General features: G+C 72.2%; 37 protein-coding genes. 20 read left to right on the top strand and 17 right to left on the bottom strand.

The features are described from left to right. Positions 1–128: 128 nt before the first annotated feature. The gene (locus MPTA5024_RS30175) at positions 129–1106 is read left to right on the top strand and encodes a phosphotriesterase family protein (RefSeq protein ID WP_036330620.1); all 978 of its coding nucleotides are present in this window, start codon (positions 129–131) and stop codon (positions 1104–1106) included. Between the two features lie 6 nt (positions 1107–1112). Here MPTA5024_RS30175 and MPTA5024_RS30170 read toward each other — a convergent pair whose 3' ends face one another. Then, positions 1113–2966: a hypothetical protein gene (locus MPTA5024_RS30170; protein ID WP_036330618.1), complete on the bottom strand. Its 1854-nt coding sequence runs from the start codon at positions 2964–2966 to the stop codon at positions 1113–1115. A gap of 430 nt (positions 2967–3396) precedes the next feature. On the opposite strand from MPTA5024_RS30170, the gene leuS reads away from it, so the two are divergent. Continuing rightward, a complete protein-coding gene (gene leuS, locus MPTA5024_RS30165; RefSeq protein ID WP_036330616.1) occupies positions 3397–5859 on the top strand; it encodes a leucine--tRNA ligase in 2463 nt (820 codons plus the stop codon). 181 nt (positions 5860–6040) lie between these two features. Further along, a complete protein-coding gene (locus MPTA5024_RS43945; protein ID WP_036330614.1) occupies positions 6041–7684 on the top strand; it encodes a cellulase family glycosylhydrolase in 1644 nt (547 codons plus the stop codon). 9 nt (positions 7685–7693) lie between these two features. On the opposite strand, the gene MPTA5024_RS30155 is transcribed toward MPTA5024_RS43945, so the two are convergent. Both MPTA5024_RS30155 and lexA read right to left on the bottom strand, forming a co-directional pair. After that, positions 7694–8791 (bottom strand): MalY/PatB family protein, encoded by a 1098-nt coding sequence (locus MPTA5024_RS30155; protein ID WP_036330612.1) that lies wholly within the window; start codon positions 8789–8791, stop codon positions 7694–7696. Between the two features lie 133 nt (positions 8792–8924). After that, a complete protein-coding gene (gene lexA / locus MPTA5024_RS30150; RefSeq protein WP_232326716.1) occupies positions 8925–9638 on the bottom strand; it encodes a transcriptional repressor LexA in 714 nt (237 codons plus the stop codon). A gap of 452 nt (positions 9639–10090) precedes the next feature. On the opposite strand from lexA, the gene nrdR reads away from it, so the two are divergent. From nrdR to MPTA5024_RS30130, 4 genes are all read left to right on the top strand, one after another. Then, positions 10091–10555: a transcriptional regulator NrdR gene (gene nrdR, locus MPTA5024_RS30145; protein WP_036330608.1), complete on the top strand. Its 465-nt coding sequence runs from the start codon at positions 10091–10093 to the stop codon at positions 10553–10555. Positions 10556–10646: 91 nt separating this feature from the next. Further along, positions 10647–13487, top strand: coding sequence for a vitamin B12-dependent ribonucleotide reductase (locus MPTA5024_RS30140; RefSeq protein ID WP_036330607.1), 2841 nt, complete (start codon positions 10647–10649; stop codon positions 13485–13487). 186 nt (positions 13488–13673) lie between these two features. Continuing rightward, entirely contained in the window at positions 13674–14711 is a 1038-nt protein-coding gene (locus MPTA5024_RS30135; RefSeq protein WP_036330606.1) for a hypothetical protein, read from the top strand. Positions 14712–14764: 53 nt separating this feature from the next. After that, on the top strand, positions 14765–15391 hold the full coding sequence (locus MPTA5024_RS30130; protein ID WP_036330604.1) for an NADPH-dependent F420 reductase: 627 nt from the start codon (positions 14765–14767) through the stop codon (positions 15389–15391). Between the two features lie 23 nt (positions 15392–15414). Here MPTA5024_RS30130 and MPTA5024_RS30125 read toward each other — a convergent pair whose 3' ends face one another. Next, positions 15415–16536: a Gfo/Idh/MocA family protein gene (locus tag MPTA5024_RS30125; protein WP_036330603.1), complete on the bottom strand. Its 1122-nt coding sequence runs from the start codon at positions 16534–16536 to the stop codon at positions 15415–15417. 100 nt (positions 16537–16636) lie between these two features. Between MPTA5024_RS30125 and MPTA5024_RS30120 the strand changes: the two genes are divergently transcribed. After that, on the top strand, positions 16637–17278 hold the full coding sequence (locus tag MPTA5024_RS30120; protein WP_051458843.1) for a TetR/AcrR family transcriptional regulator: 642 nt from the start codon (positions 16637–16639) through the stop codon (positions 17276–17278). Here MPTA5024_RS30120 and MPTA5024_RS30115 read toward each other — a convergent pair. Both MPTA5024_RS30115 and MPTA5024_RS30110 read right to left on the bottom strand, forming a co-directional pair. Continuing rightward, the gene (locus MPTA5024_RS30115) at positions 17275–17709 is read right to left on the bottom strand and encodes a YbjN domain-containing protein (protein ID WP_198167472.1); all 435 of its coding nucleotides are present in this window, start codon (positions 17707–17709) and stop codon (positions 17275–17277) included. The two genes, MPTA5024_RS30120 and MPTA5024_RS30115, sit on opposite strands and share 4 nt — an antisense overlap. A gap of 82 nt (positions 17710–17791) precedes the next feature. Continuing rightward, on the bottom strand, positions 17792–18325 hold the full coding sequence (locus tag MPTA5024_RS30110; protein WP_036330601.1) for a TetR/AcrR family transcriptional regulator: 534 nt from the start codon (positions 18323–18325) through the stop codon (positions 17792–17794). A 76-nt stretch (positions 18326–18401) separates the two neighbouring features. Between MPTA5024_RS30110 and MPTA5024_RS30105 the strand changes: the two genes are divergently transcribed. Beyond that, on the top strand, positions 18402–19115 hold the full coding sequence (locus tag MPTA5024_RS30105; RefSeq protein WP_036330599.1) for an SDR family oxidoreductase: 714 nt from the start codon (positions 18402–18404) through the stop codon (positions 19113–19115). 72 nt (positions 19116–19187) lie between these two features. Here MPTA5024_RS30105 and MPTA5024_RS30100 read toward each other — a convergent pair whose 3' ends face one another. Beyond that, complete coding sequence (locus MPTA5024_RS30100; RefSeq protein ID WP_036330597.1) at positions 19188–20135, bottom strand: SDR family oxidoreductase; 948 nt, start codon at positions 20133–20135, stop codon at positions 19188–19190. A 121-nt stretch (positions 20136–20256) separates the two neighbouring features. Here MPTA5024_RS30100 and MPTA5024_RS30095 point away from each other — a divergent pair, with 121 nt between their 5' ends. Continuing rightward, the gene (locus MPTA5024_RS30095) at positions 20257–20820 is read left to right on the top strand and encodes a TetR family transcriptional regulator (RefSeq protein WP_036330595.1); all 564 of its coding nucleotides are present in this window, start codon (positions 20257–20259) and stop codon (positions 20818–20820) included. Positions 20821–20938: 118 nt separating this feature from the next. Further along, positions 20939–21727, top strand: coding sequence for a MerR family transcriptional regulator (locus MPTA5024_RS30090; RefSeq protein WP_036330593.1), 789 nt, complete (start codon positions 20939–20941; stop codon positions 21725–21727). Positions 21728–21761: 34 nt separating this feature from the next. On the opposite strand, the gene MPTA5024_RS30085 is transcribed toward MPTA5024_RS30090, so the two are convergent. From MPTA5024_RS30085 to MPTA5024_RS30070, 5 genes are all read right to left on the bottom strand, one after another. After that, the gene (locus tag MPTA5024_RS30085; RefSeq protein WP_232326700.1) at positions 21762–22442 is read right to left on the bottom strand and encodes a pyridoxamine 5'-phosphate oxidase family protein; all 681 of its coding nucleotides are present in this window, start codon (positions 22440–22442) and stop codon (positions 21762–21764) included. A 26-nt stretch (positions 22443–22468) separates the two neighbouring features. After that, positions 22469–22630, bottom strand: a complete 162-nt coding sequence (locus tag MPTA5024_RS42795) for a hypothetical protein (protein WP_198167471.1) — start codon at positions 22628–22630, stop codon at positions 22469–22471. 319 nt (positions 22631–22949) lie between these two features. Beyond that, positions 22950–23402 carry a carboxymuconolactone decarboxylase family protein gene (locus tag MPTA5024_RS30080; RefSeq protein WP_036330591.1) on the bottom strand — a complete coding sequence of 151 codons (453 nt, stop codon included), beginning with the start codon at positions 23400–23402 and terminating at the stop codon, positions 22950–22952. After that, on the bottom strand, positions 23399–24379 hold the full coding sequence (gene sigJ, locus MPTA5024_RS30075; RefSeq protein WP_036330590.1) for an RNA polymerase sigma factor SigJ: 981 nt from the start codon (positions 24377–24379) through the stop codon (positions 23399–23401). Before sigJ ends, MPTA5024_RS30080 begins: the two co-directional genes overlap by 4 nt. Positions 24380–24440: 61 nt before the next feature. Continuing rightward, positions 24441–24830 carry a substrate-binding domain-containing protein gene (locus MPTA5024_RS30070; protein ID WP_232326699.1) on the bottom strand — a complete coding sequence of 130 codons (390 nt, stop codon included), beginning with the start codon at positions 24828–24830 and terminating at the stop codon, positions 24441–24443. 18 nt (positions 24831–24848) lie between these two features. Between MPTA5024_RS30070 and MPTA5024_RS30065 the strand changes: the two genes are divergently transcribed. Together MPTA5024_RS30065 and MPTA5024_RS30060 are read left to right on the top strand one after the other, a co-directional pair. Beyond that, the gene (locus MPTA5024_RS30065) at positions 24849–25325 is read left to right on the top strand and encodes a beta-galactosidase trimerization domain-containing protein (RefSeq protein WP_036330587.1); all 477 of its coding nucleotides are present in this window, start codon (positions 24849–24851) and stop codon (positions 25323–25325) included. A gap of 114 nt (positions 25326–25439) precedes the next feature. Beyond that, positions 25440–26531 (top strand): glycoside hydrolase family 53 protein, encoded by a 1092-nt coding sequence (locus MPTA5024_RS30060; RefSeq protein WP_198167470.1) that lies wholly within the window; start codon positions 25440–25442, stop codon positions 26529–26531. Positions 26532–26767: 236 nt separating this feature from the next. Here MPTA5024_RS30060 and MPTA5024_RS30055 read toward each other — a convergent pair whose 3' ends face one another. From MPTA5024_RS30055 to MPTA5024_RS30045, 3 genes are all read right to left on the bottom strand, one after another. Beyond that, positions 26768–27055, bottom strand: coding sequence for a hypothetical protein (locus MPTA5024_RS30055; protein WP_036330585.1), 288 nt, complete (start codon positions 27053–27055; stop codon positions 26768–26770). Beyond that, on the bottom strand, positions 27049–27459 hold the full coding sequence (locus MPTA5024_RS30050; protein ID WP_051458841.1) for a hypothetical protein: 411 nt from the start codon (positions 27457–27459) through the stop codon (positions 27049–27051). Before MPTA5024_RS30050 ends, MPTA5024_RS30055 begins: the two co-directional genes overlap by 7 nt. A 98-nt stretch (positions 27460–27557) precedes the next feature. After that, positions 27558–27788, bottom strand: a complete 231-nt coding sequence (locus MPTA5024_RS30045; RefSeq protein ID WP_036330583.1) for a hypothetical protein — start codon at positions 27786–27788, stop codon at positions 27558–27560. 172 nt (positions 27789–27960) lie between these two features. Between MPTA5024_RS30045 and yicI the strand changes: the two genes are divergently transcribed. The 5 genes from yicI (at position 27961) to MPTA5024_RS30020 (ending at position 36391) form a co-directional block, all read left to right on the top strand. Next, positions 27961–30243: an alpha-xylosidase gene (gene yicI, locus MPTA5024_RS30040; RefSeq protein ID WP_036330581.1), complete on the top strand. Its 2283-nt coding sequence runs from the start codon at positions 27961–27963 to the stop codon at positions 30241–30243. 24 nt (positions 30244–30267) lie between these two features. Next, a complete protein-coding gene (locus MPTA5024_RS30035) occupies positions 30268–31581 on the top strand; it encodes an ABC transporter substrate-binding protein (RefSeq protein ID WP_036330579.1) in 1314 nt (437 codons plus the stop codon). Between the two features lie 66 nt (positions 31582–31647). Beyond that, a complete protein-coding gene (locus MPTA5024_RS30030; RefSeq protein WP_036330577.1) occupies positions 31648–32538 on the top strand; it encodes a carbohydrate ABC transporter permease in 891 nt (296 codons plus the stop codon). Next, positions 32535–33419 carry a carbohydrate ABC transporter permease gene (locus MPTA5024_RS30025; protein ID WP_232326698.1) on the top strand — a complete coding sequence of 295 codons (885 nt, stop codon included), beginning with the start codon at positions 32535–32537 and terminating at the stop codon, positions 33417–33419. Before MPTA5024_RS30030 ends, MPTA5024_RS30025 begins: the two co-directional genes overlap by 4 nt. 35 nt (positions 33420–33454) lie before the next feature. After that, positions 33455–36391, top strand: a complete 2937-nt coding sequence (locus tag MPTA5024_RS30020) for a glycoside hydrolase family 3 protein (protein ID WP_036330576.1) — start codon at positions 33455–33457, stop codon at positions 36389–36391. Between the two features lie 120 nt (positions 36392–36511). Here MPTA5024_RS30020 and MPTA5024_RS30015 read toward each other — a convergent pair whose 3' ends face one another. After that, positions 36512–38575, bottom strand: a complete 2064-nt coding sequence (locus MPTA5024_RS30015; protein WP_036330575.1) for a hypothetical protein — start codon at positions 38573–38575, stop codon at positions 36512–36514. A 6-nt stretch (positions 38576–38581) separates the two neighbouring features. Further along, positions 38582–40717 carry a protein kinase domain-containing protein gene (locus MPTA5024_RS30010; protein WP_084370105.1) on the bottom strand — a complete coding sequence of 712 codons (2136 nt, stop codon included), beginning with the start codon at positions 40715–40717 and terminating at the stop codon, positions 38582–38584. Between the two features lie 71 nt (positions 40718–40788). On the opposite strand from MPTA5024_RS30010, the gene MPTA5024_RS42790 reads away from it, so the two are divergent. After that, on the top strand, positions 40789–42294 hold the full coding sequence (locus MPTA5024_RS42790; RefSeq protein ID WP_051458840.1) for a serine/threonine-protein kinase: 1506 nt from the start codon (positions 40789–40791) through the stop codon (positions 42292–42294). 2 nt (positions 42295–42296) lie between these two features. Further along, positions 42297–43321 (top strand): serine/threonine-protein kinase (locus MPTA5024_RS42785; RefSeq protein WP_198167469.1); only part of this gene is annotated, 1025 nt, incomplete at its 3' end.

Genomic DNA, 43321 nt, shown 5'->3' with positions numbered 1-43321 from the left:
GATCAGCAGACCGGCCGCAGGTAAGAGGGGTCCACCCCGCCCTCGCGGCCGCCGAAGGTGCGGTGACGTTGACGGGAGCGGGAAGGCGGCCTACGGTACGGGGACCGACCAGTCGGTATGGAGGTCTCATGGCCACCGTCGCCACCGTCCGCGGCCCCGTCGACACCGGAGACCTGGGCCAGACGCTCATGCACGAGCACGTCTTCGTCCTGGCCACCGAGCACCTGGACAACTACGGCCGGGGAGCCTGGTGGGACGAGGAGACCCGGGTCGCCGACGCGATCGGGAAGCTCAGGGCGCTGGTGGCCAAGGGTGTCACCACGATCGTGGACCCCACGGTCTGGGGGCTCGGCCGGTACATCCCCCGGGTCCAGCGGGTCGTCGCCGAGGTGCCCGGCCTCAACGTCGTCGTCGCCACCGGCCTGTACACGTACGACGACGTGCCCTTCCAGTACGAGCACCGCGGCCCGGGACTGGTCATGGACATCCCCGAGCCGATGGTGGAGGACTTCACCCGGGACATCACCGAGGGGATCGCGGACACGGGCGTGCGGGCGGGTCTCCTCAAGTGCGTGGTGGAGCACAAGGGGCTCACGCCCGGCGTCGAGCGGGTCTGCCGGGCGGTCGCCCGCACCCACGCCGCCACCGGGACGCCCATCACGGTCCACACCAACGCCGCCGCCCGTACGGGCCTGCTCGCCCTTGACCTGTTCGCCAAGGAGGGCGTCGACCTGACGAAGGTCGTGGTCGGCCACGCCGGCGACTCCAACGACCTCGACTACCTGATGCGGCTGGCCGACACGGGCGCCACGCTCGGCATGGACCGCTTCGGCCTGGACCTCTACAACTCGACGGCCGCCCGGATCGACACGATCGCGGCCCTGTGCGAGCGCGGCTACGCCGACCGGATGGTCCTCAGCCACGACACCGCCTGCTTCATGGACTACTTCGGCGGCGCCTGGGACCAGGTCCAGGAGCTGGCCGCCCCCAACTGGCGGTACGACCACATCCACGACGACGTGCTGCCGGCCCTGCGGGAGCGCGGCGTCACCGACGGGCAGATCACGGCGATGCTGGTCGGCAACCCCAGGCGGTACTTCTCCTGACCGCGCCTACTTCACCGGGCGGATCGACCGTACGACCGTCGTGATGTCGGGGAGCAGGTCGTCCTTGAGGGCCGGGACGGCCATGTAGACGACGGCCGGCAGGTCGGCGCCGGTGTTGACCGCCGCGACCAGGACCGTGCTCTCCTCGTGGTCGGCCTCGACCTTGTAGAGCGCGAGGAGCCCCGTCAGGCCGTTCCTCGACAGGCGCTGCTGGGCCACCTTGGTGACCTTGTTGCCCTTGGGGAACAGCGACTGCCTGGCCTTGAACATCACCGCGCTGAGGACCGGCCCGAGCTTGTCGGGCGTCGTGTACTTCACGGCCAGCGCCTGCGGCAGCGGGCCCGTCATCACCTGGGCGAACTCCGGCTTGCCCCGGGTGGTCATCCCGGCCGAGACGAACTGCCGGGTCGCGAAGCCGTACGTCGCCTGCACGGTCTGGTGGTTGGGGTCGACCTGCCAGGGCGAGCCCAGCCGGGGAACCGAGATGCCGGCGGTCCTGTCGGCCAGGGTCCCCGCGACGGGGGAGGGGGTGCCCTTGAAGGCGGGCAGCCCGGGGAACTGCGACTGCGGCTTGGCGGCCGGGGCCGAGGACGAGGCGGTGGGCTCGGGGGCGGCCGACGTGGAGGGGCCGTCACCCGAGCTGAGCGGCCCGGCGACGAAGGCCCACACGAGGGCGCCGACGAGCGCGATGACGACCGAGACGATGAGCGCGTAGAGCCAGAAGGGGCGGCCGCCCTCCTCCTCGTCGTACTCGTCCATGGCGCGGTAGTTCTCGCCGAAGACCGTGTTCCACAGCTCCTGCTGGCGATGCGCGGGCGGCGTCTTGGGCCCGCTGATCTGCCCCGCCGTCACGAAAGGCTTGTACGGGTCGTCACCGCCCGGCCCGCCCTGGGGCGGCTGCGTTCCCGGCGCCTGGTGACCGCCGGGCGGCAGCGGCGCGCCGTGGGGCGCGGTGGCCTGCGGGCCCGGCTGGGGGCCCGGCTGGGATGCGAAGTGCGGAGCCGTCTGCGGACCGGACTGGTGGCCCTGGGGGCCGGGCTGCGGGCCGGACGGCGCGGAGGGCGGCGCGGTGGGCACGGCCGCGGCCATCTGCGCCGTGGGCGGGTCCGACGGGTCGTGCCCGCCGAAGCCGACGCCGTCGAACCGGGGCATCGGGCCGGGCCGGTCGAACGGCGACGCCGACGGCGCGGACGGGTCAGGAGCGGACCCCTGCGACGGCCGGTCGAACGGCGAGGCCGAGGGCGCGGGCCGGTCGAAGGGGGACCCCTGCGCGGGGTCGAACCGCTGGGGCTCGAAGGGGGACCGCTGCGCGGGGTCGAACCGCGGCGGTTCGAACGGGGACCGCTGCGCGGCGTCGAACCCCTGCGGGTCGAACGGAGACCCCTGCGCCGGCCGCTCGAACGGCGACCCCTGTGCGGGGTCGAAGCGCGGCGGGCCGGCCGGGTCGAAAGGGGACCCCTGCGCCGTCTGGTCGAAGGGGGATCCCGGCGCGGGCCGGTCGAAGGGGGACCCCTGCGCGGGCCGGTCGAAGGGGGACCCCTGTGCGGGCCGGTCGAACCGGGGTCCGGCCACGCCCTCGTCCGGCCGTGGCCCGGCGGCCGGAGGGTCGAAGCCGGGCATCGGGCCGGGCCGGTCGAACCGGGGCATCGGGCCGGGTTCCTCGAACCGCGACGCGGTCGCGGGCTGCGGCGGGGACACCGGGGGCACCGGGGGCGCCGAGGGCGCGGCCTCCACGAACGAACGCACCGTCGGCGTGAACGACCCCGTGGAGGCGTCCGGCCACGCCGGCGGGACCTCCGGCCATGCCGGCGCTCGCTGGGGTTCGCTCTGGTCCGAGGGCACGGAACCTCCCGAGATCATGCCCGGATTCTGGGTGCCTGGCATGATCTCATGGGACGTGGGGGGCGCCGCAGCGAAACCGGAGAATGCCCCGCGAAACTGCTCGCCCGTCGGATCGGTGGGCGGGTCCTGCATCGGGAGGTCCGCCGGCGGGAATGTGTTGGCCACGATGCGACAGTAATCTAAAGGGACATTCGCCTCACAACGGAACTATCACCATCGCGTATCGCCATCTGACTGCCCGGGTCAGCCCGGCATGATCGATCGGCGGCGTGGTTCCCGTCTGCGCTACCCTTGACACGCGTGCCGCCACCCTGCTTGTCGGGCAGCCGTCTCACAACTCGGCGCGTGAGATCGCGGAGACGCGGGCTGTCCTTGCAGACGAAGCGGGGGCTCTGCCGTGGGCGGGCGCCTTCATCTGTGTGACCCAGACGCCGGGCGAGGAGTGGAAGTGGACGAGCCGGTGTACGACCCGCAGGCGCTGCAGGCCAAGTGGCAGCCGAAGTGGGAGGAGCTGAACCCGTTCGCGGCCGTCGAGGACGCGTCGGACAGCAGGCCGCGCAAGTACATGCTCGACATGTTCCCCTACCCCTCCGGCGACCTCCACATGGGCCACGGAGAGGTCTTCGCGATCGGCGACGTCGTCGCGCGCTACTGGTTCCAGAAGGGCTACAACGTCCTCCACCCCATCGGGTGGGACTCCTTCGGCCTGCCCGCGGAGAACGCGGCCATCCGGCGCGACGCCCACCCGGCCGAGTGGACCTACGCCAACATCGACACGCAGGCGACCTCGTTCAGGCGGTACGCCGTGTCCTTCGACTGGTCGCGCCGGCTGCACACCAGCGACCCGGAGTACTACCGCTGGAACCAGTGGCTGTTCAACCGCTTCTACGAGCGCGGCCTGGCCTACCGCAAGGGCGGCCTGGTCAACTGGTGCCCCAATGACCAGACCGTGCTGGCCAACGAGCAGGTCGTGGCCGGCAAGTGCGAGCGGTGCGGCGCCGACGTGGTCCGCCGCGAGCTCACGCAGTGGTACTTCAAGATCACCGACTACGCCGACCGGCTGCTGGACGACATGGCGCAGCTGGAGGGCGGCTGGCCGGAGCGCGTGCTGACCATGCAGCGCAACTGGATCGGCCGCTCCACCGGCGCCGACGTCCGGTTCCGCATCGAGGGCCGCGACGAGCCGGTCACCGTCTACACGACGCGTCCCGACACGCTGTACGGCGCCACGTTCTTCGTGGTCGCCGCGGACGCCCCGCTGGCCGAGGAGATCGTCGCCCCCGAGCAGCGGGAGGCGCTGGCGGTCTACCGGGCCGCGGTGGCCAAGCTCTCCGACATCGAGCGGCTGTCCACCGACAAGGAGAAGACCGGCGTCTTCCTGGGCACGTACGCGATCAACCCGGTCAACGGGGAGCGCATCCCGGTCTGGGCGGCCGACTACGTGCTGTCCGACTACGGCCACGGCGCGATCATGGCGGTCCCCGCGCACGACCAGCGCGACCTCGACTTCGCCCGGAAGTTCGGCCTGCCCGTGAAGGTCGTCGTGCACACCGGCCTGGCCGACCCGGGGGAGACCGGCACCGCCACCCCGGGTGAGGGCACGCTGGTGAACTCCGGCCCGCTGGACGGCCTGACGAAGACCGAGGCGATCAGGAAGATCGTCGACATCCTGGAGGAGCGCGGCGCCGGCCGGGCGGCCGTGAACTTCCGGCTGCGCGACTGGCTGCTGTCGCGGCAGCGGTTCTGGGGCACGCCGATCCCGATCATCCACTGCCCCGACTGCGGCGAGGTGCCGGTCCCGGACGACCAGCTCCCCGTCACGCTGCCCGACCTGCGCGGCGCCGACCTCAAGCCCAAGGGCGTCTCGCCGCTGGCCGGCGCGACCGAGTGGGTCAACGTGGCCTGCCCGAAGTGCGGCGGCCCCGCCCAGCGGGACACCGACACGATGGACACGTTCGTCGACTCGTCGTGGTACTTCCTGCGTTACTGCGACCCCCACTACACCGGCGGGCCGTTCGACGTCGAGAAGGTCCGCACGTGGGGCCCGATCGACCAGTACGTCGGAGGCGTCGAGCACGCCGTCCTCCACCTGCTGTACAGCCGGTTCTTCATCAAGGTCCTGCACGACATGGGCATGGTGGACTTCACCGAGCCGTTCGTGCGCCTGCTCAACCAGGGCCAGGTCATCAACCAGGGCAAGGCGATGTCCAAGTCCCTGGGCAACGGCGTGGACCTGGGCCAGCAGATCGACGCGTTCGGCGTCGACGCGGTCCGGCTGACGATGGTGTTCGCCGGCCCGCCGGAGGACGACATCGACTGGGCGCACCTCTCGCCGGCCGGATCGCTGAAGTTCCTGGCCCGGGCCTTCCGTGTGATGGCCGAGGCGGGCGCCGCCTCCGCCCCCGGAGCGGACGCCGCCACGGGCGACCCGGAGCTGCGCAAGGTCACCCACCGGACGATCGACGAGGTGACCAAGCTCGTCGAGGGGTACCACTTCAACGTCGCGGTCGCCCGGATGATGGAGCTCACCTCGGCCGCCCGGCGGACGATCGACTCCGGGCCCGGCGCGGCCGACCCGGCCGTCCGCGAGGCCGCCGAGACCTTGGCGATCATGCTGTCGCTCGTCGCGCCGTACACGGCCGAGGAGGGCTGGGAGCGGCTCGGGCACGCGCCGTCGGTCGCGAAGGCCGGGTGGCCGCAGGCGGACCCCGCGCTGCTGGTCCAGGAGTCGGTCACCGCGGTCGTCCAGGTGGCGGGCAAGGTCCGCGACCGCCTGGAGGTCGCCCCGGACATCTCCGAGGCGGACCTGGAGGCGCTGGCCCTGGCCTCGGACAAGGTCAGGCCGTACCTGGACGGCGCGCCGCGCAAGGTGATCGTCCGCGCGCCGAAGCTGGTCAACATCGTCCCGTGACCGGTTGTTGACGCCTGCCGGGCTGGGTGGACAAAATTACGCCCGAGCCACATATCTCTCATATTGATTAGGCGTGCGGTCAGGGCATGCCGCGACCACCACCGCAGCGCGCGGTGGTTCTGGGGTGCGCGCCTGACCGTACGGCTCACGATCGGCGTGCCCTCAGCGTGGGAGGCACGTCTTGTCCAGACGTATTCTCGGCGGGCTGGCGGCCGTGGCCGCGATGGCGGCGACGGTGCTCGTCGTCGCGGGCTCGCCGGCGAACGCCGCCGGCACCGGCACCGGCTACCTGCACACCAGCGGGAACAAGATCGTCGACAGCACGGGCGCCACCGTCCGGCTGACCGGCATCAACTGGTTCGGCATGGAGACCGACAACAAGACCTTTCACGGGCTGTGGGCGAACAACCCGTGGAAGAGCCAACTCGATCTCATGGCCAGCCTGGGATACAACACCATCCGGGTGCCGTTCTCCGACGACGCGCTGAAGCCGGGCGCGCAGGCCACGAGCGTCAACACCTACTCCAACCCCGATCTGATCGGCCTGTCCCCGATGCAGATCCTCGACAAGGTCGTGGACTACGCGGGCCAGAAGGGCATGCGGATCATCCTCGACCGGCACCGCCCGACCAGCGCCGGCCAGACGGCCCTGTGGTACACCTCCGGCGTCCCCGAGTCGACCTGGCTCGCCGACTGGAAGTCGCTCGCCCAGCACTACGCCGGCAACTCCACGGTCATCGGCGCCGACCTGCACAACGAGCCGCACGCGGACGGCACGAACCCGAACGCGATCGGCTCCTGCTGGGGCTGCGGCGACCAGGCCCGCGACTGGCGCCTGGCGGCCGAGCGGGCGGGCAACGCGATCCTGTCCGTCCAGCCCAACTGGCTGATCTTCGTGGAGGGCGTGAGCTGCCCGAGCGGGGGCCTGTCCAACGTCTGGGACAACGACACCAGCAACGACGAGGACTGCGGCTGGTGGGGCGGCAACCTCACCAAGGCCGGGCAGTACCCGGTCCGGCTGAACGTGGCCAACCGGCTCGTCTACTCGCCGCACGAGTACGCCACGTCGGTCTACCACCAGACCTGGTTCGACGACCCGACCTACCCGGCGAACATGCCGGCCATCTGGGACAAGTACTGGGGCTACCTGTACAAGCAGAACATCGCGCCCATCATGGTGGGCGAGTTCGGCACGACGCTGGCCAGCAACACCGACAAGATCTGGCTGCAGGAGCTCATGAAGTACATGGGCTCCGGGGTCAACGGGATGTCGTTCACGTACTGGTCGTGGAACCCCAACTCGGGGGACACCGGCGGCATCCTCAAGGACGACTGGGCCACGGTCGACCAGGCCAAGCAGAGCATCCTGCAGCCCTACCTGATCCCGCCGGTGGGCGGCGGCGGGCCGTCCCCGTCCCCCTCGGGCTCGCCGTCCCCGTCGCCGTCCCCGTCGCGGTCGCCCTCCCCGTCTCCGTCGCCTTCGCCGTCTCCCTCTCCCTCGCCCAGCCCGTCCGGGAACAAGGGCTGCACAGCCACGTACAAGGTCGTCAACGAGTACCCGGGAGGCTTCCAGGGTGAGGTGACCGTCAAGAACACCGGCTCGTCGGCCACCACCGGGTGGACCGTGAAGTGGACCTTCCCGAACGGCCAGAGCATCAGCCAGCTCTGGAACGGCACGCTCAGTGCGAGCGGCGCCAACGTGACCGTGACGAGCCTCGCCTACAACGGCGCGCTCGGCGCGGGCGCCTCCACGACGTTCGGCTTCAACGGGAGCTGGTCGGGCTCCAACGGCGTCCCGTCGCCGGTGACCTGCACGGCGAGCTGACCGGGCGGGTCAGCCCGTCACGGAGGAGATCCTGGCGAGGATCTCCTCCAGGATGGGCGCCGACGTCGCGAAGTTGAGGCGGGCGTAGGTGTCCCCGCCTCCGTAGAGGGGGCCCGGGTTGAGCTTGACCCGGGCCTCCCGCTCGAGGAGGCCGGCGGCGTCCGGGATGCCGAAGTCGAGCCACGCCAGGTAGGTGGCCTCGGGCATGCGGTACAGGACCCGGGACGGGAGCCGCTCGGCGATCAGGCGGCGGTTGCGGTCGAGGATCGCCAGCACCTCCTTCAGCCACGGATCGCCGTGCCGCCAGGCGGCGACCGTGGCCTCCACGCCGAGGACGCCGGGGGCGCCGTAGATGTGGGCGGGCTGACGGCCGATCGCGTCCCGCGCGTCCTTCGCGCCGAGGTGGGCCACCGAGCAGTGGAGCCCGCCCATGTTGAACGCCTTGCTCGCCGAGGTCAGCGTGACCGTGCGGCCGGGGAGGATCGTGGCGAACGGGATGTGCCGGGCCGGGGCGTAGGTGAGCTCCGCGTGGATCTCGTCGGCGATCACCAGGGTGCCGTGGCGCTCGGCGTACGCGGCCACCGACTCGAGCTCCTCCCGGGTGAACGAGCGCCCGGACGGGTTGTGCGGGTTGACCAGCAGGAGCACCGGGACGGGCTCGTCCGGCACCTCGAACCGCCCCTCGGCGCTGAGCCTCATCGGCACCAGGCGGCGGCCCATGGCGGTGATCGTGACGATGAAGGGGTCGTACGCGGGCAGGTGCATCGCGATCGGGTCGCCCGGCCGGGTCATGACGTGCAGCAGGACCTGCAGGGCCTGGTTGATGTCCGTGTACGAGCGCACGTGGCCGGGGTCGGCGTGCCAGCCGTACCGCGCCTCCATGCGCTCGGCGAACGCCTCTGCCAGCGGCCCGGCCGAGGGCTGGTCGAGCCAGTCCGGATAGCCGAGGTCGGTGGCGGCGCGGCGGGCGACGGCCTCCCTGACCGCGTCGGGGACCGGGAAGTCCATGTCGGCCACCCAGGCCGGGATGACGCCGGACGCGGCGCGGGCCCACTTGATCCCGTCACGGGAGCGGGCCGCTTCGAGGGAGAGCAGGTCGAGATTCACCCGACTCACCCTATTGGTCCTGATTTGGCCCGCGTGCAACGATCCCGCCTCGCAGGTCCGCGGCCGGAGAGCGGCCGCGATCCCGCTTCCGCCGGTCCGCGGCCGGACACCGGCCGCGGACCTATGGACGTGGTTACAGCTTGCGGAGGACGGCGGTCACCTTGCCCAGCACGGTGGCCTCGTCACCCGGGATCGGCTCGTAGTTCGGGTTGTGCGGCACGAGCCAGACGTGGCCGTCCTTGCGCTTGAACGTCTTCACGGTGGCCTCGCCGTCGATCATCGCCGCGACGATGTCGCCGTTGTCGGCGACGGGCTGCTGGCGCACCACGACCCAGTCGCCGTCCGCGATCGCGGCCTCGATCATCGAGTCACCGGTGACCTGGAGCAGGAACAGCGTGCCCTCGCCCACGAGCTGCTTCGGCAGGGCGAACACGTCCTCGATGCTCTGCTCGGCCAGGATGGGACCGCCGGCCGCGATCCGGCCGACCAGCGGGACGTAGGCCGCGGTGGGCCGGTTGAACCCGGCCTCCTCCTCGGCGGCGTCCGGATCCACCCACAGGACCGGCTCACCCGGCAGCCGGACCTCCAGGGCCCGGGGCCGGTGCGGGTCACGGCGGAGATAACCCTTACGCTGCAAGGCGGTCAGCTGGTGCGACACGCTGGAGGTGCTGGTGAGCTGAACCGCCTCCCCGATCTCGCGCATGGACGGCGGGTAGCCGCGCTGCTGGACCGAGTCGCGGATCACTTCCAAGATCTTGCGCTGCCTGGGGGTGAGCCCAAGGGAGTCGCGCCTGCGAACCGCGAGGTCGCCGACGCCCTCCGCTTGCTCACTTCGGTCACTCACGATGCCACCTCTCAATCCGTGTTCCCCATGTCGCACAGAGCGACCGTACCTCGATCCAAGATCTGCGTCAAACAATTGTTCGATATTATCGAAATCGCCGATGTCGAGGTCGAGCACATCGTACGGGAGTTCGATCGCTATCGTGTTCGATTTTACGGATCTTAGTTGCCGTCGTGTAGCCCCAGCTCACAAGTGACGGAAAATGTCGGCGCACAACTTTTCCGGCCGTACCGGTGAAGCGGGGAATCGCGGGGTTCGCCACCCCGTTCCCAGGGGCACCAGCAGTGCCCGGAGTCGCGACACGCCGGGCGAGCAGCGACTTCGCCTCGGCGTGCCGGTCCGACTTGCGTTCAAGGACGGGCGCTCCTACGGTTGGACCACAACATCTAGTAGTCACATCGATGTAAGTTCACCACACCTTGTGTTCTTGGTGGGCGTTTCCGGGAGGCGATGGCATGCACTGTCCGTTCTGTCGCCACCCCGACACCCGGGTCGTGGACAGCAGGTCCACGGAGGACGGCGGGGCCATCCGCCGCAGGCGCACCTGCCCCGCGTGCGGGCGCAGGTTCACCACCCAGGAGACCGTCCTGCTCATGGTGAGCAAGCGCAGCGGGGTCACCGAGCCGTTCTCGCGGGAGAAGGTCATCGCCGGCGTGCGCAGGGCCTGTCAGGGCCGCCCGGTCGGCGAGGACTCGCTGGCCCAGCTCGGGCAGAAGGTGGAGGAGACCATCCGCGCCACGGGCGCCGCCGAGATCCCCTCCCACGACGTGGGCGTGGCCGTCCTCGGCCCGCTGCGGGAGCTCGACGAGGTGGCCTACCTGCGGTTCGCGTCCGTCTATCGCGGGTTCGAGACCCTCGCCGACTTCGAGGCGGAGATCGAGCAGCTCAGAGGCGCGCGGGCCGACGCGGGCGAGCGGTAGGCGCCGGCGCGCCGCGGCGCGACACGATGTGGTTAGGGGAGAGCGTGGTCCGAAACGAGGGGCTCCACCGGGCCCTGGGGAGGGGGAAGTCATGACGGAGACCGTGAGCGGCGCCGTACCGGGCGCGGGGGGCCGCGGCGGCAAGCGGCCCCGCAAGGGGCTGAAGATCAAGCGGATCTTCACCACCCCCGGCGTCCACCCGTACGACGAGGTCCGCTGGGAGCGGCGGGACGTCGTGATGACGAACTGGCGTGACGGGTCGGTCAACTTCGAGCAGCACGGCGTGGAGTTCCCCGAGTTCTGGTCGGTCAACGCGGCCAACATCGTGACCACGAAGTACTTCCGCGGCGCCGTCGGCACGCCCCAGCGCGAGTGGAGCCTCAAGCAGCTCGTCGACCGCGTGGTCGGGGTCTACACCCGGACCGGCGTCGAGAACGGCTACTTCGCCAGTGACGAGGACGCCGAGATCTTCGACCACGAGCTCAAGCACGCCCTGATCCACCAGATCTTCAGCTTCAACTCCCCGGTGTGGTTCAACGTCGGCACGCTCTCCCCCCAGCAGGTGTCGGCCTGTTTCATCCTCGCCGTCGACGACACGATGGAGTCGATCCTCGACTGGTACAAGGAAGAGGGTGTGATCTTCAAGGGCGGCTCGGGCTCGGGGGTCAACCTCTCCCGCATCCGCTCCTCCAAGGAGCTGCTGTCCAGCGGTGGCACGGCCAGCGGCCCGGTCTCCTTCATGCGGGGCGCCGACGCCTCCGCCGGCACGATCAAGTCGGGCGGGGCGACCCGCCGGGCGGCCAAGATGGTCGTGCTCGACGTGGACCACCCCGACATCGAGGAGTTCATCGAGACGAAGGCGCGGGAGGAGGACAAGATCCGCGCCCTCCGCGACGCCGGGTTCGACATGGACCTCGGCGGCAAGGACATCGTGTCCGTGCAGTACCAGAACGCCAACAACTCGGTGCGCGTGTCCGACGAGTTCATGCGCGCGGTCGAGGCCGGCGAGGGCTTCGGGCTGCGGGCCCGGCTGAGCGGCGAGGTCATCGAGCAGGTCGACGCGCGGTCGCTGTTCCGCAAGATGGCCCAGGCCGCCTGGGAGTGCGCCGACCCCGGCCTGCAGTACGACGACACGATCAACGACTGGCACACCTGCCCAGAGACGGGCCGCATCACGGCCAGCAACCCGTGCTCGGAGTACCTCCACCTGGACAACTCCTCCTGCAACCTCGCCTCGATCAACCTGCTGAAGTTCCTGCGCGACGACGACTCGTTCGACGTCGCCAACTTCGTGAAGCTGACCGAGCTGATCATCACGGCGATGGACATCTCCATCACGTTCGCCGACTTCCCGACCGAGAAGATCGCCGAGACCACCCGGGCGTACCGGCAGCTCGGCATCGGCTACGCCAACCTGGGCGCCCTGCTGATGGCGACCGGCCACGCGTACGACTCGGACGGCGGCCGGGCCATCGCCGGCGCGATCACCTCGCTGATGACCGCGGTGTCGTACCGCCGTTCGGCCGAGCTCGCCGGGATCGTCGGCCCGTACGACGGCTACCAGCGCAACGCCGAGCCGCACAAGCGGGTCATGCGCAAGCACGCGGCGGCCAACGACGACCTGCGCGCGATCGACGAGATGGACAGGACCATCCACGCCGAGGCGACCCGGCAGTGGCAGGACTGCCTGCGGCTGGGCGAGCGGAACGGCTACCGCAACGCCCAGGCCTCGCTGCTCGCGCCGACCGGCACGATCGGCCTGATGATGGACTGCGACACCACCGGCATCGAGCCCGACCTGGCGCTGGTGAAGTTCAAGAAGCTCGTCGGCGGCGGCAGCATGCAGATCGTCAACCAGACGATCCCGCGGGCCCTGCGCCGGCTGGGCTACCAGGAGGAGCAGATCGAGGCGATCGTCGAGTACATCGCCGAGCACGGCCACGTGGTCGACGCCCCCGGCCTGCGGGCCGAGCACTACGAGGTGTTCGACTGCGCCATGGGCGAGCGGGCCATCGCCCCCATGGGCCACGTCCGGATGATGGCGGCGACCCAGCCGTTCCTGTCGGGCGCGATCTCCAAGACCGTCAACCTGCCGGAGTCGGCCACCGCGGACGACATCGAGCAGGTCTACCTCGAGGGCTGGAAGCTCGGCCTCAAGGCGCTGGCCGTCTACCGGGACAACTGCAAGGTCGGCCAGCCGCTGTCGGCCGCGAAGAAGTCCTCCGACGAGGAGGAGGCCGCCGCCCCGGCCGTCCAGGTCGTGGAGGTCGCCCGGCCCACCCGCCGCCGCATGCCGGCCCAGCGGCCGAGCATCACCACCCGCTTCTCCGTGGGCGGAGCAAAGGGGTACATGACGGCCTCGTCGTACCCCGACGACGGTCTCGGCGAGGTCTTCCTCAAGATGTCCAAGCAGGGCTCGACCCTCGCGGGCGTCATGGACGCCTTCTCCGTGGCCATCTCGATCGGCCTGCAGTACGGCGTGCCGCTGGACACCTACGTCCAGAAGTTCGTCAACATGCGGTTCGAGCCGGCCGGGATGACCGACGACCCGGACGTCCGGATGGCGCAGTCTGTCATGGACTACATCTTCCGGCGGCTCGCGCTCGACTACCTGCCGTACGAGGACCGGGCGGCGCTCGGGATCTTCTCGGCGCCGGAGCGCGCGGCCCAGCAGCGCGGCGAGGACCCGGCCGCCCTCCAGGAGGTCGTGGACACGCAGGCGCTGGCCCAGTCGGCGCCCATCGAGGAGAAGCCGGCCGAGCCGAAGCCCGTTGCGGTCCCCGAGCCGAGGCGGGCGGCGAGCGCGTCCCTGGAGAGCCACCAGGGCCGCACGGCCGACGCGCCGCTGTGCATGACCTGCGGCACCAAGATGCGGCCCGCCGGCAGCTGCTATGTGTGCGAGGGCTGCGGCAGCACCAGCGGCTGCAGCTGACAGAACGCGTGACGAAGGGGGCCGGTCGCCGACCGGCCCCCTTCCGCGCGCCCGGGGACAGCCCGTCCGGCACTCAAAGCCGGCGCCCGGCTCCTGCGCCGGGGCAGACCGTCACGTGGGCTGGGCGCCCGCCGAGGCGTGCCCGCTCGGGTGCGCCGGGGGTGAGCGGTCCGGGAGACTGGGGCGGTGAAGGTGGCGCAGGCGCGGGCCGCCGCGGCCGGGTGGGTGGCCGAGCACGCGGCCGGGACCGCGGGCTTCGCGGGCGCCTTCCTGAGCGGGTCGGCCGTGTGGCTCCCGGACGAGGCGGAGCTGCCGCCCGCCTCCGACGTGGACGTCACTGTGGTGACGGCGGGCGCGACGGCGCCTCCCAAGCTCGGCAAGGTGCCGTGGAACGGCGTGCTGGTCGAGGTCACGTACACGACGTGGGACGCGATCGGGCCGCCGGACGCCGTCCTCGGCTCCTACCATCTGGCGGGCTGCTTCCGCGCGGACACGATCGTCGCCGACCCGACCGGCCGGCTGACGGCGCTGCGGGCGGCCGTGTCCGCCGAGCACCCGCGGCGGGTGTGGGTGCGGCGGCGCTGCCGCGACGCGGAGCTTCGGATCGCCGACGGCCTTCGCACGCTGTCCGCCGCCCTCCCGCTGCACGACAGGGTGACGGCGTGGCTGTTCCCGACAGGCGTGACCGCGCACGTGGTGCTGACCGCGGGGCTCCGCAACCCGACCGTGCGGCTGCGCTACGCGGCCGCGCGGGACCTGCTCGCCGAGTACGGCCGCCTGGACCGCTACGAGGAGCTGCTCGACCTGCTCGGCTGCGCCGGGATGACGGCGAGTGGAGCGGCGCGGCACCTGCGCGCGATGACCGAGGTCTTCGACGCCGCGGTCCCGACGGCCCGCACGCCGTTCCCCTTCTCCTCCGACATCACCGCCGCGGCCCGGCCCGTCGCCGTGGACGGCGGAAGGGCGCTGATCGAGGGCGGCCGGCACCGCGAGGCGGTGTTCTGGATCGCCGCCACCTACGCCCGCTGCCTGAAGATCCTCTCGGCGGACGCGCCCGCCGCCGCGGCGGCGCACCGTCCCGCGTTCGAGGACCTGCTGGCCGACCTCGGCGTCGCCCGCCCCGCCGACCTGGAACGGCGGGCGCGCCGTCTGCTCGGCCTGCTGCCCCGGCTGAGGGCGCTGGCCGAGGAGATCGTCGCCGCCAACCCGGACGTCCGCGACTGAAACCCATCTCCCGAGGCGGGAATGTCCCGGGCGGGCGGCATGTTGCAGCCGCCATGGTTATCGGACTGATCGGCAGCGGGAAGATCGGCGGCACGGTGGCGAAACTGGCGGTCGACGCCGGCCACTCGGTGGTGCTCAGCAACTCCCGCGGGCCGGAGACGCTCGCCGAACTGGTGGCCCGCCTGGGCCCGGACGCCCGCGCCGCGACCGCGGCCGAGGCCGCCGCGGCAGGGGACGTCGTCGTGGTGACGATCCCGTTCGGACGCTACCGGGAGGTGCCGGTCGAGCCGCTCGACGGCAAGATCGTCATCGACACGAACAACTACTACCACGAGCGGGACGGCCGCTTCCCGGAGATCGACGCGGGGGAGACGACCGACAGCGAGGTGCTCGCCGCCCACCTGCCCGGCTCCCGGGTCGTCAAGGCGTTCAACAGCATCCACTTCGCCGAGCTGGCGGACCAGGGCCTGCCCAGGGGGGCCGAGGGCCGCAGGGCCCTGCCGATCGCCGGGGACGACGAGGAGGCCAAGAAGGTCGTGGCCGACCTGATCGACTCCTTCGGCTTCGACGTCGTCGACGCCGGGCCGCTCGCGGAGGGCCGCAGGTTCCAGCGGGACAAGCCGGCCTACGGCCCCCGGCTGACGGCCGACGAGCTGCGCGAGGCCCTCGCCAAGGGCTGACCGCCGCCCGAGCGGGCCGCGGGTCAGGCGGCCGCGCGGCGGGTCCCGGTCGCGTCCGACCGGCGGACCGCGTCGAGCAGCCGGTGCAGCCGCACGCCCTCGTCGAAGCCGGGCACGGTGCGGGCGTCCGTGCGCAGGTCGTCGGCCAGCCGGGCGTACAACTGGGCGACGTTGACGGCCTCCATCGCGCGGGCCTGCCCGGGTACCCACAGGTACCGGTCCGGGATCGGGAGCTCCTCCCAGGATCCCGATCCCGGCGCGGTGCCCAACAGGCGCAGCTCCCCGATCTGCACGCCGTACGGACCGCCCGGGCCGGTCGAGACGAGCGCGAGGTCCCCCTCGGTGCCGGCGATCTCGATGCGGGTGCGGGCGTCGGTGACCTTGACCAGCTGCAGGTGCGCCGAGGCCACCGCGCCGCCGTCGAGCGCGGCCGACACGAGGACGTGGTCGGGGGTGTCCGCCTCGATCTTCTCCCCGGTCTCCTCGACGGTGTACTGCGGCAGCCGTGTCGACAGCATGGCCGAGAGCGCGCCGATGTCGCCGAGCAGGTGCTCCACCACGTCGAGCGTGTGGCCGCCGACGACCTCCAGCAGACCCGCGCCGTTCGCCCGGTCGGCCGTGTACGCGCTCCAGGCCGGCAGCGTGCCGCCGGCGCCCTTGCCCAGCGCGGAGTACACCGCGGCCGAGGTCACCCGGCCGACGCGGCCGTCCGCGATCAGGTCGCGCGCGTAGGCGACGGCCGGTGCGAACCGGCCCTGGAGCCCCATGAAGTGCCGGACGCCGGCCGTCTCGGCCCGGTCGAGCAGCCCCTGGGCCTCCTCGGTGGTGCGCGCGAGCGGCCACTCACACAGGACGGGGGTCCCCGCGTCCAGCGCCGCCTCGATCAGCTCCGCGTGGTAGGGGACCTTGACCGAGACGACGACGAGGTCCACGTCGGGGTGGGCGGCGAGCCGCCGCGCGTCGGTGAACGCGTGGGCCGCGCCGAACCGGGCGGCGGCCTCCCTGGCGCTCTCCTCGCGGGTCGTGCTCACCGCCGTGATCGCGAACTCCGGGAGCGCCCGCAGCGCCGGGACGTGGGCCCGCACGGCCCATCCCCGCTCCGGGTTCGCTCCCACGATGCCCACGCGGATCGGATCGGACGTCATTGCGCCTCCTGGGTAGGCCGGTAAGCGGACGCAGAAGGTCCGCTTTCTGCACCGTAGCACAACCGGACGTCGTTGGTCCGCTTGCTGGTAGGCTCCGCGTATGAGCAGGCGGGACGGCGCGCTGGGGGAACTGCTGACCGCGGACGCGGGAGGCCCGCCCCGCGCCGACGCGCGCCGCAACGTGGAACGGCTGGTGGAGGCCGCCCGCGCGGCCGTGGCCGAGGTCGGCGTCGAGGTGACGGCGCACGAGATCGCGCGCCGGGCCGGGGTCGGCATCGGCACGTTCTACCGCCGGCTGGCCTCACGGGAGGCGCTGCTGGAGGCGGTGCTCAACGAGGTGCTGGGCGAGGCCGCCGGCGTGGGCCGCCGCGCTCTCGACGACCCGGACCCCTGGCGCTCGTTCGAGACGTTCGCCGCCGCCTACGCCCGGCTGCGGGCGGAGAGCTGCGGCATCCGCGAGGCGGTCGGCGGCGCCTGCGGGTCCGGTCTGGACGCGATCCTGGGCGAGCTTCAGGGGCTGATCCAGCGGCTGGTGGAGCGGGCCCAGGCCGCCGGGGTGATGCGGGCGGACCTCGCCTGGCAGGACGTGCCGTTCCTGCTGGCGGCTGTGGCGACGGGGGAGCGCACGCTGCGCCTGCGCGCGGGCGGCGAGCAGTGGGAGCGCAACCTGCGCGTGGTGCTCGACGGGCTGCGCGCCCCGGCCTCCGGCCCGGTCCCCGGCGAGCCGCCCGCGGCGGATTAGTCGAGCTCGAAGGCGAGCCGGTCGGCCAGCCAGCGGTGGAACTTGATCGCGAACCTGACCCAGTGGGCGATCACGGTCGTGAGGTGCTCCCGGGTCACCCCGGCGCCGATGTAGAGCTGGGAGTCGCCGATGACCCGGATCACCCCGTTGTCGGGGGTGAACGCGTAGACCTTCGGCCACATGGTGTCCGCGTTCCACTCGTTGAGCGCCGTGAGCAGCATCGGCTTCTCGTCGACGGAGTAGTTCCTGTCGTAGAAGGTGCGGATCGTGAACAGATCGCCCTCGGAACCGAACAGGAAGAAGATCGTCAGCTCGGCGGTGGAGATCGCCAGGTCGCCCTCGGCGTCGAGGGTGTGGTCGAGGTCCAACTCGTCGAGGATCTCCTTGATGAGCTCCTGGTCCGGCTGGACGACCGCTGGGGAAGGCGTCACGCCTTCCATCCTGCACCATGCGGCCGTCGATGAGGCGGCACTCGTGCCAGAGGAGTTCCCGGCGCGGCCGCCGGGCGCCGGGTCAGGAGATCCGGCTTAGCAGGGCCGTGATGTCCCGGGCGAGCGCGGCGTCGACCGGGGCGTGCCGGTTGAGCAGGCGGTACCACATGGTTCCGAAGACCATGTCGACCAGGAGTTCGGGGTCGGCCCCCCGAGGCGGTCCGCCGTCCAGGATCACCTGGCGGAGCGCGGCGCGGCGCGGGCCGATGAGCTCGGCCCGCAGCCGGGCGGCCAGCGCCTCGTCCGACTGGGCCTCCGCCATGAGTCCCACCACGACCTGCCCGGCGACCCCGTCCGTCAGGGCGAACGTGTCGCGCAGGAACTCCTCCAGGTCCTTCGGCAGGGGAGGCAGCTTCTCCGCAACGACGTCCGTCATCGCCTCCAGGAACACCTCGGCCTTCGTCCGCCACCAGCGGTAGACCGTCTGGCGCCCGGTCCCCGCCTCCTCGGCGATGCCCTTCAGCGTGACGTTCCGGTAGCCGTCGCGCTCGCACAGCCGGAGGGCGGCCCGGAGGATCGACCTCCGGGCGTCCTCGCTGCGCGGCCTGCCCACCATGCGGCCCACTTTACAGGTCACCGTGTCTCGTTTTATCGTTACGAGGCACAGTGTCTCGAATTGAGGGGGATGCTCGATGAGCGAGCGAGTCGTGATCGTGGGCGGGACCTCCGGCATCGGCCTGTCGGCCGCCGCCCTGCTGGCGCGGACCGGCCGGGACGTCGTGATCGCCGGCCGTGGCGAGGAGCGGCTGGAGCAGGCGCTGAAGGAGATCGGAGAGGGGGCGACCGGCGCGGTGGTGGACGCCCGCGACCCGGAGGCGACGCGGGCGTTCCTCGCGGGGGCCGCCCCGGTGGACCACGTGGTCATCACCGTGACGGGGCGCGGGCAGGCCGCCGGCCCGCTGGCGTCCCTGACGGCGCAGGCCCTGCGTCAGGCCGTGGAGGACAAGCTGATCGCCCACCTGATGGCGGCCCAGGCCGCCGTGGAGGCGATGCGCCCCGGCGGGTCGCTGACGTTCGTCACCGCCGCGTCGGCCGGCTCGTCCTTCCCCGGCGTCAGCGGGCTGGCGGCCGTCAACGGCGCGATCGAGGCCACGGTCCCCGGCCTCGCGGTCGAGCTCGCGCCGATCCGCGTGAACGCCGTGTCCCCGGGCGTGGTGGACACCGGCTGGTGGGAGTGGCTCGGCGAGGAGAGGCAGGCGGCGCTCGACGGCTTCGCCGCGGGCACCACGGTCGGCCGGGTGGGCACCCCGGACGACGTGGCCGAGGCCGTCGCCTACCTCGTCGGCGCCTCGTACACCACCGGCACGATCCTGCGCGTCGACGGGGGAGGCTTCCTCAAGCCGTAGCGGAGCCTCGCCCGCGGATCGCCGGGGAGGGGCATCGCGCGGCCTCTCACCGGCGATCCCGGACGTGGCCGTTCAGGCGGACGGCGTCGCGAAGTAGTGGCCCTTGTCGAGGTCCTCCACGAGCCCCGGGTGTGCCGGCCGCCATCCCAGCAGCTCCCGGGTCAGCTCGCTCGAGGCCGGGCTGTCGAGCCCGATGAGGCCGCTCATCCAGCCGAAGTGCGCGCCCACGTCCTCCTGCGGGATCGAGACCACCGGCAGATCCAGGTGGCGGCCGATCAGCTCGGCGACGGTGCGGATCGGCACGCCCTCATCGGCGATCGCGTGCAGCACCGATCCCGCCGGGGCCTTCTCCAGCGCCAGACGGAACAGGAGCGCGGCGTCGAGCCGGTGCACTCCGGGCCAGCGGTTGGACCCGTCGCCGACGTAACCGGAGACGCCCTTGGCGCGGGCGATGCCGACCAGGGCCGCCATGAAGCCGCCGTCCCCCTCGCCGTGCACCGTCGGGGGGAGCCGCAGCACCGACGAGCGGACGCCGCGGGAGGCGAGGGCGAGCGTCGCCCGCGCAGTGGCCTGCCGCGTCCGCGGGCCCGCAGCCCCCTGCGCCGTCGCCGTCTCTGTCGTCGTCTCCGGAGCCCGCCCGTCCCGTTCGGTCACCACCCGTCCCGGGAGGAGGCCGAGCGTCCCGGAGGCGATGACGAACGGCCGGTCGGAGCCAGCGAGCGCCTCGCCGAACGCGTCGACGGCGCGGCGGTCCGCGTCGGCGGCGCCCTGGAAGTCTCCGGTGAAGGCGATGTCGTGCTTGAACGCGAGGTGGATCACACCGTCCGAGTCGGCCGCCGCGCTCCGCAGGGTGTCGAGGTCGTCGATGGTGCCGTGCCGCACCTGGGCGCCGGCGGCGGTGAGGGCGGCCGCCGCGGCGTCCGAGCGTGCCAGCCCGACGACCTGGTGGCCGGCGGCGATGAGCTCGGGAACGACGGCGGAGCCGATGAAGCCGGACGCGCCGGTGACGAAAACGCGCATGACAGGTACTCCCGGTTGCCGATGGTCCTCGCACGGGGGACGTGCCGAGGACAGGGATGTCAGTGACTGTCATCAACGTAGCACCTGATGTCAGCCACTGTCATCAAGTAGGATGCGGGGCATGGGCCGATGGGAGCCGAACGCGCGCGGCCGCCTCGAACGCGCGGCGCTGGACCTCTACCTGGAGCGAGGGTTCGAGCAGACCACGGTGGCGGAGATCGCCGGGCGGGCGGGGCTCACGGAGCGGACGTTCTTCCGCTACTTCACGGACAAGCGCGAGGTCCTGTTCTGGGGCTCCGGCGCGCTGCAGGAGCACCTCGTGGACGCCGTCGCCGGCGCACCCGACTCCCTGGCGCCGATCGACGTCATCGCCGGCGCCGTCGAGGTCGTCGGCGAGCTGATGCAGGAGCGCCGCGAGGGCGCCCGGCGGCGCCAGGCCGTCATCGTCGCGAACGCGGAGCTGCGCGAGCGCGAGCTGATCAAGCTCGCCAACCTGTCCGCGGCGCTCGCCGGCGCGCTGCGCGAACGCGGCGTCGACGACCCGGCCGCGAGCCTGGCCGCCGAGGCGGGGATCGCCGTGTTCAAGATCGCGTTCCAGCGCTGGATCGGCGACGACGACAGGGACCTGACGTCCCTCATCCGGGAGTCGTTCGGCGACCTCAAGGCGGTCACCGCCGGGGTGTGACCCACCGGACGGCGCCGCCCGCTGCTCTCAGCCGGTCCGGGAGATCGCCGCATCGGCCGGAGGACTGCCCCGGCGTCCGTCTTGCACCTCCCGTGGCGGCAGGTCCTACCTTCTGAGCATGTACGGAGACGACGTCGCGCCGGGCTGGAGCATCGGGGAGGTGTCCCGCAGGACCGGGATCACCGTCCGAACGCTCTATCACTACGACGAGATCGGCCTCGTCCGCCCGGCGCAGCGGACCGCCTCCGGACACCGCCGCTACACGGCGCCGGACGTACGCCGGCTCTACCGTGTACGGGCCCTGCGGAGGTTCGGCCTCTCGCTGGAGGAGATCGCGGCGGCGCTCGCCCGTTCGTCGGACGACGTGGTCGCGCTGCGCGACGTGTTCGCCGCGCAGTTGGCCGAGTTCGAGGCGTCCGCCCTCCGCGCGGCCCGGTTGAGCGAGCAACTCCGCGGGCTGATCGAACAGCTCGACGCGGCGGTCATGCCAGATCCCGAGCAGTTCCTGACGACATTGGAGATGATTTCGGTGTACGAGACCTATTTCACCGAAGAGCAGCGCGAACTGCTGGCCCGCCGCAGAGCGGACCTGGGCGAGCGGTTCGTGGAGGCCACCAAGATGGAGTGGCTGGAGCTCGTCCGCGCGTTCAAGCAGCACGTGGAGGACGGCACGCCGGTGGACGATCCCGCCGTACGGGACCTGGCCGCTCGCTGGGACACGCTCGGCGTTCCCTACGCGAGCCCCGACCCCCAGGCGAACGACCGCATCGCGGCCTCCACGGCCGCGTTGTGGCGCGACCACAAGGACGAGGTCAGCCGGGGGGTCAGCAACCAGGTCGAGTGGCTGGCGCCCGACGACCTGCCGAAGATCATGGAGTACGTCGAACGCGTGCGGCGGGCCCGCTGACCACCGCCCTGCCCCACGGCCGCGCCGGCGCCGGTCAGAAGGGGGCGCCGGTACGGCGGAGCACGTGCTCGGGGACGGGCCGGGTGGCGTGCGGATCGGTGACGGGAGGCAGCCACGCCCGGGTCAGCGGGAGCACGCCCGCCCAGACGTCGTGCGGGTCGTCGGCGTCCTCGGGATGGCCCTCCCGGACCTTCACCGACGCCTCGTCGAGGGAGATCGCGAGGATCGTGGTGGCGGCCAGCTCCTTGCGGTTGGGCCGCCGGGCGTAGTCCCACTGGCCGGGGGCCATGTGCTCGGTCAGGACGCGCAGGGCCTCCAGCTTCTCGTCGCCCTCAAGCGCCCGGGGCACGCCGTAGATCATGGCGCTGCGGTAGTTGACCCCGTGCTCGAAGACCGAGCGGGCCAGCACGAGGCCGTCCACGTGCGTGACGGTCACGCAGGCCGTGGCGCCTCGGGTGAGGCTGCGGCTGGCGACCGAGCCGTGCAGATAGAGGTGGCCGGAGTCGAATCCGTACACGGTGGGGACCACCATGGGGTCGCCGTCCACGACGACGCCGAGATGGCAGACGAACCCGGCGCGGAGCACCTCGAAGAGGGCCTCCCGGTCGGTCCGGCCCTGCTCGCGCAGCCGCCGGTGCCGGGTCCGCTCGGTCGCGGACAGGTCGCCGGCTTCTCCGGCGGGATGGACGGGCGTCGTCTCGGACAGGTCGGTCACGAGGTGACATTCAACAGGATCGGCGGTCAGGCCGCCGAGGTCGGGCCCGACGTACGGGGCCGCAAGCGGATGACGTTCCCCCCGGTGTACGCCCGCAGGTCGACGATCTTACGGTCGTGGTCCGGCCGCCGGCGCAGAGCCGGCCTGATGTCCCTGACCTTGGCGAGCGACGGCACCACCTTGAGCATGTTCGTTCCCCCCGACCGTGATTATTCCGTTATCTACCGCCAGATAGATACCGGTGATCGCGTAAGACGGCCGTAAAGGAGACGGCCGAGGTCAGTAAGGAAGCGGGCGGCCTGAGGGAGTGCGCAGGTCGGGGCTCTCGTGACTCGCGGTGCGGCTGGTCGGGCGGGGCTTGACGATCCTGATGCGGCTCATGGGCCTTCCTCCTTCCACGTCTGAGCAGACTATGCGCCGCGCGGCTTGCCGTCCCCTTGTTTTCGGCTTGCAGTCCCTTGACCGAAGGCCCGGGTCCCGGGAGTGCCCGGGACCCGGTTCGGGCGGTCACACGTGGGCGCCGGGTCCGGTGTGGGTCGTCACCGCGATCCGGTTCCACGCGTTGATCGTGGCGATGGCCACCACGAGCGCGGCCAGCGTCGTGTCGTCGTAGTGCTTGGCCGCCTCGTCCCAGATCTCGTCCGGCACCGGGTCGGGCCGGTCGCTCAGCCGGGTCGCCGCCTCGGTCAGCGCCAGCGCCGCGCGCTCGGCCTCGGTGTAGAACGGCGCCTCCCGCCACGCCGCCACCGACCACAGGCGCTCGTCGGTCTCGCCCGCCTTCTTCGCGTCCCTGCTGTGCATGTGCACGCAGAAGGCACACCCGTTGATCTGGCTGGCGCGCAGCTTGACCAGTTCGAGCGTGGCCGGCGGCAGGTCGCTGCCGTGCAGGAACCGCTCCAGCCCGCTCATCGCGCGGTACGCCTCGGGGGCCAGCTCGGACACCTGGATCCTCGTCATCATCGTGCCTTTCTCGTATCGCCCTCCGCGAGGCCGGTGACCCGGCGGACGCGGATGAGCTTGTCGGGGTTCATGACCATGTCGACCTCGGTGATCCGGCCGCCGGAGACGGCCATCCCGATCACGGCGTCGAGCCGGCCGTCGCGGATCCGCAGCAGCCCCGGCCAGCCGTTCACCACGGCCGGGATCATGCGGGTCTCGCCGAACCTGCGGACGCCGAGCAGCAGCCGGGCCACCTTGTCGGCGCCGAGGACGGGGTTGCGCGCCGCGCCGACCACGCCGCCCCCGTCGCTGCGGAAGACGACGTCGGGATCGAGCAGGGCCAGCAGGGCGTCCATGTCGTCGCCGCCGCAGGCGCGGGCGAAGGCCCGCACCACCCGCCGGTGCTCCGACGGGTCGACGTCGAACCGCGGCGCCCGCGACGCGACGTGCGACCGGGCGCGGGCCGCGAGCTGCCGGCAGGCCGCCGGGCTCCGCCCGACCGCCTCGCCCACCTCGGCGAACGTCAGCCCGAACACGTCGTGCAGGACGAACGCCGTCCGCTCGGCCGGGCTGAGGGACTCCAGCACGACGAGCATCGCCATGCTCATCGACTCGTCCAGCGTCACCCGGTCGGCGGGGTCGGACCCGGCGGGCGGGCCGAGGACCGGCTCGGGAAGCCACGGCCCCACGTACTCCTCCCGTCGGTGCCGGGCCGAGCGCAGCACGTCGAGCGCCAGCCGGGAGACCGTCACGACGAGCCAGGCGGCCACGTCCCTGATCTCCTCGGCCCCCTCGCCGCCCGATTCGCCCTCCGATTCGCCGCCGGAGCCGCCGGCCCGCCCGGCCGTCGCCGCCCGCAGGCGGAGCCAGGCGTCCTGCACGACGTCCTCGGCCTCGTCCACGCTGCCGAGCAGCCCGTAGGCCACTCCCACGAGCCGCGGTCGCAGGGCGTGGAACTCGGCCGACAGGCCGCCGGTGCCGTCGTCATGGTCGTTCACGCACTGAGGACGGGACACGCCCTCAGTTTGTGACACGCGGTCTCCGGGACGCCGGAGGGGGTCAGGTCGACTCGCGCACGATCAGCCGGGTGGGGAGGATCACCGGGTCCACGTGACCGGCGCCGTCGATCAGTTCCAGCAGGAGCCGTACGGTCTCCTCGGCGACCTGGGCGAGCGGCTGCCGGATCGTGGTGAGCGGCGGGTGCGTGGAGGCGGCGACGGAGGAGTCGTCGAACCCGCCCACCGCCACGTCCTCAGGGACCCGGCGCCCCGTGGCCCGGAGGGTCGCCAGCGCCCCGGCCGCCATCAGGTCGGAGGCCACGAACACGGCGTCGAGGTCGGGCGTGCGCTCCAGCAGCCGGGCATGGTCGCGCCCCGGCGCCGATGTGCGCCGTCTGGCCGGCGCGCGGGTTCGGGCGGAGGTGGCCGTGGTGTGAAACCGGGAGGCCAACTGGGCCCTGGAGTCCGAGTGGCGCCCCTCGGCCGACCCGCGGTTCCTGGAGCGGATCGAGGCGCTCTACGAGTCGAGGCGTTCTTCGAGGCCCTGTGGCGGGAGCACGTCACGGTCGACTTCGTCCACCCCGAGGCCGACGTGACGGCGTACAAGCTGGTCGTGCCACCCAGTTCGTCCATACTGGCGGAGACCGCGGCCAAGAACCTGCACCGCTACGTCGAGGGGGGCGGCCACCTGATGGTGTCGTACTTCCCCGGGCCGGATCGGCGGCCCGGCCTGCGCGAGCTGCTCGCCGAGGTGCTCGACCACGCCCGCGTCTCGGGTCCCGCGGGTCTCCCCGACACGGTCGAGGTCGTACGGCGGGGCGGCCACGTGTTCCTCATCAATCACGGGGACCGGCCGGCGACCGTGCGGGGCGTCTCGGGACGAGCCTGCTCGACGGCGCGCCGGTCACGGGGGCGGCGACGGTGCCGGCAGGTGGTGTGGCGGTGATCCGCATGTAGACGGCTCGGCGCCGCGTCGCGCCAGGCGACGGCGCGGCGCCGGGGGCCGGGGGCTCGGGGGATCCGGGGGAACCACTCACATCCTCTCCTGACCGGAGGAACCATGAAGAAGATCCTGGCGGCGCTCGTCGTGTGCGCCGCCGCGGTGCTCCCCGCCGCGCAACCGGCGCACGCCGCCACCCCGCTGACCATGCTCGGCGCCGACGTGTCCTCGGTGCAGCGCGCCCTCGACCTGGGCGCGAGGTACTACGACGCGAGCGGCGCCCAGCGCGACCCGCTGGACATCCTCAAGGGCGTCGGCGTCAACTACGTCCGCCTGCGGATCTGGAACAACCCGATCAGCGGCTACAACAACAAGGCCAAGGTCCTTCAGTACGCCAGGACGGTCAAGGCCAAGGGCCTGAAGCTGCTCGTGGACTTCCACTTCTCCGACACCTGGGCGGATCCCGGCAAGCAGTACAAGCCCGCGGCCTGGTCGAACCACGGCATCGGCCAGTTGCAGGCCGACGTCTACGGCTACACCTACGACGTGTGCGCGAGCCTCAAGGCGCAGGGCACCACTCCCGACAGCGTGCAGATCGGCAACGAGATCAACGTCGGCATGCTGTGGAACGACGGCAAGGTCGTCAACAACGACTTCACGAACCTGAGCCTGCTGCTCAAGGCCGGCTACAACGCGACCAAGGCCTGCAACCCGGGCACCCAGGTGATCATCCACACCGCGGACGCCGACAGCGACGCCAACGCCCGCTGGTTCTACGACGGCATCGCGGCCAAGGGCGTGTCCTGGGACATCACCGGCCTGTCCTACTACTGCATGTGCCACGGCACGCTGTCGAACCTGTACAACGTGATCTCGGACGTGCGGTCCCGCTACGGCAGGCCGGTGATCGTCGCCGAGACGGCCTACCCGTTCACCGCCGGCAACGCCGACTCCACCGGCAACTCGGTCACGTCCGGATGCTCCGGCTACGGCCTCACCTGGGAGGGGCAGGGGGCGGAGTTCGCGGCGGTGCAGAACACCGCCCGCAACGCTGGCGCCGTCGGCGTCTTCTACTGGGAGCCGACGTGGTACGCGGTGCCCGGCAACGGCTGGGACCCCGCGAACATCAACGGCAGCGGTGACGGCTGGGACAACATGGCCGTCTTCAACTGGACCGGGCACCTCAACCCGAACGTGAGGTGGACCCCCTGATACTCGATCCGTCCTGGCGATCGCCTGGTTTCTCCGCATAACGGGGCCGGGGTGTGCGACGGTGCCGGCACACCCCGGCTTCACATCGTGACTGCTCCGGCGGTGTGACCCGTTCGCGCTCCACGACGCGGGGTGTGCCGAACCAGGCGGGAAGGCCGGCGCCAGGCCCTGGGCGGACCGCGCCGAGCGGAACGCCGACCCCACGGCTGCGGTGGGCCAGAGGCCGGGGCGGCGCGCTACTCGGTGAACAGCTCGTCGGCCGAGTCGACGACGACAGCCTTGCGAAGCCAGGTTTTCAGCTGCTGCAGGTCGGTGCACCGGCGAATCCGTTCGCGGGCATCGTCGGAGGTCGTCAGGCCGCGGCTCTCCAGCACCGTGAGAAGCGCGTTGATCTCGCCTTCTGCACGGCCTTCCTCGCGGCCTTCCTCGCGGCCTTCCGCACGGCCCTCATCGCGGCCCTTGGCCACCCAGTGGGAGAAGTACTTCTCTCCCAGGTCCTCGAAGTCCTGAATGGTGGTCACCATCTCCTCCACGGCGTGATGACACCGCCCATGCCCAGCCAGATCGCCTTCTCGCACCAGCGGGCCATCGTCCGATCCGGGCAGATGACCAGCAACGCGGTGTCGCACCTCAGCCTGGACCGCAGGGCCGTGACGTAGACCGGCCAGCTGAACCGCTTGGCGGTGTCCCTGCCCTGCTGCACCTCCACGATGACGACCATCAGCGCGGCGCCGCTGTCGTCTCGCAGGACCACCACCGAGTCGGCGCGGTGCTCGATCGGCACCGGCTGGGTGCAGTCGACCGCCTCCACCCGCGCCGCGGCGAACGTCGGAATCTTCATCCCCGTCACGGCCCGCAGCAGCTCCATCGCGGTCTCGGGCCGGTTGTGGATGAGATTGATCGGCATCTCGTGATCGAATCCGGGCATGGCCGGGAGATTACTCTTCGTTTACGTGCGATCGCAGAGAGTTTCAAAATGCCGGTGACGCCGGTAGGTCCTGAGGGCCGGCGGGAGTGCGGAACGGCTCAGGCCTCGGGGACGGCCTCCCACTCCCGGCAGGGGCTCAGGGCGTAGTGGTGGTAGATCAGGCCGACGGCGGGCCGCGACCAGCCGGGCCCCACGGCGTCGGCGTCCGCGGCCTGCTCCCCGAGGTCCACGGCGGTCACCGGCTGGCCGCCGGGCCCGCAGACGCACCGGGGAGTGCCCTCATGGCTGATCACGTCGTCCAGCGGCATCACGTGCACGAACCTGTCCATGCACCTTCACCTCCGTGAACCGGGAATTGCCGACACGTTACCCGAAACTGGAACAAATCGGAATGTAGGGCAGAAAAATGGACGAGGAACGATCCTCCTCAGACCGTTGACGTTTGTTGGGATGGACGGCAAACTAACTCCACAATCGCCGGATGAAGCCAGGAGTGCCGCGATGCCGTACCGTCCCCCGTTGATCGCCCGCGAGTTCTTCGTCGCGGACCCACCCGAGCTTCCCGTGCGGGCGGACGGCGAGGAGGGGCTGTCGGCGGTGACGCGCGCGGAGGTGGTGGCCTCCGACGCGATGGGCGTGACGCTCAAGGGCTCGACCTCGGCGGACGAGACGCTCGTGGTGCAGCTTTCGGTGGCGGGGGAGGGGGTGATCCGCGTCCGGCTCTCGCAGGACGCGGACGCCCGGACCCGCTCGGCGCGGGCGATCGACATGGTGACGCCGGGCCGCTACGCGGGGGCGGCCGTCGAGGCGGGGCACAGCCGGGTGGTGCTGGACGCCGGGTCGCTGCGGGCCGAGGTGCGGCTGAGCCCCTGGAACCTGCGCTTCACCGACCGCGCCGGGCGGACGCTGGTGGAGCAGGACCCGGGCCGGCCCGACATCAGCGGCCGCCTGCGAACGCTGCCGTTCGGCCGCTCGTCGGCGGACGGCGCCGTCGTGGCCTACCACGAGACGTTCCTGGCCCCGGCCGACGAGGCGTTCAGCGGGTTCGGCGAGTCGTTCACCCCGCTCGACAAGCGCGGGCAGCGGCCGCTCATGTGGAACTTCGACGCGTTCGGCGCCGAGTCGCAGCGCGCCTACAAGAACGTTCCGTTCTACCTGTCCAGCCGCGGGTACGGCCTGCTCGTCGACAGCGGCGCCCCGGTCGAGTTCGACATGTGCCAGTCGACGCACAGCGCCGTCCAGATCGTGGTTCCGGACGACCTCATCGACTACTACGTGATCGCGGGGCCCACGCCGTCCGAGGTGCTCGCCCGCTTCGACGGGCTGACCGGCAGGCCCGTCCTGCCGCCCAAGTGGGCGTTCGGCACGTGGATCTCCTCCGGCTTCTTCCGCGACAACCAGGAGCGCGTGCTGGAGCGGGCTAGGAGGATCCGCGAGCGCGGCATCCCGTGCGACGTGCTCCACCTGGACACGTACTGGCAGACCGAGAACCACTGGTCCGACCTGCGGTGGGACCCGCGGAGCTTCCCCGACCCGGTGGGCATGCTGGCGAGCCTCAAGGAGCAGGGCTTCCGGGTCTGCCTGTGGATGAACCCGTACGTCTCGCACCTGAGCCCCGCCTTCGCCGAGGCGGCCGAGCGCGGCTTCTTCCTGAGGAGGCCGGACGGCGAGGTCTACGTGGCCGACTCCTGGCACGGCTCCCACCCGGCCTGCGGCATCGTCGACTTCACCGATCCGGCGGCCGTCGAGTGGTTCCAGGGGCTGCTGCGCGACCGCCTCCGGGAGGGCGTCGACGTCTTCAAGACCGATTTCGCCGAGGGCGTCCCCGCCGACGCGGTGGCGTCCAACGGCATGCGCGGCGCCGACCTGCACAACGTCTACACGCTGCTGTTCAACGACGCGGTGGCGGCGGTCACCCGGGAGGTCGCCGGGCACGGGCTGGTGTGGGCGCGCTCGTCGTTCCTCGGCGGCCAGCGGCACCCGGCCCAGTGGAGCGGCGACGTGGACGCCGTCTACCCGTCGATGGGCAGCACGATCCGGGGCGGCCTGGCGCACGGCCTGTCCGGCGTCCCGTTCTGGAGCCACGACGCGGGCGGCTTCACCGGCACCCCCACCCCGGACCTGTACATCCGGTGGGCCCAGTTCGGCGCGCTGTCCCCGCTCGTCCGGTTCCACGGCACGACGAGCCGTGAGCCCTGGGAGTTCCCGCCGCACGCGGAGCGCGCGGCGATCGAGGCGCTCCGGCTGCGCTACCGGCTCATGCCGTACATCTACTCGGCGGCGGTGACGGCGGCGGAGACGGGCGCACCGATGATGCGCGCGCTGTGCGTGGACTTCCCCGACGATCCGGTGGCGTGGCAGGCGGACCTCGAGTACATGCTCGGGACCGACCTCCTCGTCGCCCCCATGACCTCGGCCGACGGCGCCCGGAAGGTCTACCTGCCCTCGGGGGTGTGGGTGGACTACTGGACCGGCGAACGGGTCGACGGCGGCCGGTACGTCACGGTGTCGCCGCCGCTCGACCGGATCCCCCTGTTCGCGCGGCACGGCGCCCTGATCCCGGTGACCGAGCCGGGCGACACGGTGGCCGAGAACCCGCGGGTCACGCTGCTCGCCTTCGGCGTCCCCGAGGGCGAGAGCCGTACGACGATCAGGGACCTGGACGGGGACACGACGGTCACGGCGGTGCGGGACGGCGACCGGCTGGTCGTCACCGCCGAGGGCCCCAAGCAGATCGAGGGCGTCGAGTTCGTGGGCCCCGGCGCCCCGGTCGTCATCAACTAGCACCCACCCCCTGGAGAAGGACCCATGTTCAGGACAAGCAGGACGGCGGCGCTCGCGGCTCTGGCCGCGGCCGCCCTGGCGCTCTCCGCGTGCGGCGGCTCATCGGATTCGGGCTCGTCCGGCGGCGGATCACAGGGCAAGACCCTCACGCTGTGGCATTACGAGGGCGCGGACAGCGCGATGGGCAAGGCCTGGGCGGAGGCCGTCAAGGAGTTCGAGGCGAGCCACCCGGGCGTGAAGGTGAAGTTCGAGGCGAAGGGCTTCGAGCAGATCCAGAAGACGGCCGGCATGGTCCTCAACTCCGACCAGGCCCCCGACGTCATGGAGTACAACAAGGGCAACGCCACGGCGGGCCTGCTGTCCAAGCAGGGCCTGCTCACCGACCTGTCCGAGCAGGCGGCCAAGCGCGGCTGGGACAAGCTGCTCAGCCCCTCGCTGCAGACCACCGCCAAGTACGACCAGCGGGGCATCATGGGCTCCGGCAAGTGGTACGGCGTGCCCAACTACGGCGAGTACGTGATGGTCTACTACAACAAGGACGCGTTCAAGAAGCAGGGCATCGAGGTGCCCACCACGTTCGACGAGTTCACCGCGGCGCTCGACAAGTTCGTGAAGGCCGGCATCACGCCGATCGCCACCGCCGGCGCCGAGTACCCGGCGCAGCAGATCTTCTACCAGCTCGCGCTGACCAAGGCCGCCCGGCCCTGGGTGGACTCCTTCCAGCTCTACAAGGGCAAGGTCGACTTCCACGGCCCCGAGTTCACCTACGCCGCGCAGACGTTCGCCGACTGGGTGAAGAAGGGCTACATCGCCAAGGACTCGGCCGGCCTCAAGGCCGAGGACATGGGCGTGTCGTTCATCGGCGGCAAGTTCCCCATCATGATCTCCGGCAGCTGGTGGTACGGCCGGTTCCAGTCGGAGATCAAGGACTTCCAGTGGGGGTCGTTCCTGTTCCCCGGCGCCCAGCTCACGCCCGGGTCGAGCGGCAACATCTGGGTCGTCCCCGAGAAGGCCAAGAACAAGGACCTCGCCTACGACTTCATCGACGTCACGATGAAGAAGGAGGTCCAGAACCTGCTCGGCAACTCGGGCGGCGTCCCGGTCGCCGCCGACCCGTCGGCCATCCAGGACGCGAAGAGCAAGGAGCTGATCGAGAACTTCAACAAGCTCACGACCTCCGACGGCCTGGCCTTCTACCCCGACTGGCCGGCCCCGGGCTACTACGACGTGCTGGTCTCCGGCGTCCAGGAGCTGATCAACGGCACCAAGCAGCCGGCCCAGGTGCTCGACGAGATCGCCCAGCCGTACAACGACAACCTCGCCGACATCGGCAACTAGCCGAACATCCCGCGGTGGGGGCGACCTCTGACCGGCCCCCACCGCAGACCCCGAAAGGCTCTGCTCATGGCGCCAATCGAGGCGCGGCCGCCCCGTCCCCGCGGGAGGGGCGGCTACTGGCCCTACCTGATTCCCAGCGCGCTGCTGTTCCTCGCGGTCATCGTCGTGCCGTTCCTGATGAACGTCGCGACGAGCTTCACCCGCTGGTCCGGGGTCGGCACGCCCACGTGGATCGGGCTCGACAACTACACGAAGCTGCTGCGGGACGAGCGGTTCTGGACCTCGTTCGAGCACAACGTCGCGCTGATCGTCGCGATGGCCGTCGTGCCGACGCTGGCCGGGCTGGTGCTCGCGGCCGCGCTGTTCGACTACATCGGCAGACGGTTCGGCGCGCGCACGGCGTCGGCGCTGCGCGCCGCCTACTACCTGCCGCAGGTGCTGCCGGTCGCCATCGCCGGCGTCGTGTGGGGCTGGATGCTGCACCCCTCGTACGGCGCGGTGAACGAGATCTTCGGCCTGAAGGTCAACTGGCTGGGCGACCCCGACTACGCCCTCGCCACGGTCATGGCCGTCATGGTGTGGTTCCAGCTCGGCTACCCGGTCGTCATCTTCATGGCCGGGCTGCAGCGGGCCGACCCCGCGCTCCACGAGGCCGCCGAGATCGACGGCGCGTCCTGGTGGCGGCGGTTCTGGCACGTCACCATCCCGCAGATCCGTCCGGAGATCTACGTCGTCCTGCTCACCTGCACGATCGCCGCCCTGAAGGTGTTCGGGCCGATCTTCGTGCTGACCAGGGGCGGACCCGGCAACGCCACCATGGTCCCGTCGTACTTCTCCTACCTGAACTTCTTCGAGAAGGTCAACGTCGGATACGGCTCGGCCATCGCCACCGTCCTCGCCCTGATCATCGTCGTGGTGACCTTCCTCTTCCTCCGCGTCCAGGAGCGTGAGCCGTGACCGCCGGCCGTGTCGTCAGCGCTCCCGCCGCCCGCGTGCGCGCCGCCCGCCCCGCGGTCCACCGCGCTCCGGGACGCTGGGCCGTGCTCGCGGCCCTCGTCGTTCTCGCCGGCGTGATGCTGTTCCCCTTCCTCATCGTCGCGCTCAACGCGTTCAAGTCGCCGGCCGAGTACTCCTCCGGCAACCCGCTGAGCCTGCCGAAGGGGCTGTACCTGCAGGGCGTCGTCGACTTCTGGAACCGGGTCGCCTTCGGCGAGAAGCTCTGGAACAGCTTCCTCATCAGCGCCTCCGTCGCGGTCGCGGCGGTCGTGCTGTCGATCCTCAACGCGTACGCGCTGGGGATCGGCCGGGTGCGCGGCAGGCTGTGGGTGCTCGTGGTCTTCCTCGTGGGCAACACGCTGCCGCAGGAGGCCCTGGCCTACCCGCTGTACTACCTGTCCAAGCAGGTCGGGCTGTACGACAGCAAGCTCTCCGTCATCCTGATCTTCACGGTCATCCAGGCGGCCTTCGGGACCTACCTGCTGTCGTCGGTGCTGGGCCAGTTCCCCCGGGAGATCCTGGAGGCCGCCGCGCTCGACGGGGCCGGACGGTGGCGGGCGCTATGGCGGATCGTCGTGCCGATCAGCCGGCCGACCCTCTACGTGCTGCTCATCTTCTTCTTCATCTGGACGTGGAACGAGTTCTTCCTGCCGCTGATCTTCCTGATCTCCAACGACAACCAGACCGTGCCGGTCGCCATCGGCGTCCTGCAGGGGGAGAAGATGATGGACGCCACCATGTCCAGCGCGTCCGCGCTGCTCGGCATCGTGCCGGCCGTCGCCTTCTTCCTGATCTTCCAGCGGACGCTCACCAGAGGAGTCACGGTGGGCGCCGTCAAGTAATCCCCCCGCGCGTCACTACCTGACCTGGAGGCGCAATGTCCCTTCGCCGGCCCCTGTCGGCGGCGGCCGCACTCGCCGTGGCGCTGAGCCTGTTGACGGCTCCCGCCGCGGCGGCGGACGACTTCCCCTTCCGCAACCCCTCCCTCCCCCTCGACCGGCGGATCGACGACCTGCTCGGCCGGCTCACCCTGGACGAGAAGATCTCGCTGCTGCACCAGTCGCAGCCGGCGATCCCGCGGCTGGGCATGCCGTACCACAAGAACGGGACCGAGGCCCTGCACGGCGTCGCCTGGTCCAACGACGACGAGCACGACTGGGCGCAGACCTTCGCGAGCGGCACGGTGTTCCCGCAGGCGGTCGGCCTGGCGAGCACCTGGGACCCGGACCTGGTCAAGCGGGTCGGCTCCGCGGTGGGCGACGAGGTGCGCGGCTACAACTCCGTGAACCCGGTCGTGTGGGGCACCCAGGTGTGGGCGCCCGTGGTCAACCTGCTGCGCGACCCCCGGTGGGGCCGCAACGAGGAGGGCTACTCGGAGGACCCGCTGCTGACCGGCGCCGTCTCCACCGCGTACGGCAAGGGACTGGAGGGCGACGACCCCTTCTACCTGAAGACGGCGCCGGTGCTGAAGCACTACCTGGCCAACAACAACGAGTACCAGCGCAGCCTCACCTCCTCCAACCTGCCGCCGCGGGTGAAGCACGAGTACGACGAGGCCGCGTTCAGGCCCGCGATCAGCGCGGACGCCGCGACCGGCGTGATGGGGTCCTACAACCTCGTCAACGGACGGCCGAACACGGTCAACCCCGACCTGGACGACGTCGTCCGCTCGTGGACCTCCAAGGACCTGTACAACGTCAGCGACGCCTGGGCCCCGCACGCGCTCACCGACCCCGAGCACTACTTCTCCAACGAGACCGAGGCGTTCGCGGCGGCGCTCAAGGCGGGCATCGACAGCTTCACGGTGGACGACAACAAGCCGGCCACGATGACCGCCCTGATCAAGGACGGGCTGGCCAAGGGACTGCTGACGGAGGGCGACGTCGACAGAGCCGTCCGCCACGACCTGTCGGTCCGCTTCCGTCTCGGCCAGTTCGACCCTGACGGCGGGCCGTACGCGAAGATCGGCAAGGAGGTCATCGACAGCGCGGCCAACCGGCGGCTCAACCGCGAGGCCGCGGACAAGGCCCTGGTGCTGCTGAAGAACTCCGGCAGGCTCCCGCTCGACGCGGCCAGGACCAGGAAGGTCGCCGTGGTCGGCCCCCTGCAGAACACCCTGTTCCGCGACTGGTACGGCGGCCAGATGCCGTACCAGGTGACGCCGTTGCAGGGGATCAAGGAGCGGCTGGGCGCCGGGGCGAGCGTCACCGGGACCGACGCCCTCGACCGGGTGGCGCTCAAGGACGTCAAGAGCGGCAGGTACGTCACGGTGACCGACGCCGCCACCCCGGTGAAGGTGTCCGACACGGCGCCGGCCGCGGCCTCGGAGTTCGACGTCACCGACTGGACCGACGGCGTGTCGACGCTGCGGAACGCCGGCAACGGCAAGATGCTCACCGGCAACTGGGGCACGTTCCTCGCCAGCTCCGACAACCCGGACGGCTGGTACGTGCAGCAGCAGTTCAGGCTGGAGAAGCAGGACGACGGGACCTACCTCCTGCACTACGCGGGCTACGAGGTCAACGAGAGCTGGTGGTCGCTGGGGGACTACGTCACCGTCGGCGCCGACGGCACGCTCGGCTTCGGGTCGAAGGCCGACGCGGCGCACTTCGCCAAGGAGGTCGTCAGCCGGGGCGCCGACGCCGCGGCCGCCGCGGTGAAGGGCGCGGACGCGGCCGTCGTGGTGGTCGGCAGCAACCCGTGGGTCGCCGGCCGGGAGAACCACGACCGCACCGGGCTGGAGCTCGGCGAGGGCCAGCAGGACCTGATCGCCGCGGTCACCCGGGCCAACCCGAACACCGTGGTGGTCCTGGAGGACGGCTACCCCACCACGATGAGCAAGGTCCAGGACCGGGTGTCGAGTCTGCTGTGGACCACCCACGCGGGGGCCGAGACCGGGCACGCGCTCGCCGACGTGATCTTCGGTGACGTCGACCCGGCCGGGCGGCTCACCCAGACCTGGTACAGGTCGGCCGCCGACCTGCCGGACATCCTCGACTACGACATCGTCAAGAGGGACCGGACCTACCTCTACTTCAAGGGCTCCCCGCTCTACCCGTTCGGCCACGGCCTGTCGTACACCACCTTCGGCTACCAGGGGCTCACGGCGACTCCCCGGGGCGACGGGTACGACGTGTCGGTGAAGGTGACCAACACCGGCTCCCGGGCCGGCGACGAGGTCGTCCAGCTGTACACCCACCAGCGCACCTCACGGGTGAAGCAGCCGGTCAGGCAGCTGCGCGCCTTCCAGCGGGTCTCGCTCGCCCCCGGGCGGACGACGACCGTCACCTTCCACCTGAAGACCGCCGACTTCGCCCTGTGGGACGTCACCCGGAACAAGTGGACGGTCGAGTCGTCCGCCCAGGACGTCCTGGTGGGCTCGTCGTCTGCCGCCATCCGGCAGCGGACCACGATCGACGTGAAGGGCGAGAAGATCCCGCACCGCGACCTGTCGGCGACGACGCGGGCGATCGACTTCGACGACTACTCCGGGGTCACGCTGACGGACGAGACGAAGGAGCGCGGCGACGCCGTGGCCGGCAAGGACGGCGCCTGGATCGCGTTCAGGGACGTCGCCTTCGGCAGGCCGCCGACCGGTGTCGCGGCGGGCGTCGCCTCGGCGTCCGGCGGATCGATCGAGCTGCGGCTCGGCTCGCCCACGGGAACGCTCGTGGCCACCGTGCCGGTCGCCGCCACCGGCGGCCCCTACACGTGGGCCACGGCCACCGCCGCCGTCAAGGGAGCGACCGGCGTGAGGGACCTCTACGCCGTCTTCAAGGGAGACTTCAAGCTGAAGGACCTGAAACTGAGCTGAGGACGCTCCCGATGATCCGGCCGGTGGGCGTCGCCGTACGGGGTGACGCCCGCCGGCTCGGCTGAAAGTGGAGGCCGGCACTGGCCGGGTCGCCGTTGGCTCCGGCGTGCGGCTCTCACCTCAGGGCCGGCTGTAGGCCATCCGGACCGGCCGCTCGCGGGACGCCCGGACCTCCGCGAGCGTCCGCGCCGGCCTGCCCGACAGGTCGACCGTCACCACGCGGTACAGGCGGTCGTCCACCCAGCCGCCCCTGATGAGGTGGTCGTCGTCGAACCAGCCCATCACGTCCTGGTTCCGTTCGCCCGGAACGGTGGCGGCCCGCCGTCCCGTCCGCACGTCCCAGGCGCAGACGGCGAAGCCGGTCTCGCAGCCGTAGGTCAGCAGCAGGCGGCCCGACGGGGAGAACGGGTCGTTCGCGCCGATCGGGGAGCCGGTCCAGTGCATGCTCCGCAGGACGCGGCCCGACAGGTCCCAGAACCGGGTGCCGGACGTGCCCTCGGGCGTGACGTACGGCGCGGCGACCGACGTGCCGTCGGGTGACCAGCGGAACATCCCGAAGGCGCGGAGTGACGTCGGCAGGGCCAGGAAGGCTGTGACGTCGTCCCGGTTCGCCGTCTGCACGACCCGGACGCTCCTCGCCGCCGGGTCGACGACCAGGAACCCCGCCGCGTACGGCGTGCCGGTCCCGTGGTCCAGCCCGGCGACGGTGAGCAGGAGGCGGGTCCCGTCACGGGACCAGGCCGGCCCCTCGCCCATGAAGGGGGGCGACACGAGCGGCAGCGAGAACCGCTCGCCGTCGCGCCGATCGGTGATCTGGACCGACTGGCGCGTCGACCCGGCCGCGAAGCCCTCGTTCACGGCCGCCGTCCAGCGCCCGCCGGGGGAGACCGCGGTGAAGAGGTCTCCCTCGCCGGTCTGCTGGAAGCCGCCTGAGGGTGAGCGGGTCCAGACGCCGGTCTCGCCCCGGTCGTCCGTCACCTGGTACGACGTCAGGACGACCGGGTCGCCCGGTGCCTCGTGCACGGTGGCGGGCGGCTCGGCCGCCGTCGCCGAGGCGGAGGGCGTGGCCGCGACCGGGCCGGAGGAGATCGGGGTTGCCGGGGAGGCGGAGGGTGGCGCAGGGCGGGGGGTGAGCGCGTAGGCCGTCCCGCCCGACGCGAGGGCCACCGCGAGGCCGGCGGCCGTCAGCACCAGCCCGGACGGCCTCCGCCGCCCCCCGGTCGCCGGTCCCGTCACGGTGGGCACGCCGGGGTCGTCGTCAGGGAGGGTGAGGTCGCGGTCCGGGGCGGCGGGGTCGTCGCCCGGGTCGTCGGGGTTGTGGTCGGCGTCGGGGTCGTGGTCCGGGGCGGCGAGGCCCTCGCCCGGGGCGTCAGGGTCGGCGTCGTGGTCGTGGTCGTGGTGCGGCGCGGTGGAGCCCTCGCCCGGGGCGTCGCGGTCGTGGTCGGCGGCGGGGGCGCTTCCGGGCACGATCGTGTCGAGGGCCCCAGAGTGCCCGATGAGCCGCAGGAGGGTCTCGCGAGCCGAGGGCCGGTCCTGCGGCTCCGGCGCGAGGCAGTCGGCCACGAGCTGGCGCAGGTCGCCCTCCAGCGGGTCGAGGTCGGCCGCGCCGTGCCGGACCCGTTCCTCCGAGAACGGCACACGCCCGCTCGCCGTGTACACGATCACGGCGGCCCAGCCGAACAGGTCGGCGGGCGGGCCGGCCGGATCGCCCGGCAACTCCTCCGGAGACTGCCAGAGCACGGGGTTCGGCGCCGGGGAGCCGTGGCACAGCAGGCGTGGCCCGTCCGGGCCCAGCACGATCTGGTCGGGCCGGACGTGGCCGTGCACGATGCCCGCCTGGTGGAGGGCCGCGACCGCGGCCGCCGTCGCGATGGCCAGCCGGTGCAGCGCGGGACCGGTGACCGGCGCCGTCTCGTCCAGGGAGGGGCCGTCGACGAGCTCGGTCACGACGTAGCCGGGACCCGCGTCCACGACGAGCGCGGTCCCGATGGGCGCGGCCGCGCGCAGGGCGGCCACCCGGTCCGGGTCGGGACGGCTGTCGCGCCGGTCGGGGAACCGCTTCACCGCGACCTGCTCGCCCGAGGGGGACAGGGCGGTGAAGACGGCGGGCCCGAGCCGCCCGGTCAGGCGGTACGCGCCCAGCGCGGCCGGGTCCTCCGGCGACAGCGGAACGACGGGAGGCATCGGGGGTCAGCTCCGGGTGTAGGTGAGCAGCAGGGTGTCCGCGTCGTCCTGGGGCGCGATCTCCGCGAGCACGCGCTGCTCGCGTCCGCGCTCGTCCATCACCACGACGCGGTGGGCCTGCCTCCCGCCCGGGTCCAGGACGATCAGGTGGTGGTCGTCGTACCAGCCGAGCAGGGCCGCGCCGGGGAAGGGCGTCGCGATGGACGCCTGCCTGCCGCCGGTGGCGGCGTCCCAGACGCAGAGCGTCCCGCCGCTCGGGCAGGACGTGACCAGCCGTCGCCCCGAGGGGGAGAACAGCCGGGGTCCGGAGCTCCGGCCCACCCAGTGGAGGTCCCGCACCTCGCGGCCGCTCAGGTCCCGGAACCGGACGCCGTGACCGGCGGCCGTCGTGTGGCCGACGGCGACGCCCGAGCCGCCGGGCAGCCACGCGTACGGCCCCTCGCCGCCCTGGAGGTCGTCCGTGGTGTCGACGAACGTCGAGGTCCTGGCCGAGGGGTCGATCAGGGCGAACCCCGTCGGCACGCCCTTCGTCGCCGCGGTGAGCAGGAGCCGGCGGCCGTCGGGGGACCACGTCGCCCCCTCCAGGGGCGCGGGGGCCTCCGGACGCGTCTCGAAGCGCGCGCCCGTCCTCTGATCGACGAGGGTGACGGCCCGGTCGGTCGCGAGGGCCAGCCACGCCCCGTCAGGCGACAGCACGGGGTCGGCGTCCTTCACGCCCGCCCTGGTGAACGTGGACCCGCCGGGTGCGCGCACGTAGGTGTCCGCGCCGACCCGGTAGCCGGTCAGCCGTACGGGGTCGCGGGAGTTCTCGAGCAGCGTCATCCGGGCGTGCGGAACGAGGACGCGCGCGGTGGGGGCGGGAGGAGTCGGGGGGTCGGCCGCGACCGGGACGACCTGGACGGACGGCGCCGCTGAGGGGGAGGGGGCGGCCTGCGTGCGGGACACGACCGCGTACGTCCCCCCGGCCGACACGAGAGCGATGAGCACGCCCGCCAGCGCGAGCGACAGTGCGGACGGCGGCTGCCCCCGCCGCCGTCCGCCGTCGCCTACGTGCCGGTCGGCGCGGCCGGCGGGTCCCGCGGCGATCGCACCGCCGTCCGGCTCGGGCGGCGAGGGGGCGGGCAGGTCCTGCGTCCGAACGGCCGGCGTCTCCTCCGGCGAGGCGGCCTGGGTGTCGTGCGAGGGGGCGGCCGGCGTAGTCACCGGCGTGGTCACGGGCGTGGTTACCGCCGTGGTCACGGGCGTGGCGGCGTCGTACGGCTGGGCGGGCGGGAGCGCGGCCTCCAGGTCGAGGCGGCCGGTCAGCACGCAGTGGTCGACCAGCGCGAGCAGGGCCTCGGAGGAGGCGGGCCGGTCGGCCGGGTCCCCGGCCAGGCACCGCCGCACGAGGTCCCGCAGCGGTTCGTCCAGCGCGGACAGGTCCGGCTCCTCGTTCAGCACGAGGTCCACGTCCGCGGCCGGCGTGCCCGCCTCGAACGGGTGGCGGCCGGTCGCCGCGAACGCGACGAGCGCGCCCCACGCGAACATGTCGGACGCCGCCTCCGGCGGGCGGCCGGCGAGCCCCTCCGGCGTCGGCGTGCCCAGGGCTTCGGCCTCCTGCGTCACGCTCACGGGAGAGGCGGCCAGGACGGCCGCCAGGCCCGTGCCCGACACCCGGGGGCCGTCCGGCCCGAGGATCACGGTGTCGGGAACGAGGCCGCCGTGCACCGCGCCCGCCTCGTGGAGGGCGGCGAGCGCGGTCGCCGCGCCGATCGCGAACCGGTGCAGCGCCGTGCCCGAGAGGGGGCCGTCGCGGCGCACCTTCCCGGCCAGCGTGGGCCCGTCGGCCCGCTCCTCCACGACGTACGGCCGCCCACCGAGGGTGCCCCCGTCGGACACCCGGACCAGGTAGCAGGGCGGCAGCCGGTGCAGGGCCTCCAGGCCGGCGAGGAACTCCTCCGGGTCGTCGAGATCCACCTCGTACAGGGTCAGGACGCCGTGCTCCCCGGTCTCCGACTCGGCCGCGTACGTCACGCTGCGCCCGGTCTCGGCGATCCGGCCGCGCAGCCGATGGCCGCCGATCCGCTCCCGATCGTCCGGCCGTAACGGGCTGATGGCGAGCACCTCGTCCCCCGCTTCAGGCGATCCTTCGTGGTGATCCATTATCTGGGGAGTTGGCCGGTTGCGCGGGATTTCGCCAAGCCGTCGATCACTATTTCGGTATTCTCCCCGCTATGGCCGAAACGCTGGGGGGGCCACTGGCCGGGCGCTACCACCTCCTGCATCCGCTCGGTTCGGGCGGCATGGGCACGGTGTGGCTGGCCAGGGACGCCGTCCTCGACCGCCAGGTGGCCGTCAAGGAGCTACGCGTCCCGGACGGCCTGGCGGAGCGGGACCGCGCCGAGCTCGTCGCCCGTGTCATGCGGGAGGCCGAGGTGACGGCACGGCTCCGGCATCCCGGCATCGCGGCGGTCCACGACGTCCTGCTCGAGGGCGGCAAGCCGTGGATCGTGATGGAGTTGCTGCACGGCCGCGACCTGGCCCGCGAGGTGGCCGCCCGCGGGCCGCTGCCGCCTCCCGTCGTGGCGGACGTCGGCGTACGCGTGCTGGAGGCGCTGACGGCCACCCACGCCGGCGGCGTGCAGCATCGGGACGTCAAGCCCGGCAACATCTTCCTCTCCGTCGACGGCCGGGCCGTGCTGACCGACTTCGGCATCGCCCGCCCCGCCGACCAGACGGCGCTGACCGAGGCCGGGCTGCTGGTCGGCACGCCCGGGTTCATCGCCCCCGAGCGGCTCGCGGGGGAGCCCGGCGGGCCGGCCGCGGACCTGTGGTCGCTCGCGGCCACCCTCTACACGGCGGTGGAGGGGGTCCCGCCGCACCAGGGCACGCACGCCGAGGTCATCCGCGCGACGCTGACGCAGGACGTGCGGCCGCCCCGGCTGGCGGGCCCGCTCGGCCCGCCGCTGGTGTGGATGCTCGACCGGGACCCCGCGCGCCGGCCGGACAGCGCGACCGCCCTCGGTCTGCTGCGCGAGGTCGCGGCCGGTCGTGTCCCCGAGGTGCGGCCGGACCGGTGGGCCGCGCCCGGCCGCCGTCGCCGGTGGATCGGCCTCGCCGCCGCGGTCGGCGTCCTCGGCGTCGCCGCCGCCCTGCTCGTCGCGTTGCGGCCCGCCGGGGACCGCCCGGTCTCCCGGCCGGAGGCCGCCTCGCCGACGTTCACGAAGGCCGTCGACCTGTGCCGCGCGCTGCCCGCCGCCGAGGTGGGCCGCCTCCTCGGCACGGCCCGGCCGCCGGCGGGCCGGCTCGGCCTCGGCGACTGCCAGTGGACGGTCACCGGCGCCGGCGTCGAGCTGTCCGCCGAGACCGACTCCGACACCCGCGACCCCTGGGCGCTCACCCCGGCCTCGGCCCGCACGCTCCTCGACGGCCTGCGCAGGGAGTACGCCACCGGACCCCGCGACGGCACCTGGATCTGGTACGAGATCGGCCTCGACACCAGGAGCCCGGTCACCGTGTCGGCCGCGCATCCGGTGCCCGGGGTGGCCGACGACGCGTTCGCCTCCGACACGACCACTCCGGAGGGGCGGGCTCAGGCGGCCGTCGTGTACTTCCGGCTGGGCGACCTCGTCGGCCGCCTCCAGTACGCCGACCTGGACGCCCCGTCAACGGCCGACCTGCGCAGGCGCGCGGTCGAGGCGGCCGGGGCCGCCGCCGACGGGCTGAGAGGGCTGGCCTAGCCGTGGACCTGCTGGCCGGCCGGTACCGTCTCGCCGAACCCGTCGGCGAGGGCGGCGGCGGCACCGTCTGGCGGGCCGTGGACGAGCTGCTCCACCGGGAGGTGGCGGTCAAGCAGCTGCGCATCCCGGCGGGAGTCGCCGGAGCGGAGCTCGCCGAGTTCACCGGGCGGGCCATCCAGGAGGCCAGGGCCGCCGGACGGCTCAGCCACCCGTCCATCGTCATGGTCCACGACGTCGTCCGGCACGACGGGCAGCCGTGGATCGTCATGGACCTCGTGGCCGGCCGGTCGCTCGACAAGGTGATCCGCGAGGACGGGCCGCTCCCGGCGGCGCGGGCGGCCGAGATCGGCCTCGCGGTCCTCGACGCCCTGGAGGCGGCGCACGCGCAGGGGATCCTGCACCGCGACGTCAAACCGGCCAATGTGCTGATCGCCCCCGACGGCCGGGCGCTGCTGACCGACTTCGGCATCGCCGCCCCGGTGAGCCACGGGAACGGCTCCGGCTGGCAGAGCTCGGCAGGGTCGCCCGCGTACATGGCCCCGGAACGCTTCCGGGGGGAGCCCGACGGCCCGCCGTCCGATCGGTGGTCCCTCGGCGCGACCCTGTACACGGCCGTCGAGGGGAGATCCCCGTTCCAGCGGCCGATGGCCGCCGCCCTCGTGGCGGCCGTGCTCATGCAGCCGCCGCAGCCCATGGTCCGGGCCTCGCCCGGAATGGCGTGGATCGTGCTCGCCCTGCTCGACAAGGACCCCGCCCGGCGGCCCCCTCCGGCCGTCGTACGGCAGGCCCTGCGGGCCGTCGCCGCCACGCCATCGGCCCCGGCCGGGCACCGGCCGCGCCGCCTGCTGCGGCTCGCCCTGGGCGCCGTGCTGGTGATCGTGATCGGCGTCGCCGCCGGGCTCGCGGCCTGGCGGTTCGCCTCGGGGGGCGGCGCGGCCGCGGGCGGCTTCACGAGCGCCCCCGACCCCTGCCGCGGCCTGACCGACGCCCAGGTCCGCGAGCTGCTCGGCGCCGACGCCCGTGGCGA

It is taken from the genome of Microbispora sp. ATCC PTA-5024 (assembly GCF_000511135.2).
In the GTDB taxonomy this organism is placed as follows: Bacteria; Actinomycetota; Actinomycetes; order Streptosporangiales; family Streptosporangiaceae; genus Microbispora; species Microbispora corallina.
This window is presented reverse-complemented; position numbering and strand designations above follow the sequence as displayed.

Excerpts from the sequence above, each read along its gene's own strand:
- MPTA5024_RS30035 (WP_036330579.1), top strand. The coding sequence starts at position 30,268 with ATGTTCAGGACAAGCAGGACGGCGGCGCTCGCGGCTCTGGCCGCGGCC.
- MPTA5024_RS30125 (WP_036330603.1), bottom strand. The coding sequence starts at position 16,536 with ATGACGTCCGATCCGATCCGCGTGGGCATCGTGGGAGCGAACCCGGAG.
- nrdR (WP_036330608.1), top strand. The coding sequence starts at position 10,091 with ATGCACTGTCCGTTCTGTCGCCACCCCGACACCCGGGTCGTGGACAGC.
- MPTA5024_RS30130 (WP_036330604.1), top strand. The coding sequence starts at position 14,765 with ATGGTTATCGGACTGATCGGCAGCGGGAAGATCGGCGGCACGGTGGCG.
- MPTA5024_RS30110 (WP_036330601.1), bottom strand. The coding sequence starts at position 18,325 with ATGGTGGGCAGGCCGCGCAGCGAGGACGCCCGGAGGTCGATCCTCCGG.
- MPTA5024_RS30045 (WP_036330583.1), bottom strand. The coding sequence starts at position 27,788 with ATGGACAGGTTCGTGCACGTGATGCCGCTGGACGACGTGATCAGCCAT.
- MPTA5024_RS30175 (WP_036330620.1), top strand. The coding sequence starts at position 129 with ATGGCCACCGTCGCCACCGTCCGCGGCCCCGTCGACACCGGAGACCTG.
- MPTA5024_RS30120 (WP_051458843.1), top strand. The coding sequence starts at position 16,637 with ATGAGCAGGCGGGACGGCGCGCTGGGGGAACTGCTGACCGCGGACGCG.
- MPTA5024_RS30050 (WP_051458841.1), bottom strand. The coding sequence starts at position 27,459 with ATGCCCGGATTCGATCACGAGATGCCGATCAATCTCATCCACAACCGG.
- MPTA5024_RS30105 (WP_036330599.1), top strand. The coding sequence starts at position 18,402 with ATGAGCGAGCGAGTCGTGATCGTGGGCGGGACCTCCGGCATCGGCCTG.
- MPTA5024_RS30030 (WP_036330577.1), top strand. The coding sequence starts at position 31,648 with ATGGCGCCAATCGAGGCGCGGCCGCCCCGTCCCCGCGGGAGGGGCGGC.
- MPTA5024_RS30010 (WP_084370105.1), bottom strand. The coding sequence starts at position 40,717 with ATGGATCACCACGAAGGATCGCCTGAAGCGGGGGACGAGGTGCTCGCC.
- MPTA5024_RS30170 (WP_036330618.1), bottom strand. The coding sequence starts at position 2,966 with ATGATCTCGGGAGGTTCCGTGCCCTCGGACCAGAGCGAACCCCAGCGA.
- MPTA5024_RS30100 (WP_036330597.1), bottom strand. The coding sequence starts at position 20,135 with ATGCGCGTTTTCGTCACCGGCGCGTCCGGCTTCATCGGCTCCGCCGTC.
- yicI (WP_036330581.1), top strand. The coding sequence starts at position 27,961 with ATGCCGTACCGTCCCCCGTTGATCGCCCGCGAGTTCTTCGTCGCGGAC.
- MPTA5024_RS30140 (WP_036330607.1), top strand. The coding sequence starts at position 10,647 with ATGACGGAGACCGTGAGCGGCGCCGTACCGGGCGCGGGGGGCCGCGGC.
- MPTA5024_RS30060 (WP_198167470.1), top strand. The coding sequence starts at position 25,440 with ATGAAGAAGATCCTGGCGGCGCTCGTCGTGTGCGCCGCCGCGGTGCTC.
- MPTA5024_RS42790 (WP_051458840.1), top strand. The coding sequence starts at position 40,789 with ATGGCCGAAACGCTGGGGGGGCCACTGGCCGGGCGCTACCACCTCCTG.
- MPTA5024_RS30015 (WP_036330575.1), bottom strand. The coding sequence starts at position 38,575 with ATGCCTCCCGTCGTTCCGCTGTCGCCGGAGGACCCGGCCGCGCTGGGC.
- MPTA5024_RS30080 (WP_036330591.1), bottom strand. The coding sequence starts at position 23,402 with ATGATGACGAGGATCCAGGTGTCCGAGCTGGCCCCCGAGGCGTACCGC.
- MPTA5024_RS30020 (WP_036330576.1), top strand. The coding sequence starts at position 33,455 with ATGTCCCTTCGCCGGCCCCTGTCGGCGGCGGCCGCACTCGCCGTGGCG.
- MPTA5024_RS42795 (WP_198167471.1), bottom strand. The coding sequence starts at position 22,630 with ATGCTCAAGGTGGTGCCGTCGCTCGCCAAGGTCAGGGACATCAGGCCG.
- MPTA5024_RS30090 (WP_036330593.1), top strand. The coding sequence starts at position 20,939 with ATGTACGGAGACGACGTCGCGCCGGGCTGGAGCATCGGGGAGGTGTCC.
- MPTA5024_RS30095 (WP_036330595.1), top strand. The coding sequence starts at position 20,257 with ATGGGCCGATGGGAGCCGAACGCGCGCGGCCGCCTCGAACGCGCGGCG.
- MPTA5024_RS30055 (WP_036330585.1), bottom strand. The coding sequence starts at position 27,055 with ATGGTGACCACCATTCAGGACTTCGAGGACCTGGGAGAGAAGTACTTC.